The sequence below is a fragment of the Bacillus sp. 165 genome (assembly GCF_017742235.1).
Taxonomy (GTDB): domain Bacteria; phylum Bacillota; class Bacilli; order Bacillales; family Bacillaceae_G; genus JAGHKQ01.
The window spans coordinates 1-57,671 of the sequence record NZ_JAGHKQ010000017.1; the positions used below are offsets into that span (position 1 = coordinate 1).

Here is a 57,671-nt window from a genome sequence, read left to right on the forward strand (position 1 = left end):
GCAGCTGTACTGTTTCGTACGCAATACCGATTACTTTATTATCAATCAATGCTTTCGTTAACTCTGGCTCTGGAGCTAGGTGTAAATATGTGAATAGAATTAACCCTTCGCGGAAATAGCCATATTCACTTGGAAGCGGTTCTTTTACTTTCATCACCATATCCATAGACCATGCTTCTGCAGCTGCATCTACGATAGTTGCTCCTGCTTGTATATACTCTTCATTTGTAAAACCTGAACCGATTCCTGCCTGTGTTTCGATATATACTTCATGACCGAAACGAACCAAATGAACCACACCCGCCGGTGTCATTGCTACGCGGTTTTCGTTGTTTTTAATTTCTTTAGGTACACCGATACGCACTGTAATATTCCCCCTTGAATATATAAAAGTACCCTAATAGTAGATTCGTAAGCGTTTACAATTGAACCTTATAAACCCTATTATATTGTAGCACAAAGCGCGTTTTTTTGACAAAAAAATCCCTTCTTTTTTTCATAGGGATATATCTATTTTTATCGAAAACGATGGATAATATCCATTCCACCAGTAATTTCCATAATTGCACCTGTTATCATATCCGAGTTTTCATCACATAAAAAACAAATAGCCCTTGCGATATCCTCCCCAGTGCCAGAACGCCCTACAGGAGTACGTTTATCTTTGATGATTCGCGCAGCTTCTATTGAAGCTTCCTTCATCTCTCCCACTATATCACCCGGACATATCATATTCGATGTAATACCGTATTCCGCTTCTTCATATGCGATTGTTTTTGTAAGAGAAACAAGTCCGACCTTCGCTGCACTAAACGCTGAACGATAAATCCAACCAGGTGCGCTGTCTGCTCCTTGAAAACCATAATTGATAACACGACCAAATTGTTGTTTACGCATAATCGGAATAACAAGCTTCAATAAATAAAACACTGCATGTAAATTACCGTTAATAATTTGATGCCATTCATCTTCTTCGTAATCCACAAGCTTTTTTCTCTCAAATACATACGGACCAGCGTTATTAATCAAACAATCGATTCTTCCAAACCTCTCCATTGCTTGTTCCACGGTTCTTTGCAGATCATCTTTTTTAGTTACATCAGCCTGTATCACTTGCAATTGCTCCGGATATTTGTTTTCTAACTCACGAAGAGACTCTGCATTACTTCGATACGTTGCTGTAACAGAATGTCCTTTTTCAAGCAGCATCTCTGTCACTTTTCTCCCTAATCCTTTTGAACCTGCTGTAATAAGAGCATGCCTCAAGCAGAGATCACCTCTTTTCAATCGTTTACTTTATATGTAACAACTTTCGCACTAAATTACAAACCATCTATTCTTTCGCATGTATCAATAAATTGTTATATTTTTAAAAATTTAGTCACTTTTTTGTAAAATACGAGAAACAATTTCGGTTTATAATAGATACATGGGAATATATTCCTATTAAAGGAGGGAATTAAAATGAGTACCTATAACACAATTCTGATCGCAATAGACGGTTCAAAAGAAGCTGAACGAGCATTTAATAAAGCCATTCAGGTAGCAAAACGAAACAACGCTAAATTAGTTATCTCACATGTAGTCGATTTGCGTGCTTATACGGCAGTAGAATCGTATAGCCGTGCACTGGCAGAACGCGCCAACAGTTATGCTGAAGACCTCTTACAGGAATATAAGCAAAAAGCAATTGAAGGTGGAATTGCTTCTGTTGAAACGGACCTCCGCTTTGGCAATCCAAAACTTGTTATTTCAAAAGAAGCTGCACCTGAGCGTCATATTGATCTTATTATTTGCGGAGCAACCGGATTAAATGCCGTCGAACGACTTTTAATGGGCAGTGTGTCTGAGCATATTATACGCTATGCAAACTGTGATGTTCTCGTCGTGCGTGGGGAAGAGAAAGGCGGGGAGTTATAGCTTAAATAAAAGGGATGCCTCGGCATCCCTTTTATATTATCAGTTTTTTGGCTCAAGGCCGATTAGATGAAGGAAATATTCTAACCCCTTTTTTCCGACCCTTTCTTTCGATATATGTATTCAGGCCCTTTATTTAAGAATGTTCTTCTCTTCAAAACAAACATCCTTGATTCTATAGGCATCCGTTATATACCAATGATGCCAATCAGTTTGTACTACTATCGCCATGCAGACATTCAAACTAGTATTGTCTATATAACAATCCTTTTGCTTCTCATTGCGGTTCAGGTTTCATGTTAGGTCTCTTGTTTAAATTTTACAAAGTAAAATGGAATGTATAACAATAAAAAGGTAGCAAGTGTTATGACTTCTAAAGGAATAATATAGATTGGCCAAGGACCTAAATAATCCAGTATAGATGGGTTAACAGGCTTTCTCATGATATACATGTAATTCCCTTGTAGTAGCAAGTTTATAATGAATATGAATACCGTATAACTATTTAAATAAAGAAAGGCTTTAAAAACAGATTTTAATGAGGGACGAAACCCTTCAACGAATACAATAAACAAATTCGCTACAACAATCCCACCATGTGAAATAAAGAAATGAACGTATCTAAAATGAGGAAAAGTATAGGCGTGAAGATCTGGTGTAATCATTGCCTGCAGAGCACTTCCTACCCCCACAAAGTAAGTGAATTCAAATAGCTTATAGTTTCTTGTTATTAATAATAGACTAGATAACAGCAAAGAAAGACTGCTTAAATGCAACGGAAGAGAATCTTGTATAGACCAAACTCCAATATAATTCAGCCACCACATTAAGCTTATTTCGGAAAAAAGCAGAGTAACTGCCAACGAATATCTAAAGATTTTATTAAGCAAATCTTTTTTCAGTTGTTTTCTCATAATATACATTCCGAAACAAACAGCTATAATAACGAACAACGTAAGCAAGTGAGTAAGAGAGAATAAAATAAAAGGCTGACTTCCATCTTGAATAAATAAATCGCTCATGGCTCTCTCCTTTTAGATGATATAGGTTGTTCTTTATCCATTAGATATTTTTACCGGTCTAAAATACTATCATCAATTATTATAAAGTTTCTCTTGTTAGTCTATGTAGATGTAATTTTGTCACAGCATTGAGATAGACTTCACTCTTTATATGTTCTGTTATAAAGCAAACAAAAAGACTGCCAAAAGGCAGCCTTTCTCCTTATACTCCTGCCGTCTCTGCGACTAATGCTTGTGCTTGACGCAGCGCTGCTGTCACTTGCTCAAACCCGGTACCGCCGGCGCTATTTCGTCTTTTTACAGCTGTATATGGATCAAGCACGTGGTATAAGTCTTCTTCAAACACCGGACACACCTCTTTATATATGTCGAGAGGCAAGTCTAAAAGGTAGTTTCCTTGTTCAATACAAAGCAATACTAATCGTCCCACAATTTCATGTGCCTGACGAAACGGAATTCCTTTTGCAGCCAAGTAATCTGCTAGCTCTGTTGCATTAGAGAAATCTTGACGTACCGCTACTCTCATTTTGGCGCTGTTCACCTTCAACGTTTCAATCATCCCTGCCAAAATAGTTAAACATCCTTTCACTGTTTTTACCGCGTCAAACATTCCTTCTTTATCCTCTTGTAAATCCTTATTGTAAGCGAGAGGCAAGCCCTTCATAATGGTTAACAGACTCATTAAATGACCATACACACGACCTGTTTTCCCACGGATAAGTTCCGCCATATCTGGGTTTTTCTTTTGCGGCATAATACTGCTGCCTGTCGCATATTTATCACTCATTTCAATAAACTGAAATTCCTGGCTGCTCCAAATAATCAGCTCTTCACAGAAACGGGACATATGCATCATCAAAATAGAAGAAGCACTTAAAAACTCCAATATAAAGTCTCGGTCGCTTACTGCATCCAAGCTGTTTTGGTAAATATCCTCAAACCCGAGCAATGATGCAGTAAAATTTCTGTCAATTGGAAATGTTGTCCCCGCCAATGCCCCTGCACCAAGAGGAGAAAGATTAATACGTTTTAAAGAGTCTTCATAACGCTCCTTATCGCGCTGCAGCATCCAAAAATATGCGAGTAAATGATGCGCAAACGAAATGGGCTGAGCACGCTGCAAATGCGTATACCCCGGCATAATGGTTTCCACATGCTGCTCTGCTTGCCCTAGAAGCGCCCGCTGAGCATTTTGAATAAGCTCGGTAATGCTTTGCACTTCTTTCTTTAAGTATAGATGCATATCGGTTGCCACTTGGTCATTTCGGCTGCGAGCAGTATGCAGTTTTCCGCCAACCTCTCCGATTTCATCAATCAGCATTTTTTCAACATTCAAATGAATATCTTCCTGCGCAATCGAGAATGACAGCTCATTATTCTTCGCTTTTTCTAATAATGCTTGCAAACCTTTCGTAATTGCTTCTGTTTCATTTAGACTAATAATCCCGCACTTGCCAAGCATCGTAACGTGAGCTAGGCTGCCTTCAATATCCTCTAAAACTAATGCCTTATCGAAGGATATGGAAGCGCCGAACTCATCCACCCATGCTTCTGCGTTCTCAGTAAACCGTCCCCCCCAAAGCTTTTTCACGCTTCCACCTTCTTATTATTTACTTGGCTGTATACCTTTGTCGGCAAACCGAATAAGGAAATAAAACCTACTGCCGCATTGTGATCAAACTCATCTGCCGATGTATAGGTTGCCAGTTTTTCATCATATAAGGAGTATTCCGATTTTCTTCCTTCCACAATAGCATGACCCTTAAACAGCTTCACGCGTACGATACCTGTTACATTTTTTTGTGTTTCTTTCAAGAAGGCTTCCAATGCAGACTTAAGTGGTGAGAACCACAACCCGTTATAAATCAACTCCGTCAGTTTCTGTCCGATGAACGGCTTAAAATGAGCGACTTCTTTTACAAGCGTCAAATCTTCCAACTCTTTATGCGCTTTAAGCAGTGTCGTTGCCCCCGGACACTCATATACTTCACGAGACTTAATACCTACAAGACGATTTTCTACATGATCAATTCTCCCCACTCCATGTTTGCCTGCGAGAGAATTCAACTTTTGGATTATTTCTGCAAACGTATAGTGAACACCGTTTAACATTATCGGTACACCTGCTTCAAATGTAATTTCAAGGATATCCGGCTTGTTTGGTGTATCTTCCAAAGCCAATGTCATTTCATATGCTTCTTCAGGCGGAGCTGCCCAAGGATCTTCTAAAATACCGCACTCATTGCTTCTGCCCCATAAGTTTTGATCGATTGAAAATGGACTGTCTAAATTAATTGGAATCGGCACCCCATTTTCTTTTGCATAGTGAATCTCCTCTTCACGGGACCACTTCCATTCACGAACAGGCGCAATTACTTCTAAATCCGGATTTAATGCATTAATCGATACTTCAAAGCGGACTTGATCGTTTCCTTTTCCAGTACATCCATGCGCGACTGCGGAAGCTCCTTCCAATGCAGCAACTTCAACAAGCTTTTTCGCAATCAGCGGACGGGACAATGCGGATATCAGAGGATATTTCCCTTCGTATAATGCGTGTGCTTGTAATGCCGGCAATGCATATTCATTCGCAAATTCTTCTTTTACATCAAGTACATATGATTTCACAGCACCTACTGTTAATGCTTTTTTTTGTATAAAATCTAAATCCTTTCCCTCTCCTACATCCAAGCAGCATGCAATTACTTCATAACCTTTTTCTTGTAGCCACTTGATTGCAACTGATGTATCTAACCCGCCTGAATAAGCCAACACCACTTTTTTTCCGTTCATAATAACTCCCCCTGTATAGAATAAAAATTCATTATTATTTATTTAAATTCATAAGCAAACTTTACCACCTTTCAAAAAAAGAATCAACAAATAATTAAATATTTTTAAACGATTTTCATTTCATATACAATAGAGATAACGGAGGGGATAGAAGTGGAGCAATTTTTTACATACGATGAACGATTAGGGATTCTCATACCAGCTTGGAAACAGGAATGGGAGGATATTCCTGTAAATGTACAGAATGAAATTTTACTTAAATGGGAGCAAATACGGGGACGTATTCCAGATCGAATTAAAGAATTAGAACATGGCATCAATATGAAACAGCATGAATTATCAAATGAAATAAATTTTGAAAAGTCCTGCCTCCTTAATTCTCAAATCGCGGACCTAGCATCCATTATTAACGATTTATGGCTCTGGTATCGAACAAATCAAAACATTTCAACTGATAAAATGCACCAATAAAAAAGGCTTCTATCTGCTTGAGATAGAAGCCTAATTTTGTTTTTCGAGTAAATAACGCATTTGATAAAAGCGATGGGTAAATTCTGTAACTGTACGAGTCAGGCGATAATTCACACTGGCCCCCACCGCAACGCCAATAACAGGAATACCTTGAACAAGCTTTCTCCGCAGAGAAGCAAGCAAAAATGTTTTTAAAATCTGCTTCAGCAAAACTTGTATAGAAGAAGAACCTGTTACTTCTTCTCTTCCTTCATAGAAAAACGGCGCAAATTCCTGATGTTTTAGCTCTTCTAAAAGCTCGGGCCATGCATATTGCTGCAAACGATTAGGTAAAATGGACGCATGAAATACCTTTAGAGCAATCATCATTTCATACGGCTTGTTTACATCATAACCGTAAGTAGTAGCAATAAGCTGAACAGCCTTTAAATTAATCGCCAGAATAAGAGGAAGATCGGCACTTAATAATAACAATCCTCCAACTCCTGCTGCCCCTCCTTGTACAAGAGAGTACAAGCGATGCTTTGCAATTTGGTGCTCTGCAATATAACTCAGTTCATCGATCGATAAATTTGATAGATCTTCTATATGTTCAATTGCTTCATTAAATGTACGGGCGGTTGATAAAATATGGTTGCGGGCGTCTAGCTGTGATTGAGAACTTTGGATGAAGGCATGAAGGTGAAGCAGCCATTGATCTGCTTTAGCAAAAAAGTCTTTTCGCTTTTTATAAGGAAGGCGGGAAACAGAGATATCCATCCATTTATCAAACACCATTTGAAAATCTGTGGATTCCTGCTGGGACAACTGATATTCCCAATTTTTAATATCATTCCAAACCTTTTGTTCTCGTTCAGTCAGCTCCATCTTCCAGCCCCCTTTAATTAGTAAACTTTTCCTATAGTATATCACACTTTCCTTGCCATTATAAACTTTCCAAGCCTTCTCATGTTTCACTCATCAAACGATACTTGTAATAGGCAGGGATACGTATCCCTGCCTCAGATGAAGAAAAAAACATGAATGCCATAATACTGAAATTATATATTTTCTTCTACATAAAAGAGGTGGGGATCATCCCCACCTCTTCATTACATCGCTAACCGCATTACATCGCGTGCAATCATTACTTCTTCATTTGTCGGGATAACCATAACTTTCACCGGAGAGTGCGGATAATTGATAAACGCTTCTTTTCCACGCACTTGGTTTCGTTTTGGATCCCAATATACACCCATGAATTCCAGTCCTTCTAATACGCGCTCACGGATGACCGTACTGTTTTCACCGATGCCGGCAGTGAAAATAATTGCATCCACTCCCTGCATGCGTGCCGCATACGAACCGATATATTTATGGATACGAGATACGAATACCTCTAAAGAAACTTTCGCACGTTCATTTCCTTCTTCCTCTGCCTGCTCAATATCGCGCAAGTCACTAGAGAAGCCGGACAATCCCAACATACCACTCTTTTTGTTTAGTACATCAAGCACCTCTTCTACAGATTGACCTGTTTTTTCCATGATATATGGAATAAGCGCTGGATCAAGGTTACCGGAACGTGTTCCCATTGTCACACCAGCAAGAGGAGTGAATCCCATGGATGTATCAATCGATTTTCCACCTTCAATCGCCGCAATACTTGCACCATTTCCTAAGTGACAAGAAATTAAGCGTAATTGTTCGACTGGACGGTCAAGTAATTCCGCTGCACGCTGTGAAATATACTTATGAGACGTACCATGGAAGCCGTATTTACGAATGCCATACTTTTCATAGTATTCGTAAGGCAAACTGTATAAGAAAGATTTTTCAGGCATTGTTTGGTGGAATGCCGTATCAAACACCGCTACTGCCGGAACATTTGGAAGTACCTCTTGAAATGCCTTAATCCCAACGATATTAGCTGGATTATGAAGAGGAGCCAAATCATTTAAGCTTTCAATTTCATCCAACACTTCATCTGTAATTAGCGCAGAATCATGGAACTTTTCACCACCGTGTACAACGCGATGACCAATACCGTTAATTTCATCTAATGATTTGATGATGCCTGTATCTGTTAATTTTTGAAGCAACATCTTAACTGCAACCGCATGATCTGGAATATCCAGTACTTCTGTTTGCTTCTCATCATTTACACTAATTGTAAAAACACTATCCTTTAAGCCGATACGCTCGACAAGTCCTTTAGTTAAAACATTTTCGCTTGGCATTTCAAAAAGCTGAAATTTCAAGGAAGAACTGCCTGCATTAATTGCAATAACTTTTGACATTCAGTCTTTCGCCCCTTTTATATTAGACATTCGTTTATTAATGTTTTTTATCGAAATATGTGTTGTTTCCTTTACCTATTTAAACATTGTCTTAAGCATATTTCAAGATAAACGAGCGAAAAAATTAATGCAACACATGAAAAAAAATTGTATTACAGACCCTCTAGTCATCTTATATAAATTCTTATTCTAATCAGATTTATCACTCAATAACACACAAACTGTATCAAAGAAATAATAAATCTGTTACATGATAATTTATTCATGATTCAGTATAAATTATCCCTCTTTCTTTTCTGTAAACCATTCATTTATTTGTGAAATAACGTTCTCCATAGCTTGCATGTTAGTGAACTTTGGCAACTCAACAAGTAAAGCTTGCTTCGGCGCCTGAATATTTGTTCCCTTTTTTTGGAGAACAAATATACTTTTTGCATTTTTTTCTGTTTTAAACATCGAAACCGGCAATTGCAATACCCCTTGAATATAGGCATGCTCTTTTAAAAACGCATGCAACTTCGGTGCTTGATCACTTTCAAATAAAAAATTCGGAATTATAAAGAATAAAAATCCGCCTTCTTTCGTATATTTAAGGCTTTGTTCAATAAATAGATGATGTGCATAGGACAATCCTTCATCCGCCTTCAGTATAAACTCTGACACACGAAGGTCATTTGGATAATATCCAACAGGCAAATCACAAAGAACAGCATCAACTGGATCTAAATATAGGGGTGCCAAGCTGTCTTGGTTAAAGAATTCGATGGTATGCCTTTGCAGGTTGGCATTCACAAAAGCAAGGCGAAGTAATAACTCATCTACCTCACTGCCAAAGCCCCGCACATCTTTTCCCCCTATATTGTTTAAAACAGCCGTCAGCAAATTCCCTGTACCTACAGCAGGGTCAAAAACGACAAAGGACTCCTTTTCTTCCATAAATTTATTAAAAAGATAGCTGACAAATAAACTAACAGCATCTGGAGTCATTTCGTGGTTTGCCTGTATTCCATCCTTCATTCCTTTTAAAAGCGCTAACTGAAACGCTTTGCGAATGTCCTCGCTTTTATAGTTTTCTTCTTTATATTTGTTATATTCTTTCGTTAACCTCTCAATTGTGGAATGAGTTAGGCTTTCTTGTAAAATTTGGCCCTCGAACAAATTATCTCCCGTTTCCGCAAGCGCCTCTAAATATGTAATATCCATCTCTTTCCGTAAAACAAGTGCCGTTGTATCAAAAATATGGAATAGTGTTTCTACAGAAGAACTCAACTAAAACCCTCCCTGGTTATCTAAAAATTACATAGGTATCATCATACCATATTCTCCTCGGTTGTTCTAAGTATCGGTTCTAAAAACAAAAAAAAGACCTCTTGTAAGAGGTCTTCACGTAATTCGAATTTATTTTGCTGCTTTTGCAGCTTCAATCGCCGCTTCATAGTTCGGATGGCTTGTTCCTTCGCTTACGTATTCTACGTAAGTTACTTTATCATTGCTGTCGATTACAAATACCGCACGAGCCAACAAACGAAGTTCTTTCATTGTTACGCCATAAGCTTCACCAAAAGAAAGGTCACGATGATCAGAAAGCGTCACCACGTTTTCAAGTCCGTTAGAAGCACACCAACGCTTCTGTGCGAATGGCAAATCCATGCTCACCGTTAATACTTTGACATTGTCCAATTTAGATGCTTCTTCATTGAAACGGCGAGTTTGAGCATCACATACGCCTGTGTCGATAGATGGAACCACGCTGATTAATTTCACAGCACCTTTGTACGTATCTAAAGTTACTGGAGATAAGTCGTTCGCCAATAGTGTAAAGTTTGGCGCTTGCTCTCCTACTTTTACTTCATTACCTAATAATGTAATAGGATTGCCTTTAAATGTAACGTTTGCCATTACGAATCCTCCTCTAATAAAGAAAGTATGTACAGTGTCAATAATAGAAGGAATATATGAAGAATGCAAACAAAACATCTTCATTTTTCCAAAAATACAGATAAATATATACAACCAAAAAATAAGCCGCCTTTTCCACAGTCGGCTTATTTTTTTCTTCCTACATAATTGTAGTCGGCTGCATATTGGCATCCTCGTTATCTTTTTTCTTAAACATATCTTGAATCTTTTGTACTGCTTGAGGAGCCATTTCAATTACTTTATCAATAAGGTGAGTATTTTCATCTAGATGAAGCATTTTAACTTCTTTTGAATTCACAATTAAGAATGCAATTGGTGTAATAGAAACACCGCCTCCGCTTCCTCCGCCAAATGGAAGCTTCGAGTTTTTGTTATCTCCACCAAACTCACTTCCTCCCGCAGCAAACCCAAACCCTACCTTAGAAACTGTCAGAATTACGCCACCATCAGGTGTTTCAATCGGATCGCCAATAATTGTATTCACATCGATCATTTGTTGCAGGTTATTCATTGCAGTGTTCATTAATCCTTGAATAGGATGATCCGCCATTATACAGTACCCCCTGTTTATAAAGTGAAATTCCCTCAGCACGGATGGTTCTCCCTATTGAGGGTTCGCTTTTATGAGTAATTTTCAGCTTATCCTTCTTACTTTTTTACACCTTTATATTAAATACATTACACCTCGGTTTGATACATCTCATCTGCTCTTTCCGGAAGAAAAACAGACTGTTTTTTTCTCATATATCGGAATATTTTCCACCCCGCTAACACCCCTTGAAATACCCGAAACGAGATGCTGCATTCCAAATGAGTAGTCATGATATTCCCTTGAAAAACAGGTTGGATTTGCAGTTGAGGTTGTGCTTTCAGCTTCATATACCGTGTTACAATCCCTACTGCTGCTCCTTTCAAAGACCACGCAAAACCAATGAGCACACCTGTAGCCGCAGCGTCCTCTGTTCCAAGCTGCGAGTCCCATTGCCATTGTTTTATCTTTACCTTTCTAAGGAAAGCCTTAAGCATAGTATGGATGTCTCGGGCTATTTTTATCAAATCCGGTATACGATTTAACCAATCAGAAAAAGAAAGGTGTTCTTGTTCAGTCTCTTCTTCAATATCTTCTTGCTTAGTTTGATTTATTCTCTTCTCCGTGAGTGAAAATACATCTATCGTATAACGAACCATACCAAACCATGCTCGTATTTTAATAAGACACTGCTGCTGCTGCTGTGTATACACAAATACAACTTTAATGGAAAGTTTTGTTATAAAAATAATAAAAAAGATCAATATTAAGGCGGTAAGAATCATCACATACCAATACACGCAGACTCACCCTTTCACTACGTAACCATTATCGACTGTTTTTATACAAAATAAACCAATACAACTCCCAAAGGAAATGATTCATTTTTCTAAAAATTAAAAGGGATTCTACTTGTTAATATAGAAATATAATATTTGAACACACTACTACAAGACATCTTTGGAGGGATGACAGATGACAGAACGCAAAAATCTATACTTTTTTTATGAAGAAAAGAACGAAGCTCTATCGGAGCGAATGAAGCCTGTTTATAACATGTTAGAACAAAACGGATTCACTATATTGAACAGCCCTCAACACGCCAATGCAATTGTTAGTGTGGGAGGAGATGGAACATTTTTACAAGCAGTACGCAAAACGGGATTCCGTGATGATTGTCTCTATGCCGGGGTTTCCATAAGCGATCAAACAACCTTCTACTGTGACTTTCATTTAGACCGCATAGAAGAAGCATTAGAAGAAATCACAACAACAACATTCAGCGCAAAAAATGAGATGGAGGTAAGACGCTATCCAACCATCCACGTAACGGTAGATAACGGTACTTCTTTTTACTGCCTCAACGAATTTACTGTGCGTTCGAGCATCATTAAAACGTTTGTTATGGACGTGTTTGTGGATGATTTACACTTCGAAACCTTCCGTGGAGACGGATTGGTTGTATCTACTCCAACAGGAAGCACAGCTTACAATAAGTCTCTTCACGGAGCAGTAGTTGATCCGATGCTTCCTTGTTATCAAGTAAGCGAGCTGGCCTCTATCAATAACAACAACTATCGTACGCTCGGTTCCCCGTTTATCCTAAGCGGCAACCGCACATTAACATTGAAAATGGTTTCAGATGGAAATGATTATCCTGTAATGGGAATGGATAATGAAGCATTAAGCGTTAAACACGTGGAAAAAGTAGTTATTAAATTAAGTGATAAAAAAATCAAGACATTAAAATTAAAAAATAATTCCTTCTGGGAAAAAGTACAGCGTTCATTTTTATAATTAAGAGAAAAAGAGCACGGAACAATCCGTGCTCTTTTTCTGATACTCTTACCATTTTTTAAAAGGTCTACGCTAAAAGAGTGGTCAGTAAAGCATGACCAAACATAGCATTTAACCAAATTAGTTCTTTTCATATACCACAATGCCGTCAACCACTGTTTTCATAACCTGAAGAGCTAATAGCTCCTCTTCACCAATATCGAAAATATCTCGTTCAAGAATAGTAAAATCGGCCTCGTACCCAGGAGCAATCATTCCTCTGCTGTTCTGCCTGTGAATGGCAGACGCACTTCCTTTCGTATATAAACCAACCGCCTCAAACATTGTCAATCGTTCGTGTGGACCATATACTTTATCAGACGGTTGCAGCAAACTTTTTCTAGCAACGGCTCCATATATCCCTACAAATGGATTTACTGATTCAATCGGTGCATCTGAACCACCTGCACAGATAAAACCTTCTTTCATTAATGTTTTCCATGCATAGCTGAATTTCATCCGTTCTTCACCAAGCTTTTCTATTACAGACGGATAATCAGCTGTAACAAACACAGGCTGAATATCCAAAATAACAGGAAGCTCTTTCGCTCGTTGAATCAAATCTTCCCTCAGTACTTGGCAGTGAATTATTCGGTCATGCAGCCCAACTTTAGGTGGATATGTTTCAATTGCTTCGACTACATATTCAAATGCTAGATCTCCAATCGCATGAACAGCAACTGCCAAACCAAGATCACGCGCCTTTTTCACCAATGCCGCAAGCTCTTCTCGTTCAAATACGGCTACGCCATTCGTGCTTGGCATATCTGTATACGGCTCGCTTAACAAAGCCGTCCGTCCTCCGAGAGAACCATCCGCGAAAATTTTCATCGCTCCAAATTCAATATACTTTGTTCCAGTTTCTTTATATTCCTGCAGTTCTTCTATCACTCCATGGTGAACGAGGAGATGTGCTTTAAACGGTCTCTGCTGCTGTTTAATTACCTTCTCAAATGTTTTGTATGTACGATTAAATCCTCCGTAATAGTTTAAATCCTCTGTATGGCAGCCAACCAATCCATGCCTCCAGCAATCTTCAATCGAAACAGACAAGGCTTGTTCGAGATATTCTTCTGTATTTTCCGGAATGATATCATGTAATAAATCCTGCGCGCGTTCATATAATAAGCCATTTAACACACCGTCTGGCGTTCTGCCAAGCTTCCCTCCTTTCGGACTAAGACCTTCATGAACTTTTGCCATCTCCAATACGTAAGAGTTAACAAGCATAGCGTGGCGGCATACACGCTTCAATAGAATGGGGTGCTCCTGAGAAAGGATATCTAGTTCAAACCGCTGCACCTCTTTTGTATCTGTAAACTGATTTTCATTCCACCCCTCTCCAATAATCCATTCTCCTACAGGTGTAATCTCCACACGCTTTTTAACCGCTTCTAGCATATCCTTGTACGAGGTGCAAGCTGATAAATCCAAACGCATTAATCTCTCACCATGACCAATTACATGCATGTGACTATCCACTAATCCCGGCAGCATAGTGCCGCCCTGTAAATCTAATTCCTTTTCTATGCTTTGTTTATACTTCTTGTAAAGGGCTTCCTTTGTTCCAACTGCCACGATGATTCCATCCTCTGTGTAAATCGATTCAACCTGTTCTCCTTCTTCCTTCATCGTATATATCTTTCCTCCGTACCATAGCTCTCCCATACTATATTCTCCTTTTCTTCCAGTTTATCGTTCAAACAGAAAACAGACAGAGAAATCTCTGCCTGTTCATTTTATTACTATTTTGCTGCTAATTCCATTTCACGCTGACGCAATTCAACGCGGCGGATTTTACCCGAAGTTGTTTTTGGCAATTCTTTTACGAACTCTATTTTGCGAGGGTACTTATAGGGTGCTGTTAATTCCTTTACATGTTCTTGCAGAAGCGGAATTAACACACTTTCCTCCTCTGTGACTCCTTCACGCAATACAATGAAAGCTTTGACAACATGACCTCTGATTTCATCAGGGCTCGCAATAACCGCACATTCCTTTACATAGTGATGCTTCACAAGCGCATCTTCTACCTCAAACGGTCCAATTGTATAACCTGAGCTGATAATAATATCATCGCTTCTTCCTTCAAACCAAAAATAGCCGTCTTCATCCATTCTTGCTCTGTCACCCGTTACATAGTACTCCCCACGGAACTGCTTTGCTGTTCTTTCCTCATCTTTATAATATTGCTTAAAAAGAGCTGGTGTGCTGACATGCACAGCGATATCGCCTACTTCGCCGGCACGAACAGGTTCACCATCTTCATTAATGATAGCAACACGGTTGCCAGGAGTCGGCTTACCCATAGAACCTGGTTTCAGCTCCATTCCTTTTAGTGCCCCAACAAGTAATGTATTCTCCGTTTGTCCGTATCCATCGCGGACAGTTACATTGAAGTGCTTTTGGAAGGTTTCAATCACTTCACGATTTAACGGCTCTCCCGCAGATACAGCACTATGAAGAGTAGAAAGTCCATATTCCTCTAAATTATCTGCCTTTGCCATTAAGCGGTACTCTGTCGGTGTACAGCACAATACATTTACTGCATTTTCATCTAATAATTGCAAGTATTTCTTTGGTTCGAATTTGCCGTGGTAGACAAATCCTGCAGCACCCGATCCTAATGTTGCAAGAAATGGACTCCAAATCCATTTTTGCCATCCAGGACTTGCTGTTGCCCATACAACATCTCCTTCATTGATTGCCAGCCAGTTGGCTGCAGATGTACGTAAGTGAGCGTATGCCCAGCCATGTGTGTGCACCACTCCTTTTGGATTTCCTGTAGTGCCGGAAGTGTAGGATAAAAATACCATATCATCACGTTTAGTGTCTGCAAATTCGAGAATTTCACTTGCTTGTTCCATTTTGTCCATTAACGAAATCCAGTTCGCAATCGGTGCATCGCTAATAACAAATTTATGTAAAGAATTTAATAATTCTATTCCATCAAATTGCTCAATATAAGGAGCATAGCTGATGATCGCTTTCACTTCACCATGGCTGATGCGGTATTCAATATCTTTTTTACGGAGCATTTCAGAGCTTGGAATAACGACCAACCCTGCTTTAATTGCTCCAATATATGTCATATATGCTTCAATAAGACGAGGAACCATAATCAACACTTTATCGCCTTTTTGTAAGCCTTGAGTTAAAAAAGCATTTCCAATCTTGTTTGCTCCAATAATAAGCTCACGATATGTAATTTGTTGTTTATGTCCTTCCTCATCCTGCCATAAAATAGCGATTTTTTCAGGATCTGTCGCATAGCGCTCAATCTCTTGGACTAAATTGTACTGTTCAGGTGCTATCAATTCTTCTCTGTTCATATCTACATCCTCCTTTTTTTGACAAATATCCCTCCTTCTATCATAAATAATTTTCTGTATTTTTTGAATAATGTTTCATTAGACAAATTCACTTAATTTACGACTGTATATCAACAAAAATTGTCATTTTGTGTTATAAAACGACAAAAAAAACGAATTGACTCTGACGCTGTTTCTTCAAATTACTACTTAAAAATAAAATTCCACTAATAAGAATACTCGATGTTTATAGAGCACCAACTAACATAGATTCACCTAATTTCTATGTTAACAGGAATGCATATATATTTTGAGTGCAAGTCAAAACACTATTTCTATATACAATAACGAACGTACTGTAATGCAAGATAAAAATAAAAGAGCGGGGAATATACCCCGCCCTTGAAGCCATTCATTTTATATGCAATTACTTTTGGAATCCGCCTAGTTGAGACTCAGCCATTGCAACTAGACGCTTAGTGATTTCACCGCCAACTGAACCGTTAGCGCGAGCTGTAGCATCTGGTCCAAGTTGAACGCCGAACTCAGAAGCGATTTCATATTTCATAGAATCTAATGCAGATTGTGCACCAGGTACTGATAATTTATTGTAGTTTGCCATGTGTTTTCACCTCCTTGTGAGTATAGAGTGTGAAAAAACACATTGTTATATACAATAATATATTTGGTAATTTTTTCTATAAAAGATCTTTGAATTCGTCTTCAATTTCTTGCTCGTTCATTTGCAGCAAAACCTTCTCCGTATTGGCTACGGCTTCGTTGATAAGCTCAGAAAAGTCGTAATGTCCTTCAAATCGATTGGCCTTCTCGCGGTTAGGTTTTGTTGTTGGATTAGGCGGAGTGAAGATTGTACAGCAATCTTCATACGGACGAATAGAAATATCGTAAGTATCAATCTCACGGGCAATGCGCATAATTTCCAGTTTATCCATTGTTACAAGCGGACGAATAATTGGATAATTTGTCACTTCATTAATCGTATGCATACTGTCCAACGTTTGACTCGCCACTTGTCCTAAGCTTTCTCCTGTTGCCAACGCCAAGCCTCCCCGCTCATTTGCAATCTGTTCAGCAATGCGCAGCATCATTCTTCTCATTACCGTCATAGTATAGCTTGCAGGAATTTGCTTGTGAATCGCCTTCTGTACTTCAGTAAACGGTACGACATGAAGAGTAATCCGTTTGCAATACTTGGATAACTGATATCCTAAATCCACTACCTTTTGCTTTGCGCGATCACTTGTAAACGGTGGACTGTGGAAATGAATCGCTTCCAGTGTTACGCCTCGTTTCATCGTTAAATATCCTGCTACCGGACTATCAATCCCTCCAGATAACAGAAGCATCACTTTGCCCCCCACACCGACCGGAAGACCGCCTGCCCCTTCAATCTCCTCACATGTCACGTATGTAAAATCCTCTCGTACTTCCACTCGTACATTGACATCTGGATTATGCACATCTACCGTAATATTATCTGTGTTTATTAAAATATGGGCTCCAATCTCCCGATTCAATTCATGTGTTTGCATTGGAAATTGTTTATAAGAGCGATGCACTGACACTTTAAATGTTTTTACCTGTTTTTGCACCTGTAAAAACGCCGCTAACGCTCCTTTTTTCATATCTTCCAAATTTGTATTTGTCTTCAGCGCCAAACTGAATGTGTGGATTCCAAATACCTCTTGCAGGTATTTAGAGACCTCTTCATGATTCTCACCATTTAATTTGATATACATACGGTCTCTTGTTGCTTCGTACTCCAAATTTGTAAATTTCTTTAATTTACGCTTGATATTTTCCTTTAACGTGCTGACAAAACGGGAACGATTTTTCCCCTTCGTTGTCATTTCTCCGTATCGAATTAAAATATGCTCATAGTTCATCTTTCTTACCTCATAACTTCATATAATTTTGGAATTATTTCATTTATTGCGTTTTTAAAACGCATCACTTCTTCTTCTGTGTTTTCAAATGATAAGCTAATGCGAATCGCACTCTCGGCAGCTTTTTGGCCCACTCCCATTTCTAACAGCACTTTGCTTACTTCCTTTGCTTTAGAAGAACAAGCCGACTTTGTGGACACATATACGCTATGCTTTTCTAATTCATGAACGACAACTTCCGGTTTCAAACCTAGAAACGATACATTCACAATATGCGGCGCACTGCTTTTTATTGGTGTATTAACCTGAACATTTGGCAAATTTGTAAAAAAAGAAAGTAGTTCTTGTTTTAGACGCTCCAGCTTGTATAGGTGTTGTTCACGTTTTTCAAGCGTCAGACGCAGTGCTTTGGTCATCGCTGCAATACCTGGTAAATTCTCTGTACCGGAGCGGTAATAATTCTCCTGCTGTCCGCCTGATAAAATGGCATCTAGCTCTATTCCTTGACGGACATATAATATCCCTGTTCCTTTTACGCTGTGAAACTTATGACCTGACATCGTGCAAAGGTCTATATACGTTTGTTTAAAATCTAACGGAACCTTGCCTACTCCTTGCACGTGATCCACATGAAATATAATTTTCGGGTGTTGCTTCAGTACACTGCCAATTTCTTCAATCGGTTGAATAGCTCCTGTTTCATTATTAACATGAATAACAGACACAAGAATAGTATCGTCACGCAGCGCTTGTTTTAATTCCTCTATTGAAATAAGGCCTTGCTTATCAACCTGAAGATAGGTCACGTCAAATCCAAGCATTTCAAGCTGCTTAAATGCTTCTGAAACAGAAGCATGTTCTACCACTGTTGTAATAACATGTCGTCCTCTTGAACGATGTCTAATGGCTGTTCCTTTAATAGCCAAATTGTTCCCTTCCGTTCCTCCTGAGGTAAAAATGATTTCAGAGGGACTTACGCGCAACATGCTTGCAATAACAGATCTTGAACTTACAAGCAAGCGCTCCGCTTCACTTCCTAATCCGTGAATGGAAGAAGGGTTGCCGAAGTATTTTTGCGAGGCTGTAACAAAGGTTTGAAGCACATCTGGATATGGTTTTGTAGTGGCACTATTATCAAAATAAATCAATACAGCCGCTCCTTTCTGCAGTTTTCAGTCCATTTCCTAAAGGTATTTTGTATAAACGATACTGGCTATTTAATCTTATGCTCTATTCTTATTTCAATAGTGATCTGTAGCCAGAGAGGATAGAAAAAATATAAAGTATTAGAATGTAGTCACACATAAAGCCACACCAGCAAGAAACTTTTCTCTTACAGGCAGTTACCAAACTGTTCCTCATATACAGGCTTTCATAGCTTGAAGCGCTTAACTATAAAAACCGTTCTATTAGGTAAAATAGCATAAGGTTATGATATCCTGGACAAATCCAGACAACTAATCATATCATAATTTTATTTATTTCTCCTTACACGCCCCTAGTTTTCGTTACGTTCATTCAGGAAATACATATTGAACCCAAAACAAAAACGCTGGGAGTTCATACCCAGCGTTCTTCTATACTACGTCATAGCCAATTCTTTGATCTTCTGTATAACTCCTGGTTCTGCTTTTTCGAGTGTTGCTGCAATTTGCTCAAATGCACCTGTATAGTCATAGCCGCGGAATAACTCTTCCGCTTTCTCCAATTCCTTTGCCATCTGCATATTTTGACTGCGGTATCTATTACCATACTGGATAGCCTTTTCCACTAAATAGCCTAACTCAACAAGCTCTATTGTTTCTTTATACGTAAGGTCTATTAGTAGCGTTGCTTCCTCTAGTACTTTGTTAACAGTCGCCATATTTAGAGGCTTCATTTCTAATTGTACGTATACGGTATGAATAGCTGTCTGTGCTTCGTACAATTTTTGTATGCATTCTTCAGGCAATCCCGGTAAATTGGATTTTTGAAGACTACGTCTCATTTCCACCATTTGCTTGCGCATCTCACCAAGAGAATCGCGTGCTGTCAATTCCTCTTTGCGTAGCGTTTGGAGCATGCCTTTATAATTTTTATGAGACTCTGCTATTGCTGTAATTTGCTGGCGAATATCCTCTAGCTCTTCTCGAATAACAGAAAATGCTATATCCTGTTCTGCAATCCGAATTTGAATCATCTCAAACCGCTTAATCAAAACACTAATTTGCTTTTCAATAAACTTTTGAATTTCTACATCCTTATCGCTCAATTCGTAGCTTTGCTTCACAAATTGCGTTTCTTCCTTTGTTTGCAGCACTTCTTCACGTACTGTATCTATTACTTCATTCAAGTCTGCTACTTCTTTGCTTACCTGATGCTTAGAAGTAACTTCTGTTTCAAGTTGCCCGTATAGCATATCCATTTTTTCTTTTAATTCAGCCACCTGTTGCTTTGCTTTCGTTATTTCAAGCTCTTTTATGTGCAACAAACAGCTGCGAATTATCGCATCCATGACTGCAGCCTCTTTTGGAATCTCCAAATGATCAAGAACATAACCCTGCTTTTTCATTTCTTCATGCCCCGCCAGCAAATCTTCCAGCTGTACCGGAATGTTCGTCTGACATTCTACCTGAAGTTCCGGAATTTCAACAATCAGTAATTGTAAATACTTCATTCGTTCTTCAAGGTCATTCACAATTTTTTGCGCATCTAAGTAGTTTCCATTCCCCACTGCTTCTTCATATGCTTGAAATCTTTCATGGAATGCATCCATTGTTTCTTCCAGCTTTTCTTCAGCAAGGCTAAATGAATGCCGGTGTGCCAATACAGTTTTCTTTATATCTCTGTATGTAGTACGAATTTCTTCTATTTCCATACTATTTTTCTCATGAGTTTCTACAAGCTCTTGCAATTCCGATAAAATCTCTTGAATTTTCCCATCCGTTTCTTCCAATATACCAGTCGCAATCCCTATTTCTTCTTTCGCTCTTCCAAACTTGAATTGTGCAATATGCCCGTCTGCAGACTTCAATGCTATTTCTACTTTGGGAATCGTGACAGCCGCAACTTCATCCCAGCTTTCTCTCCAGGATTCAAACAGCTCCTCTGCTTGTCCTGTTACATTTAATGCCTTAACCTTTTTTAATTGATCTGCTACAGGGCGTCCTTTGATATCCTGCTTCCACTCTTGCAAGCTTTGGACTCTTTGAAATAAACGATTTCGAAAAACAAGTTGTGCTATGAGAAGTACTATAACAGTACTGACTAGTAAAATAATGGTCATCAACACAGAATCCATCCAAGGCCCTCCTCTTTTTTATGTATACGTCCGTCCCACTTTCTGGAAGGCATTTTTTTATATTTTCACTGCAGCTCTTCCCTAATTTGTATGCAGCGTACAGTCCTTGCATCAAACCGTTCTTGGGGATAAAAACTATAACTTCCCCTCAATAAAAAATGCAATTTTATGTAATAACATCTGTATTGTATTTTTATCCAGCTACTCTATACCAACTTCCAAAAGGAAGTGTTAGTTTAATTAACAGTAATGTATTAATGATACCACGTCTTGCACCGTTTTTGACCTAATTTTTTATATTTTTTTACAAATGCAGTAAAGGGTAAAATATATACTATACGCTCTCTCCTGTCTAAAAAAAACAAATCCTCCGGCTTATACCGAAGGTGTGCTTCATACCTTTATTTCCATACAGAAAGAACAGCGGGAAGCTTATCTTCAAACGATGTTGCTGCGGACACACAAACATGCTGTTCAATCCATTCTTCAAGTTCTTTTGTATATTTTGCTGTAAAATAAGAATCGGAAGGTAAAACATGCAGCACTTCGGCGATATATTGCGGATATAGATACGGAATGTTCAACATCCCTTTTAATTGCACCATAAAAATCGGGAAAGGAGTATTACGAAATTCTCCTGCTTTTATTCCCATTTGCATTATTGTTTTAAAAAAATATTTTTCACGCATTAAGTACGTTGTCATAATTTCCCTTATGAGAATGCTGTCAAGTGAAATCTCCCGATAAAAAAAACGAGTGAGTTGGCGGTGATTTGATTGATATGCAATAATATCACGAACAATAATGAGGAGCATTTCCTTTGACGACAGCGTGTCTGCTTTTTCAAACGTCCGCTCCAATATATGGGTGTATCCTTCTAAAAAGTCTGTGATGAGATACTCGAGCAGCCCTTGTTTACTAGAAAAGTAATAAGAAATATTAGCCGCATTCATCTTCGCTGTTTTAGCAATATCTCGTACCGACGTTCCGTCATACCCTTTTGTATTAAACAACGATATAGCTGCCTCTATAATCTTTTGTTTTGTTACAGATTTCGCACCCATCATTTGATTCACCCTCTCCTCAGCTAGTTCTTATAATTTAAATTCTTGACTTTTGTGACAGATTCCTTTAACTTTCTATCGACAAAGTCACTTGAAATGCATGGTTTTTTGCTATAAATTTACACATATCGAAAAGGAATGGTGATTTTCGTGTTTACAACACAATCCTACAATCAATCACGAGAAAAAAATTTCGAAACTGTCATTCGACAATTACAAGCATTAATTGCGGATGAACCAAATACAATTGCAAACTTAGCAAATGCTTCCTCTCTTCTTAATCAGTTTTTAGAGGATATAAACTGGGTCGGCTTTTATTTAACAGAAGGCAGCCAATTGGTGCTTGGGCCATTCCAAGGCTTACCAGCCTGCGTACGTATTCCGTTCGGAAGAGGTGTATGCGGTACAGCAGCAGAAACTGGAACTACCCAACTCGTTGCTGATGTACATCAGTTTCCTGGTCACATCGCGTGCGATGCGGCATCGAACTCTGAAATTGTTGTCCCAATGATAAAAGATGGCAAAGTAATTGGCGTACTTGATATTGATAGTCCGAACAAAAATCGCTTCGATCAAGTCGATCAAATGTATTTAGAAAAATTTGTAGAAGTATTAATCCAACAAATGTAAAAAAGCGGCTTTAGCCGCTTTTTACATGATAAAAAGTATGAACTTTTTCTGTAGTCCGTTCTCTTGTTATATAATTTGACACTTGATAAGGGTGTCACAGCCTCTGCATATAACTAGGAGATTCTTTCTCCTTATACCAAGGCTCTACGCAGATCCTCTGCAATATCCTCCCAAGCCTCCAACCCTACTGAGAGGCGAAGTAAATTATCTGTAATCCCCATTTGCTCCCGTATATGCTTTGGTACAACTGCGTGCGTCATCGTCGCCGGATGTTGAATGAGTGTTTCTGTATCTCCAAGACTGACAGCAATGTGAATCATTTGCAAACGGTTTGCGATTTCTTGTGCTTGTTCTTTTCCTCCCTTAATAGTAAAAGAAATTACCCCGCCGCCTTGTCGCATCTGTTTTTTCGCAATTGAAAAGCTCGGATTATCTTCATCAAATGGATAAAATACTCTCTCAACCTTGCTATGCCCTTTTAAAAACTGTACAATTTTTTCTGCATTTTCAGAGTGTCGGTCCATACGTACAGCCAGCGTTTTTAACCCGCGCAGTAATAACCATGCATCAAAGGGCGCCATCACGCCTCCTGTATCTTTTCTTACTGGGTTCATCCTCTCCCCTAATGCTTTATCCTTACAAACAACAATGCCTGCTATCACGTCACCATGCCCGCCTATATACTTCGTCGCACTGTGTACAACTACATCACAGCCAATAGCTAATGGTCTTTGCAAATAGGGAGAACAAAATGTATTATCTACTACTACATAAACTCCTTTTTGTTTTGCTGCCTTCACAACAAGCTCCAAATCAATCAACTTCATCGTTGGATTAATCGGAGTTTCCACAAAAACAACGGCGGTGTTGCTTTTTATGGCTTGTAAAAGCTCTTCTTCTGAATCCATATCACAGAGGGTATGAGTAATATGGAATTTTTCTTCCCACATTTCCAATAATCCGTAGGTGCACCCATAAATTCCTTTGGAACACACGATATGATCCCCCGCTTTAAGCAGCGTAAGCAAAGCAGTAGAAACCGCAGCCATTCCAGATCCGAAAGCTAGTGCGCTTTCTCCTTGCTCAAGTCTTGCCATCCGCTGTTCTAACAAGTGTACAGTGGGATTTCCAAGCCGAGAGTAAATATAATGATTTTCCTCTCCGCTAAAGCTTCTTGCTCCTTGTTCTGCAGTTGCAAATGTATAGGTGGATGTTTGAAATAACGGCGGTGTTAAACTGCCATGATAATTGTTAGTATCATACCCTTCATGAATCAACATCGTTTCCATCTGCTTTTCTTTCATCATTTGTAAGGCCTTTTCCATCAAACTTTTCCTCCTCCACAATTACATTGAAAGCGCTTTCTTTTTGTTCTTTATCAAACATTCCATTCTTTCACAAAAAGTCCTGCTACTTGTCGAAAAGCTTTTGGAATAAAAAGGAGTGGATAAAATATTGACTATAGTTTTTAAAAGACGTATAATAGCTTTTGTGTAAAATATGCAGCCTTTGAGAACACGCTTATGCTTGTATTTTGTTCCTCATTTGAGGTGCATCGAGTAACTCCTTGCTGCTGGAGCGATGGTGCATGAAAACAAAATACCCATAACCGAAGTTGCTCGCGTCTGTTTTTATTTTACAAAAATAAAAACACAAGGAGGAGTCATCATGGCTCGTTATACTGGTCCATCTTGGAAATTATCTCGCCGCCTTGGTATCTCTTTAAGCGGTACTGGCAAAGAATTAGAAAAGCGTCCTTACGCACCTGGACAACACGGTCCTAACCAACGTAAAAAATTATCTGAGTACGGTTTACAATTACAAGAGAAGCAAAAGCTTCGTCACACTTACGGTGTGAATGAGCGTCAATTCCGTCGTACATTTGATATAGCTGGCAAAATGGCTGGTAAACACGGTGAAAACTTCATGATTCTTTTAGAATCTCGTCTAGACAACCTAGTATACCGTATGGGATTAGCTCGCACTCGTCGCGGAGCTCGTCAATTAGTAAACCACGGTCATATCTTAGTAGATGGCAGCCGCGTAGATATCCCATCTTACCGCATGAAGCCTGGCCAAAAAATCAGCGTTCGTGAAAAATCCATGAACCTTGCTTCAGTTAAAGAAGCTTTAGAAGTGAACAACTTCGTTCCTGAATACCTAACTTTCGATGCTGACAAGTTAGAAGCTACATTCACTCGCTTACCAGAGCGCTCTGAATTAGCAGCAGAAATCAACGAAGCATTAATCGTAGAGTTCTACTCTCGTTAATAAAAAATGAGTCCGATGCCTTTGGCATCGGGCTCATTTTTTATTAAGAAGAATACTCTCCCACATCCTATATATCGGCTACCATTTAAGAAGTTACCTTGTATGAAGCGAAATTTAGTTACATGTTTTCATATTGATTTTTATTCACTTCCAGCGTCACATTCTCATCCCTTTGCTCCTTATTTTTCATAAGGATTAAATTTCTCGCGTATATAAAAATACCCGGAGCTTGCCCCAATATAAATACAGGGTCTTTCCGGTATATTGCATATATCGAAAGCATACTACTCCCCCATATACTGAAAATCCAAAATGAGCGGGTTACGATGCTTTCCTTAGCCTTTTCGCTAGCAATCCATTGTACAACAAATCTCCCAGTAAACATAATTTGACCAATCATACCAAAAGTGATCCACAACAGCTCCTTAGTCTCCATCCTCCACATGCGTTATTCACCCCTGACTTTATAACGAACCATTCTTTTTCTTAGCCAGCCAATTGTGATTGCATCCATTAAACCTACAAAGGCACGATTCAAAACGCCGTATTTGGATACCCCGAACTCTCTTTCTTTGTGATGGACAGCAACTTCAGTCACATTAAATCCATTCATTCTAGCGAGTGTAGGCAAAAATCTATGAAACCCTTCATAAAGAACAAAGCTTTGCGCCACTTCCCTTTTGAGCAGCTTCATTGGGCAGCCTGTATCCCGAATATCATCGCCAGTAATCCAATTTCGTACACCGTTTCCTACTTTTGAAGAAACTTTTCTTAATCCTGTATCCTGTCTTTTCACTCTCATTCCATTCACAAAATCGTACTCATTCATATAATGCATTAATTTAAGGATATCGTTAGGATCCGTTTGCAAATCACCATCAATCAATGCGATATACCGTCCTTTCGCTCTCCTTAAACCAGCATATATTGCCGCTGTTTGACCACAATTGTTTTCAAAATGAATAACCTTTAACCTCGAGTCTAATTCAGACATGCGATCCAGCTGCACATCTCCTCCATCCGTGCTGCCATCGTTGACAATTATGATTTCAAAGTCCTCAATACGCCCATCCAATGCCTCTGTTATTGCTGTATGAAGATTTCTTAAATTATCTTTCTCGTTGTACACAGGGACGACAACTGATAGTTCCAACATAACGTTCACCTCTAAACCAATTAATAAAGTTAATAATCCCTTCGTGAAATGCAGTTTTAGGTTCGAAGCCTATCAAATCTTGCGCCTTTCGATTATCAGCACATGTTTGATCCATATCACCAGGCTGCATAGGAAGTTCATTGATAATTGCCTTTTTCCCTAATTGTTCCTCCAGTGTCTCCACAAGACATTGCAAAGATACCGTATGATGTCCACCCAAATTAATAATTTCGTACACCTCTTCGTTCTGCTCCACATAACGAAGAGCTTTCTGTATACCATCAACGATATCGCCTACATACGTATAATCTCTTTTCGTGGAACCATCGCCATAAAATGGGATACCGATTCCTTCATCAATCATGCGTGTAAATTTATGAATAGCAAGGTCAGGACGTTGACGTTCGCCATAAACCGTAAAAAACCGTAGCATAACAGTATCGATATTAAACAAATGGTAATACGTATATCCCATTAGTTCGCAGTTTCTCTTTGTTGCTGCGTACAACGAGATTGGAGTCCCAACGGAATCTGATTCAGAAAAAGGTACTTTGCGGTTGTTTCCATAAACAGAAGACGAGGAAGCGCAAACCCACTTTTTTATCCCATACTTCTTCATTAATTCTAATAAATGGAGAGTGCCTCTTACATTGACATCTTCAAACAGCAAAGGCTGTTCGATTGATGCCCTAACGCCCGGCATCGCAGCCAAATGAATAACAGCGTCAATCTTTTCTTCTTGAAAAATCCGCTCCATCGACATTGAATCTCGAATGTCGATTACTTCAAGGCGATACAAGGGACCGTTAACAATGTCCGGCAGTTTTTTTAAATCCTCCTCTTTATTACAAAAATTAAATTCCTTATCCGCTCCAAAAAAATACATAATATTCTGAATCTTAATCCGATAATCATATAAATCAGAGAAATTATCGATATTAATAACTCTATGTCCATTTTTACAAAGAAATTCACAAAGATGCGACCCAATAAAACCAGCACCGCCAGTTATTAAATAAGTTGACATAGACCTCCTCCTCACTTGAGTCCAACAGGATAGTAGTTGAACAACTAGCAAATAAGTTCGTGAGTTTCAAACAGATTGCTCAAATCCAGCGTACCTCTCCACTCATTAATGATTAAACTCATTTCTAATTAACGGAAAGTGATGTTTGAACGCCCCCTATCGTGTGAATTTGCAATAATATCCGCTCCTATTTTTTAGTTCAAAGAGCGAACCTGTTAATGAATAATATTTTAAGAACGAGAAAAGTATTTGAAGCGTACTTGGTTATTTTCGCCGATTCCGAATTCGTATAAACGAATGGAATAGAGCGTTTGGAGTAGTGAGTACATAAAGTGGTAAGGACATCATGAGGTTTATTGCTATCTGTCCCAATTATAGTATAGTCTAGATGGAGAAAATCATAGATTGCCAAACTGTTTATTAAAAATTCGGCATTTAAGAATACATTTCCTGCAAATGAAACGTAACGCTACCTAACCACACATCCGATTAATTTGGCCAGCTTCATAACAAGAATTTCTTCATTCATCATCTGAAAACATTAATGTCATAATTCCCAGCACGTAATTGGTATTGAAACTTTTGTCTTCCTTTACTGATAGTCCTACTGCAATAATTATGATTTACAGTTGTGAAACATGTCTTTCAAATTATCCATGAAGCGAAGACGTCTTTGTTCGACACACTCGATCATAGGAGACTCTAAATCTGGTTCAACAAAAGGAGACGTCCATTCATGGTTCCTTTACAAAAAAGTGCCTTATCGAAATAAGAATTATGTATTTTTCTTAACTTGACGGCTATGGACTTTATATCAGCCATTTTTTGTATTATACTAATTTAACAAGATAAATTCGTTAAACGAAAAGGAGACTTCCTTACATGTCAGATATAGAAAAAAATGCACAAAATGCAAACTCACCAGAAAAAAAGAAAATAAGCTTAGAGGAAGTAATGAGACAAAAGCTGGCCAGTAAAAAGCAAGGAAATGCAACAGGAAAAACCACAGGTCACTCTAACGGTGCGGTCAAAGGAATGAAAAGTCAGCAGACCAAGAAAACAAATAACCAGCGCAGACGGACTGGCATATAGATGAACGGACAATATCGTACAAATATTTCTCCTGGCCTATCTGTTAGTATTGTGTTAAAAGCAGACCAAAAGACAGGAAAAACAACAAATGGAATTGTAAAGGATATTCTGACAAAATCTAGTTTTCATCCCCACGGCATTAAAGTGAGGCTGCAGGATGGGCAAGTCGGCCGAGTAAAAGAAGTCCTCAAATAAATAAACAGACAAGTATCGGATGATACTTGTCTGTTTATTTTACTCCTCCGCTCTCTTTACTTGCTCACCAAGTGTAAAGTTTGCTACTTTTGTAATTGTACTGTTTGCAAAGAAATAAAATTCTCCATCTGCACCGCGCAGTTTTGTCGTTCTCAGACCAACATCCTCAACCGTCCCTTGTATATCATTCACTTTCACTCTGTCTCCTACTGAAAATTGATCTTCAAAAATAATAAAGAACCCTGTTACAACGTCCTTTACTAAATTTTGTGCACCAAAGCCAATAGCCAGTCCAGCAACACTCACTCCAGCCAATAATGCGCGCATATCAATCCCAAATGCCTCCAAAGCTGTAACAATAGTAACAAAATAAGTCACATACATAACAATACTTTGACATAGCTTCACGAGTGTTGCATCTCTTCGTTCACTATTGCGCATCGGGGCTTTAGAGCGAAGATAGAACATCTTTTCAATAGCCATATTAGCAAAACGGATGATGACTCTTGCAATAATGAAAATAACAATTACTTTTAACACGATTCCGCTAAGTGATACCAGCTTATCGGGATTCAACACATACGCATTAAACCAGTCTTTTGCATTCATATTTTTATCCTCTTCCTTATCTAAATAAAAAAGCGTAAGAACACAACTTACGCTTTTTCTTATTTTTAGTACTTAATTAAATAATATTTCTTCTTCCCGCGGCGAATAATTGTAAATTGCCCCTCAATACGGTCTGCTTTCGTCAATGTACGACTCACATCTTGTGTTCGCTCACCATTTACGTAAATAGCACCGTTTGCAATATCCTCACGAGCTTGACGCTTAGACGGGGAAATTTTGCTATTCACTAATAAATCAATTAAACCAACTTCATCTTCTCCTTCATGCGTGAAGGAAGGAACATCTTTAAAGCCTTGCTTAATTTCTTCCGCCGTCAATTCAGCAACAGAGCCGCTGAACAATGCTTGTGAAATCTTAATTGCTTGGTGCAAAGCATCCTCACCATGAACCAACTTTGTCATTTCAGCAGCCAATGCTTTTTGTGCTTCGCGCTTTTCAGGAGCTTCCTTTACTCCTTGTTCTAATGCATTAATTTCTTCATGAGATAAAAATGTGAAGTATTTTAAATATTTCATTACATCACGGTCATCTGCATTAATCCAGAATTGGTAGAATTCGTATGGAGTGGTTTTCTCCGCATCCAGCCAAATTGCACCGCCTTCTGTTTTACCAAATTTTGTACCATCCGCTTTCGTTACAAGCGGCACAGTCAAACCAAATGCTTTTGCATCCTCTTCTGATTTACGAATTAATTCCATACCCGCTGTAATGTTGCCCCATTGATCGCTTCCGCCGACCTGCAGCTTGCATCCGTATGTTTGATATAAATTTAAGAAATCGTAAGACTGCAAAATCATGTAGCTAAATTCCGTAAAGGAAATTCCTGTTTCCAAACGAGATGCAACAGAATCCTTTGCCAGCATATAGTTTAACCCGAAGTTTTTTCCGATATCACGTAAAAATGTGATTAAATCTAAAGAGCCAATCCAATCATAGTTGTTCGCAATAATAGCTGGATTTGTTTCACTTTCGAAATCTAAGAAGCAAGAAAGCTGCTCCTTAATGCGTTGACTAAACATCGCAACTGTTTCTTTTTCATTTAATTGGCGTTCGGCTTTTTTACCACTCGGATCCCCGATTAAACCTGTTCCTCCGCCCACAAGGGCAATAGGCTGGTGACCTGCTTGCTGAAAGCGACGTAAAATTAAAATAGGCAGCATATGCCCAATATGCAAGCTGTCAGCTGTTGGATCAAAGCCACAGTATAATTTCACCATTTCTTTTTCTAATAACTCTTTTAAACCTTCCGCATCCGTTTGCTGATTAATCAAACCACGGAACTCTAAATCCTGTAAAATATCCATCTGTTTCACTCCTTTTTCCCAAATAAAAATCGCCCCTTGAAAAACAAGGGACGATGGATTATCGCGGTACCACCCTAATTGTGAAAACTCACCACTTCATTGCAATAACGGCTATTCACCGTCTTTCCCCTCTCTGCACGATTGAAGAAAGATGCTCCAGGCTGTATTTCATGACCATTTATGTACTGGTTTGCACCAACCACCAGCTCTCTGTAACAGGGAAATGTCCACTACTATGACCTTTCAATGCTCATTTATTCATATATTTATGTTTATACCATTTATTAAGGGCGGGTGTCAAATCTCCCTCCAAATTACAATTGTCTTTTTATAGAACTTTCTAGTAATTCAATATCTCCTTGAATTTCTTGAATTTCTTGGTTTTTTATATATAAAAGCAAACCTTCCACAATATATTCGCGCGGTTCTTCTTTTTCCTTCAATTCATTCTCCAATTCTTCTAAAGAGGAGCACACTTGCTTTATCTTTTTCTGGTCATAAGATATATCTGCTAATTTCTCTTTCATCTCTGTAATTGCCCTAAAAACCTTCTTTTCTTCATCCCCAAGATTCAAGTACGGACTTAGCATTTCTTTACGCAATACTGGCTGCTTCTCTATAGCAAGACTTTGCACGATACCATCTAAACGCCTCACAATAAACGAAGCGAGATAAGCAAAGTCCAGTTCTTCTTGATCTACGACAATATAGAGGAAGTATTCACCGATTATGCCGTTTAACATGGTTGCACAATCCAGTACAAACGGAGAAACAGCTTCACCATATACCTCCACCAATCGCTTGCAATACCAATTTAGACTTTCCGCTCTCATCTTAAAAATAAAATTACGAAGCTCTTCATGTATAAGGATGCTCTTTTCTCCCATGTTCATATGAATAAACTCTCGATGTGCGGAAAACTCTGTAAACTGAAGAGTAATTTGTTTAACTAATGCTTCTTTTGAGCTTACCGTTTCGTTTTGCTCTATATTTAACATTTTGCTAGAAATGGATTCATAATAATACTTAAAGATGGACAACATAAGGTCTTCCTTAGAAGTAAAATAATTATACACCGACCCTTTCGAAATTCCGCTTTTTTCAGCAATCTCTTGAATCGAAGTAGAATGGTACCCTTTTTGTCCAAATAGCTTCATTGCCGTTTCTATAATGATCTTCTTGCGTTCATTCATAACTCTCACCTTATATTTCATTTATTTATGTTTCTTAACTTTTAAAGCTATTCCTATCTCTACTTTTACACATACTACAGAAAACTGAATTACACAATGTGACTGAACGGTCATTTATTATAATGATAACCGATTTCACAAAACATATCCATCCGTTCTTTCTCAATATAAAACGGAAGTCCCAAATATTTACTATAAGTAAACTTATCATTACTATATTGCCTTTATGGACACGTTGCTTTATAGTACATAATAGAATGACCAATCAGTCATATCACATTCGAACTATTAGTCAAAGGAGTGAAAAAATTGAAAGGTGTTATTAACTTCGCGTTAAAAAATAAGCTGGCTGTTTGGTTGCTTACTATCATTGTTACAATTGCAGGCCTGTATGCCGGCACAAATATGAAGTTGGAAACTTTACCGGATATTACTATACCTTCCGTTACGATTACGACCATTTATCCGGGAGCAGCCCCGCAAGAAGTTGCGGATAAAGTTACAGAACCAATAGAGCAACGGGTAAAAAACTTACCGGGTGTTGATGTTGTCAGCTCTTATTCGTTTGCCAATGCTTCTTCCATTCAAATTGAATACAATTATAGCAAAGATATGGATAAAGCATTAACAGAAGCAAAAGAAGCGGTAGGAAAAATTAATTTGCCGGACGGAGTGCAAAGTCCTGCTGTTTCCCGTATCAGCTTTAACGCATTTCCTGTTATTACTTTCAGTGTAACGGATAAATCAAAATCACTGGCAGAACTAACAAAATTAGTAGACAAAGAAGTTGTCCCTCAATTGGAAGGTCTTGAAGGCGTTTCTTCTGTAGATATCGCAGGTCAGTATATGCAAGAAGTACAGCTCTCCTTCAAACAAGATGAATTAAACAAATATGGATTGAGCGCAGATACTGTCCAAAACATTATTAAAGGCTCTGCTGTTTCTATCCCAGCAGGATTATATACTTTTAACGATAAAGAAAAAACAGTAGTAGTAGACGGTAACATTACGACGATGGAAGACCTAAAAAATATAAGTATTCCGGTTACACCTTCTGCTGCTGGGACTCAAGGGGCTCAATCCACCCAAGGTATAGCAGCTCCTAAAGGCATTCCAACTGTAACATTGAAGGATGTCGCAGATGTAAAGGTAATCGGAAAAGCGGAATCCATTTCAAGAACGAACGGCGAAGAATCTATTGCCATTCAAGTTGTAAAGAGTGCCGATGCTAATACCGTAGATGTTGTAAACAAAGTGAAAGATAAAATTGATACGATACAGAAGGATTTTAAAGGACTGAAACTCATTCCGACCTTCGACCAAGGAAAACCGATTGAAGAATCTGTAAGTACAATGCTGAACAAAGCATTAGTCGGAGCAGTCTTTGCAGTCATTATCATTCTGTTGTTTTTACGAGATTTTAAATCAACAATTATTTCGATTATCTCTATTCCATTGTCACTACTAATTGCTATTTTGCTGTTGAAGCAAATGGATATTTCATTAAATATTATGACGTTGGGCGCTATGACCGTAGCAATTGGGCGTGTTGTAGATGACTCTATCGTAGTTATTGAAAACATTTACAGAAGGATGTCTCTGTCTACCGAAAAGCTCACAGGAAGAGAGTTAATTCGTGAAGCAACAAAACAGATGTTCATCCCAATTTTATCATCTACTATCGTAACCATTGCAGTATTTTTACCACTTGGACTAGTAACAGGTCCTGTTGGTGAGATGTTCTTACCTTTTGCATTAACTATAGTATTTGCCTTGTTAGCATCTCTAGTAGTTGCTATCACAGTTGTACCGATGCTGGCACACTCTTTATTCCGTAAAGGAATATCTCATAAAAATAATCATGCCGAAAAACCTGGCAAGCTTGCAGGCGGATATAAAAAAGTATTGAATTGGTCCCTGAACCATAAAATACTAACATTCAGCCTAGCAGTCCTTTTGTTAATAGGAAGCTTCTTTTTAGTTCCTTTGATTGGGGTAAGCTTTATTCCTTCTGATCAAGAGAAAATGATTGTGGCTACGTACAGCCCTGCACCTGGTGAAAAATCAGAAGAAGTACAAGATACAGCAACACAAGCGGAAAGTTATTTCCAAGATAAGAAAGATGTAGAAACTATCCAATATTCTATTGGCGGCAGCAACCCTATGAACCCTGCAGCCACAAACCAACTGTTATTCTTTGTAAGGTACAAAGATGACACAGAAAATTTTGCAGACGAACAAGAACGAGTATTAAAAGACTTAGACAAAATGTCTTCTCAAGGCGAGTGGGGCTATCAAGATGTAAGTGGAGCAGGAAGCAGTAATGCGACTACTCTATACGTATACGGAGACAGCATAGAAGAAATTCAGCCGATCGTTTCCGATGTCATGGATATTTTAAAGAAAGATGATGCGTTTACAAACATTGATTCCAGTATTTCTGAATCCTATGACCAATACACACTTGTAGCCGATCAAGAAAAATTGAGCAAACTCGGTCTGACTGCAGGCCAAGTAGGAATGGCCCTTATCAATACAGGTCAGCCACAGGCTATTACAACAATCAAAGAAGATGGTAAAGAATTAAATGTGTATATAGAAACAAAGAAAAACGAATATAGTACAATCGCTGATTTAGAAAACAAAACCATTCAATCTCCATTAGGCTTTGAGGTGCCTCTTAAAGATGTAGTCACAGTGAAGGAAGGCAAATCTCCAAATACAGTTACACGCCGAGATGGAAAACTGTACGCACAAGTATCTGCAGAAATTAAGACAGACGATGTCAGCAAAGCATCTGCAGATTTAAAAAAGAAAGTCGATAAATTGGATATCCCTTCTACTACGAGCATCTCATTTGGCGGCGTAGCAGAACAAATTAACGAATCGTTTACTCAACTTGGTTTAGCTATGCTTGCAGCTATTGCGATAGTATACTTTATCCTTGTAATCACATTCGGCGGCGGTCTTGCACCTTTTGCCATTCTTTTCTCACTGCCATTCACCATCATCGGCGGATTAGTTGCTTTATTCATTGCACAGGAAACGATCAGTATTTCTGCTCTCATTGGAGCATTGATGTTAATCGGTATCGTTGTTACGAATGCCATTGTACTAATCGATCGTGTAATCCACAACGAACAAGCAGGTTTATCTACAAGAGAAGCCCTGCTTGAAGCCGGAGCAATTCGTCTTCGTCCAATCTTAATGACAGCACTTGCTACTATAGGAGCGCTTATTCCATTAGCTTTAGGATTCGAAGGCGGCGGTTTGATCTCCAAAGGTCTTGGTGTAACAGTTATAGGTGGATTAACAAGTTCTACACTGTTAACACTGCTCGTTGTTCCTATTGTGTATGAAACACTCATGAAACTTCGCAGAAAAATGAAAAGAACTAAACAAACGAAAGTAGCCTAAAACATCAAAGCACTGTCTGCAATTATGCCGACAGTGCTTTGGTTTATCAAATATAAGGGATATAATTCTCATTTTAAAAACATCCTCGATCAATTTTAACGAGCTTCATTTCAATACACTCCTCCTCGGAACACACCACCTGCAAATTTATTTACTCTTTGATGGCGGCAGCATCGGATGTTCCTCGCCTGTCCAAAGGGTGCTGTCATCCCAAATAGCCCGGTCTTCATCACCTAGCTTCCAACTTCCTGTTCCTTTTAACCTATATTTTTTGACCAGTTCCATCTTGGCTTTTATAGAGTCTAGATTATCATACCAAAAATGATACGTGCCAGGTGATAAAACCCTTCCATTTAAAGTTTCTAGATTTGTAATCATTACAGTTGCTTTAGCAGACTTTGTTTCCTCATCAAAATCAACAATACCATTATATTTGGAAACTAGCCCAATAATAGCTTTATTAACAATTCCATTTCCTCCGCTTTCTTCCCCTTCCATCCAATACCTTCCGAAGAATGGTAACCCTAACACGATTTTATCACTAGGAACTCCCTGCTTGAGTGCATATTGGATGGACTTTTCCACCCAAGGGTAGCTTGCAATCGGGCCTTCCGGGCCTCCTTGATAACTCTCATCGTATGCCATAATCATTAAATAGTCACTATACTTATGAAGATTAGCATAGTCATTAGAACCATGCCAGCCTGTATTCCATTCGTTTGGATTTGCCACAACAGCTACCGATACTTCTTTATTTATTGGCACCTTATTTCTGAGTAATTTCACAAAATCGGTGTAAATCTCCCGCTCTTCCTCTGTCACATTTTCTATGTCTACATTGACCCCATCTAAATGGGTAGCTTGCATGAAATTTGCGATATCATCGGCTAGTTTATGACGGTTTTCCAATGCCCTTTTCCCTTTTTCTTGATCCCAATGATTGCTTACAAACGGTACAACCTTTATATTTTGCCTATGCATATCCTTTATAAAAGCAGGATCAACGTAAGGCGTAATCACTAAATTTCCATTGTCATCTAAATCAAAATAGCTAGGAGACACTACACGTAATACTCCTTTTGTATTCTCTACATATTGTCTATATAACGCCTTGTCTCCACCATATAAGTACGACATATTGAACCTGTGTACAGGCGGCTGTAAGTTTTCAGCACCCTGTACAGCATAGGTAGCTATAACCCTTCCATCCTGTAACAAAACAACATTGCGTACCTTTAATCGGCTATAATTTCCGCGAATGTACTGAAGCGCTTCTTGCAAAAGTACAGATGTAGCATATTGTTTTATATTATCTCGTGCAAGAAAAAAGAGAAAATCACACTCTTTCCATACGGGTCTGGTTTCTACCCTTTCAAACCAACTCATTTCCCCCACCTCCATTCACTAATGTATGCATTCATTTTCGTTTTCGATTCTATGTTATTTGTTGTCTAAATTCACAGGCAAGTGCAAATCCTCCTGTCTGTCTACCTCACAAGGGCTGTGCGGTACGACGCGAAATACTTCTAGAATCCCTCCTTGTGTTCTTCATCGGTAAAGGAATTTTTTCAATATCTCAAAGAACGTTCTTTTATACAAGAAGCAGACCATGAAATCTTTCTTCTAACCTCTGCACTTCCTTATTCTTTAAAAACAAAAAAGACAGCTCATTCGCTGTCTTCCTCTTGAACAGTACCCACAAATCCAGAACCTTGCCTTTCGTTTAACCAATCAATAAATTCGTTCAGAAATTCTTCACGGTCCATCTGAGTATGTATAACACCCTCTATTTTTAATTGCCTCGGCCTAGACGGCTTTAGACGATTCACTGCAATACGCTTCATAATTTTCTCATATTGATCCATAGTTTCCACTAAAGAGCGTGTATCTTTATCTTTATCTTCATACCTCATATATTCTACCTCCTTTTTTCTATTTTAACAGAATGAGGCAAATAGTAGATTATGAAAAATCCCCCTCTGAAATATTGGTATATATGGTTACACGCGCAAGAGAGCGCGGCAAAACTCTAGTCCCTTCACTTCTTTTCATAACAATCTTATGAAAGGTTACTCACAACTAGTTTTCCACCGACCATTAAAAGCAACTGCCCAGTCTTTTGGCATTTTCCTTAAAAAAGCTCGAATCCAAAGGGATCCGAGCTTTCTGTTAGTCTTCCATTGTGGAAAGATCGCCTGTCGGAAGGTTCAACTCCCAAGCCTTCAGGACACGGCGCATAATTTTGCCGCTTCGTGTTTTTGGAAGCTTATCACGAAACTCGATTTGACGAGGGGCTGCATGTGCTGCTAGACCTTTTTTTACAAATTGACGAATCTCTTCTTTTAAGTCCTCAGATTGCTCATAGCCTGCACGCAATGCGATGAACGCTTTAATAATTTCTCCACGGACAGGATCAGGAATACCGATTACACCTGCTTCAGCAACTGCCGGGTGCTCTACCAGCTTACTTTCTACTTCAAATGGTCCTACTCTCTCTCCAGATGTCATAATAACATCATCGATGCGGCCCTGGAACCAAAAATATCCGTCTTCATCCATATATGCAGAGTCACCAGATACATACCAATCACCAGACATAAAGTAAGATTCATATTTTTGCGGATTGTTCCAAATCATGTGCATCATTGATGGCCAACCTTTTTTCACTGCCAAATTACCCATCGTATATGGAGGGACCTCGTTTCCTTCATTGTCCACGATTGCGGCTTTTACTCCCGGAAGAGGCTTGCCCATAGAACCCGGACGGATTTCCATACATGGATAGTTACAAATAAGCTGTGCACCTGTTTCCGTCATCCACCACGTATCATGAATCCGAAGATGGAATACCTTCATCCCCCAGCGCACTACTTCAGGATTTAACGGTTCCCCTACGCTTAAAATATGACGTAAGGAAGATAAATCAAATTTATTGATTGCTGCTTCGCCCGCTCCCATCAGCATGCGAAACGCAGTTGGTGCACTGTACCATACCGTTACACCATAGTCTTGAATCGCTTCGTACCAGGCTTCTGGACTAAAGCGTCCCCCTAAAATAACGTTCGAGGATCCCGTTAACCACGGACCAAAAATACCGTAGGATGTTCCTGTTACCCAACCCGGATCAGCAGTACACCAATATACATCATCCTCTTTTAAATCCAGTACCCATTTAGCCGTTTGATAATGCTGAATCATTGCATTTTGCACATGCAGTACACCCTTCGGCTTACCAGTAGAGCCGGATGTATAATGCAAGATAAGACCGTCTTCACGTCCAAGCCATTGAATATCAAGATTTTTAGAAGCTTGTTCAAACAATGGATTATAGTGAACAACCTTTCCACCTTCTTCAACGTTCTCACCGACAAGAAAGACAGTTTTTAACGCCGGCAGATCATTTAAAGGAACGCGGCTCAAAAGCTCTGGTGTAGTAATCAATACTTTCGCTTCACTGTCCTCTAAGCGGTCACGTACCGCTCCTTCCATAAACGCCTCAAATAGAGGACCAACAATAGCGCCTAGCTTTAAAGCTCCCAATACAGCAAAATATAACTCTGGAGAACGCGGCATAAAAATAAATACTCGATCTCCCTTTTCAACATCTCCATATGTTTTTAATACATTCCCTGCTTTATTGGACAATTCCATCATTTCTTTAAATGTGTATTTTTCTTTTCGATTGCCATCCTGGTAATACAGAGCTACTTTATTTTTTAGATGAGAATTAGCATGCTTGTCTATTGCTTCATATGCCATATTCACTCGGCCTGTTTCGTACCAAGAAAAATTCCGTTCTGCTTCTTTCCAATCAAAATTTGTATATGCTTCTTCATAGTTTACTAGATTATTTTCACCTTTAATAATAGGAAGCGCTTCCACTTTCATTGTAAAAAATCTCCCTTCTCGTATGTATTCTAACCTCTATTATACTTTTATATTTCTAAATTTTCAGTATTTTTTATTATTTTTGCACAATTTTTACTGACAAAATTCGATTAACACCGCATGAAAGATAGGTTACTATTAAGAAAAGGAATAAAATTTTCAGCTTATTTGTAAAAGATTATTTAGGTACTTTCCAAATACATACATGATTTTAACCCTTTGAAAGATAAAGACTGCATATTACTTTGCCAAAGGTGGTGATATGAAATCTATGATTCATAAAAAAGTATATAATGCCCAGACAATAAAAACAGAGAAGGGAACTGTCATTATAGAGGGCCCTGTTTTAACTCATAAATTAGAAAGCTACAAATTTCACGAAGATTTAACGGCATTTCGTCCTGCTTTTCAGCAGCAGCAAGCATTGATTGATATCTCTAAACTTCCTGAAGCCCGCATTATTTTGGCACGCTTAGATGATTTGATTGTGGGATACGTAACGTATTTACATCCAGATCCGCTAGAGCGCTGGTCAGAAGGAAATATGAACAACCTTATTGAACTTGGGGCTATTGAGGTTATTCCAGATTTTCGCGGCTGTTCTGTCGGGAAAACAATGCTGAAAGTCTCAATGATGGATGAGTTTATGGAAAACTATATTATTATTACGACTGAATACTATTGGCATTGGGACTTAAAAGGAACAGGATTGAACGTTTGGGATTATCGAAAGGTAATGGAAAAAATGATGAACGCCGGCGGATTAGAATGGATGGCAACGGATGACCCAGAAATTTGTTCCCATCCTGCCAATTGTTTAATGGTCCGTATCGGCAAGCAAGTGGATCAAAGCTCTATCCAGCAGTTTGATCGCTTGCGTTTTCAAAATCGCTTTATGTACTAGGAGGGACCTCATGATTGTCGAAGAAATTATGAATCAGAATATAACTAGCTTACGCCCTTCAGATACGATTGAAACGGCGCTTCGCATATTAACCGAAAAAGGTATCCGCCATATCCCGATTATCAATGAAAAGCAGGCAGTGATTGGAATCATTTCCGACCGTGATGTGCGTGATGCGAGCCCCTCCATTTTAGATACTGTTGTTTCTAAAGATGCGCTTCAGCAGCCTATCGAACGTATTATGAAAACAAATGTGATTACCTGCCATCCACTAGATTTTGTAGAGGAAATAGCGGCCATGTTTTATGAAAACCGCATCGGTTGTCTTCCGGTAACACAGGAAAATAAGCTAATCGGCATTGTTACAGAATCTGTTGTGCTTCATTCGCTCGTTAAATTAACGGGTGCTCTTGAGCCAAGTTCACAAATGGAGATTAAAGTAAAGAACGAGCCCGGCATATTAGGACAGGTTGTAAGTATATTCAGCAAGCATAACATCAATATTGTAAGTGTACTTGTATATCCTCATAAAAATGAATTATATAAGGTGCTTGTATTCCGCATTCAAACGATGAACCCCCTGCATCTTATTGATGAATTGCGTGAAGGAGGCTATGAAGTTTTGTGGCCGAATGTAACGGGGATTTCTCATGCATAGCAGCGTGTTTATTTACTCCGATGACTTTCAAAACTATCGCTTCAACTCTGAGCACCCTTTTAATCAGCTCAGAGTAAAGCTCGTCTATGATTTACTGCAAAAAGGGGGATTTATTTCACCTTCACAAGTTATACCTCCACGAATGGCAACAGATGAAGAAATTGCACTCATCCATGATAAAAATTATATAGACGCCGTAAAAAAAGGCGGAGACGGAAGGCTCGCTAAACAAGTAGGACTTCAGTACGGATTAGGAACAGAGGATACACCGTTGTTTAAGGGTATGCATGAGGCAAGCGCCCTTCTCGTCGGAGGAACACTGACTGCCGTTGATTATGTGCTCGAAGGCAAGGCTGAGCACGCTCTAAACTTAGGCGGCGGACTGCATCACGGGTTCCGTGGCAAGGCTTCTGGCTTTTGTATTTATAATGACAGTTCTATCGCAATCAAATACATCCAGCAAAAATACGGACTTCGCGTCATGTATATTGATACAGATGCCCATCACGGAGATGGAGTTCAATGGGCATTTTATGATGATCCTACTGTTTGTACAGTATCACTCCATGAAACAGGGCGTTACTTATTTCCAGGAACAGGGGCTGTTAATGAACGCGGACAAGGTGCCGGATATGGATATTCCTTTAACGTGCCATTAGATGCATTTACGGAAGACGAATCATTTTTACATGCCTACCGCACAATGTTGCGAGAGGTCGCAGAGTATTTTAAGCCTGATGTTATCGTTACACAAAACGGGGCTGATGCTCATTATTATGACCCGCTTACCCACCTAAGCTCATCCATTCATATTTACCGCGAAATCCCCAAACTGGCGCATGAAATTGCCCATGAATATTGCAACGGCAGATGGATTGCAGTAGGGGGCGGCGGATATGACATTTGGAGAGTTGTTCCTCGCGCTTGGTCATTGCTTTGGCTTGAAATGAATAATGTACATAATGTGGACGGAATGCTTCCGCTAGAATGGATTGAAGAATGGAAAGATAAAGCAGCACTTCCCATTGCAATGAAATGGGAAGACCCGCCGGAGATGTACAAGCCTATTCCTCGCAAAAAAGAAATTGAGGAGAAAAACAAGCTGACTGTACTAAAGTCTTTAGAAATAATTCGCAATAATATGAAAAATGCTTTGTATTGAAAAAGCTCGTGAATATCACGAGCTTTTTTCTATCCTCTTGTAGATTTACGGAATTGGATACGGTGCGGAAGAATGACTGCGTGGTCTTCTACTGTTTCTTTGTTCATGTATTTCGTTAACAAACGCATTGCAACTGCTCCAATATCATACATCGGCTGCACGACCGTAGACAACTGCGGACGTACCATGAGTGCCAAACGAGTATTATCAAAACCGATGACTTCTATGTCATTTGGGATATGAACGCCTTTATCCTGTGCACCATGAATGACTCCTAATGCCATTTCATCAGATGAAACAAAAATGGCTGTCGGTTTTTCTTCTAGTTCCCATAGCTTATCAAATGCTTCTATACCAGAGTCATACGTGTAATCGCCCTCAATAATCAGCTCTTCATCATAGTTCATGCTTGCATCCTCTAATGCCGCTTTATACCCTTCCATTTTTTTGACTTCAGCAGCTGCATACTCAAAAGGTCCAGAAACGAATGCAATACGAGTATGTTCTTTATCAATCAAATGCTTCGTTGCATCATACGCTCCTTGAGTATAGTTAATGTTAACAGATGGAATGGCACTTTGTTCATCGAAAGAAGCAGCTAAAACAATCGGCACAGGAGATTTTTCAAACTCATTCACATGCTCATCTGTAATATGTTCACTCATAAATACAATCCCGTCTACCTGCTTGCCGAGCATCGTGTTTAATAAATGCATCTCTTTATCTTTATTTTGATCAGAGTTGCTCAAGATAATATTGTATTTGTACATCGTAGCAATATCTTCAATTCCACGCGCAAGCTCCGCATAAAAGATATTGGATATATCAGGAATAATTACGCCGACTGTTGTTGTCTTCTTACTCGCTAAGCCTCGTGCCACTGCATTTGGACGATAGCCAAGACGCTCAATCGCCTCCAGAACCTTTTTTCTAGTCGTCGGTTTGACGTTCGGGTTTCCGTTCACTACCCGTGATACCGTAGCCATAGACACATTGGCTTCACGTGCTACATCATATATTGTAACGTTCATTCACATACGCTCCTTTATCATTACTTTATGTATGAATTAGATCATGTTTTCACAAATTCAGAAACATGGATACCTTTATGTGCTTCATTTAAAATGTCCAAATTTACATAGAGAGTCTTATAGCAAGGTGCGAAGCCCTGTATTTTATGTACGTTATGACCATATTCGTTTTTCTTATCATACGATACAAGTACTATGCAGACAATATTTTTCCACAAATATACAAAAAAAATTCTTATTTTTCCGTAGCAAACATATATTTACTAAACTGCCTATCGAAAATGTAATTATGTCTAATTCAAACAGCCCTTTTCTCCCATTCCATTGATAAGAAAAACAAGGACCAACACGCCGTGCGAATTGGTCCTTGGAGCTGCTTACTTTTTCATATTAAAAGCTCTTAGCTCGTTCATAAATTCATGGAACTGTGGAATATCCATTTGCTGAGCAGAATCTGATAGCGCTACTGCAGGATCTGGATGTACCTCTGCCATAACGGCATCAGCTCCAATCGCCAATGCTGCTTTTGCCGTTGGAAGCAATAAATCCTTGCGTCCTGTAGAATGCGTCACATCTACGACCACTGGCAAGTGTGTTTCTTTTTTCAAAATCGGCACCGCTGAAATATCAAGAGTATTGCGCGTAGCTCGTTCATACGTACGAATACCGCGCTCACATAAAATGATTTGTCCGTTCCCTTGCGCAATGATATACTCGGCTGCATATATAAATTCTTCAATAGTTGCAGACAAGCCACGCTTCAATAACACCGGCTTGTTTACTGCACCGGCTGCTTTCAACAATTCAAAATTCTGCATGTTGCGAGCACCAATTTGGATAACATCAACATAGTCAAGAGACATTTCAATATCATTTGGATTCAAAATCTCACTTACAATTCCCATATCCAACTCATCAGCTACTTGACGCAAAATTTTCAATCCCTCTATTCCAAGCCCTTGGAAATCATATGGAGAAGTTCTCGGCTTGAAGGCTCCCCCGCGCATAAGCTTCAACCCGTGCTCTTTCATAGCTTCTGCCACAAGCTTTACTTGCTCATAGCTTTCAACCGCACATGGTCCCATAATAAAATGAGCCTGTCCGTCTCCAATTTTTTCTCCTTTAATATCCACAATGGTATCTTCCGGCTTTTTCTTACGAGAAACAAGCAGTGTCTTATGATCATCATCTTCTTGCAGCTCTAATCCCGCTTGAAAAATCTTCTTGAAAATATGCTGAAGCGTAGACGTTTCAAATGGTCCATCATTGTGTTCCGCAATTAAATCCAGCATATGGCGTTCACGGACAGGATCAAAGCGCTTTACTCCTTGCACTTCTTTCAGCTTCCCAATTTCCTGTACAACATTGCCGCGCTCATTTAATAACTTCAAGATTCTCAAATTCAGTTCATCTACTTGGCTACGAAGCGATTCTAGGTCCTTTGACAAAAGAAAGACCTCCCCTTTTTTATATAAATTTGCTTTTATTTTTTCATTCTGACTCTCTATTATATAGGATGAAAATAGCACTGTCACTTTATGCGTTTTCCTATATGGAAACGAATTCATATATAACAAAAAAGTATTTCCTTATAATACCATACGCACTAAATTCGTCAATATAGTTTTGCAAAATTTAAAAAGAGCTGACGAATCAGCTCTTATCCAACATGCTCTTGCAATACCTGTTTTTTAATATTCCAATGAGAAGTATGCCACGCAACTTCTCCATTTTGAATATATAACACTTGCGGTGATTCATGCTTAATTCCAAAATGCTCTGCTACAAAATTTGATACTGCTCTCCCTTCCTGCACATATACATACAGAACAGGAACAGTGCATCCGTTATCCACATAGTCATTAAACTCTTCCCACGCTCCTTGACTGATGGGACAGGTTAAACTGTGCTTAAATAAAAGCAAATTTTGATTTTCTTGTAATGCTTGTAGTAACTGCTCTTGTGTTTCGAGCTTCATTTTGCTCAATCTTATTCACCTCGTACTCTTACAGGCTTATGCTCCTCCTGCGGTTTCTTTTTACGAAAACGGCTGTATACCTCCAGCACCGCATTACTCCATTGTACAACCTGTGCCACTTTGTCTGCATTATGCTCTACTTCATCAGTTATAGAACTCGTAATCGTGCGAACCTTTGTGTTTAACTCATTAATCGTTGTCCCAATTCCTTCCACGGATTTCACAACAGTATTCAATGATTGTGATTTTTGCTGAATATCCTCCGCTAACACATTGGTTTTATGTAAAAGCTGCTCCGTTTCATTCGTAATGCCATTTAACTGTTTTTCCAGTCCGGCCATTGTAGAGGCCACGTTTTCCAAAGTCTTACGCAAAGACACCAGCGTTTTGCATAAATACACTACCAATACAGAAAATGCTAAAGCAATGATGAACACACCTAAGTACAATAAAATTTTCATCCCATTCACTCCTTTAGTTTTATATTATTTCTAGTTTCTATTCCTAATATAATAATGAAAATTCTATCAACTGTCAGTTTCATTCTTTCTCGCTGCTCGTTAATTAAAGTAATTAGACTGAAATAAACAGCTTTGTTCATTCAAGATAAAGTTGTTATTATTATACAATTTTCTACCTTTTTATTCTAATGTTTTGATACGAAATAACAAAACTATAATTATATCTCTAATTTTCGTATTTTTTTGACAAAAACAGACACAAGCAGTAAACAAATCACAAGAAGTAGGTTACAATAGTGAAGTATTATACTACGATTGGAGGCATCAAAATGAAGGATCCACGCATTGAAACATTAGCGAGAAACTTGATTAACTACTCTGTAAAATTACAACCAGGTGAGAAAGTTTTAATCGAAAACTTCGGACTGCAAAAAGAATTAGTAACAGCTCTTGTAAAAGAAGCATATAAAGCAGGCGGCCACCCGTTTGTATCATTGAAAAACCAAGAAGTTGACCGTGCTCTCTTAATGGGTGCTTCAGAAGAGCATTTTGCAAAAATCGCAGAATACGAAGCAAACGTGATGAAGGATATGGCTGCTTACATCGGACTACGTTCTGGTGATAATATTAATGAATTGGCAGATATTCCAAGTGATAAAATGAAAATTTTCGGCCAAACAGTAGGAAAAAAGGTACATAGAGAGATTCGTGTACCAAAAACAAAATGGGTTGTGCTTCGCTATCCGAACGCTTCTATGGCGCAGCTTGCAAAAATGAGCACAGAAGCATTTGAAGACTTCTACTTTGACGTATGCAACCTAGATTATGACAAAATGAGCCAAGCGATGGAGAATCTTGTTGAATTGATGAACAGAACAGATAAAGTGCACATCAAAGGTGCTGGAACAGACTTAACATTCTCTATTAAAGATATTCCTGCTATTAAGTGTGCCGGTGAAATGAATATTCCTGATGGTGAGGTATTTACTGCACCGGTAAAAGATTCTATTAACGGTACAATTACATACAATACGCCATCTCCTTATAACGGCTACACATTTGAAAATGTACAGCTGAAATTCGAAAATGGTAAAATTGTAGAAGCAACTGCCAATGATACAGAGCGCATTAATAAAATCTTTGATACAGACGAAGGTGCTCGCTATGTAGGAGAGTTCGCTATCGGTGTAAACCCTTACATCTTGCATCCTATGGGTGATATTTTATTTGATGAAAAGATTGATGGCAGCTTCCATTTCACTCCTGGTCAAGCGTATGATGAAGCCTATAATGGCAATAACTCCAACATTCACTGGGATTTAGTTTGCATTCAGCGTCCAGAGTATGGCGGCGGAGAAATTTATTTTGACGATGTGTTAATTCGTAAAGACGGCCGCTTCGTTCTTGCTGAACTTGAGTGCTTGAATCCTGAAAACTTAAAATAGAGAAATACTTGCTTGAATGTCTTATAAAAAAAGATGCGGTTATCCGCATCTTTTTCCTTACTATTTCCAAAAGTTAAGCAATGCCTCCCGCTTTAGAAACATCACTTTATTTCATCTTTACTTCCTTTTCATATGCCTGTTCAAACTTCTGAATATCGCCGGCACCCATAAAAATTAGCACACCGTTTTCATGTCTTTTTAACACTTCTGTTGTCATCACAGTAATTAGCTCTGCATGTTCAATACGCATTTGCAAATCTACAATGGAAAGCTCCCCTTGATTTTCACGGGCAGATCCGAAAATGTCGCACAAATATACTTTGTCTGCTTTTTGCAGACTTGCGGCAAACTCATCTAAAAACTTCTTCGTACGTGAGAAAGTGTGTGGTTGGAAGACAGCTACAATTTCACGATCTGGATATTTTTGACGTGCCGCCTCAATAGTGGCTGTAATTTCCGTTGGATGATGCGCATAATCATCAATGATAACTTGGTCCATGAGCTTCTTTTCACTGAAGCGTCGTTTCACTCCACCAAACGTCAGCAGCTGCTCTTTGACTGTGTCTACATCAATATTTTCATAATGACATAAAGCAATGACCGCTAGTGCATTCAGTACGCTGTGGTTACCGTATCCCGGGATGGTAAACGTACCGTAATACGTGTTTCGCACTACCACATCAAATGTTGTTCCGTCAGTATTTTTCTTGATATTAGACGCTTGAAAATCGTTATCCTCTTCAAAACCGTAGAAGATAACAGGTACTTTTGCTTGTATTTTTTGAAGCTGTTCATCATCTCCACACGCAATGATGCCTTTTTTCACTTGCAACGCCATCTCTTGAAACGCACTGAATACATCCTCAATATTTGCAAAGTAATCCGGATGATCGAAATCAATATTGGTCATGATTGCATAGTCAGGATGATAGGACAAAAAGTGTCTGCGATATTCACAAGCTTCAAATACAAAGTATTGGCTGTCTTCTACGCCTTTTCCTGTGCCGTCCCCAATTAAATACGACGTAGGACTTGCTCCCTGCATAACATGAGCAAGCAATCCTGTTGTAGATGTCTTTCCGTGAGCACCTGTAACAGCTACACTTGTGTACTTGCTCATAAGCTCACCTAAAAAATGGTGATACCGGTAAATTGGCAGCCCTTTCTTTCGTGCTGCTTCTATTTCTTCATGCGCATCAGAGAAAGCATTCCCAGCAATGATAACTTGCCCTTCTTCAATATTGTTTTTATCAAAAGGCAAGATGCGAATGCTACGCTTTTCAAGCTCAGCTTGCGTGAAAAAGTATTTATCCACATCTGATCCTTGAACGGTATATTTCATATCATGCAGGATTTGTGCTAACGCACTCATACCTGTACCCTTAATCCCTACAAAATGGTAAACTGTCATTTTAAAGAACCTCCAGCATCTCTAACTATTACAACGGCCTATCTGTAAGACAGTATATGTTGGTTTTTATGTTTTGGTAATCCTCTGTTTATTTCCTTACAATTGTTCCCTCTATATACAAGTCAAAAACATAACGAATTCATTATATCAAACTTCATGTCGTTGCACCATTTCTATTCTATTACAGAAAAAAGCTGGGGAACATTGCCCGCCAGCTTTTCTTTCAGCCTTCTCTTTTTGTAAGCTCAACACGTTCCAAGCGAGGATTTGGACGATATTTCCTTCCCGCTTTTGCTTGCGGTTCGTCATTCAGTTCCACGTTGTCTCCCGTAAATCCTATATGCATTTTCAACAAACTGCTTCCTACCCCGTATATGTCAACTGGTACACGCTGCAATTCAAATTCACGAATTCGTTTTTCATCAAATCCGCCGCTCACTACAATCTTTACATGATGAAATCCCTCTTCATCTAATGCTTTACGTAAAGCAAAGATGAGTGACGGGTTTACACCGCGCGGATCAAATGTTCCTAACACTTGTGGATTGCGAATAAAATACTGATCAATCATAGTCCGGGATGTATCTACCCTAACCCCTTTCAATTCAGAACCAAATTCACGCGCTACCCTTAATGCATCAGTAATGACATCATTATTATAGTCGATTAATACTGTCAAATCATCCTCTGGGAATTTTTGATGATACGCTCGCGCTGCTTCCACTACATCTCCATTGAACATTTGAATCAATGCGTGCGGCATTGTTCCCATGCCCTGTTTGCCCCACCATTCATTCATTGCATGTGTGGCTTGTGCTGTAGATCCTCCCATATAAGCTGCATATCCATCGCCCGCTTGCTGAGTATAGTGATCGTCACGATCTCCCATGAAAATAACAGGCTTTTGAATACCGGAGCTTTTGGCAGCTTGCATAACGTTATATACATTCGTTGCTACTGATGTACGTCGCCCTAATATACCGTCAATCACTCCTTCTAAAAATCCAAAGTATTCATACGGCCCTTTTATCGTCAACACCGTTTCAAACGGACTAATTTTATCTCCGTCTTTCAATGAATGGACTTCTAACTCGTCCGGATTCTCCGCAAATGTTTGAAGCATTGCGATAATTTCGTCTGTTCCGCATAACACTGCATGTTCTTTTTGGAAAAATTGCATTGTCACTTTCGTTTTCGGTTTATATTCTTTAATAATATCGCGTGTTTTCAAGAAGTAAACAGCAGAAAACCATCCTTCTCCGACACGCTGATCAAATTTGAACGTTTTGTTGGTTAAGCGTTTCAATTTTCCTTGCAGCTTTAATTCGATTTCTTTCATTATAGTTACTCCCCAATTATGTTTCGATTTCTGTTAGTATGAGGTCAAATTTTGTTAAACATTCATCTCTTGTAGAGCAGCCAAATCTTCCTCTGTAATTAATACATCTCTCGGCTTTGTTCCTCGCTGTTCAGAGATGATCCCCTGTAGCTCCATTTCTTCTATCAGACGTGCAGCTCTGTTATACCCAATACGAAACCGCCTTTGTACAGAGGAAGTGGACGCACCTCCTTGATCTAATACAAATTGGCAAGCTTCAAAAAACAGCTCGTCCTCTGTTTCATGCTGTTCAACCTTTGCCAATAAATCTTCTTGCTGAAATAAATAATTCGGTTTCATTTGTTCTTTTACGTGAGCTACTGCGCGTTCAATTTCTTCATCTGATACGTATACCCCTTGTACACGAATCGGCTTGGATGTACCGTTCTCTAAAAATAGCATATCCCCGCGTCCTAATAGCTTTTCAGCTCCGCTAATATCAATGATTGTACGAGAATCTACTTGAGATGATACTGTGAAAGCAATGCGCGTTGGAATATTCGCTTTAATTAATCCGGTAATAACATCAACTGAAGGACGTTGCGTTGCAACTAACAAATGAATGCCGCATGCGCGTGCTTTTTGAGCAATGCGGCAGATTGCTTCCTCTACATCAGCAGGTGCAACCATCATTAAATCTGCAAGCTCGTCGATGACAATCACAATATACGGCAAAGCTTCTCCCCCAGCAGTATTTTGCTTAACTAGATCATTGTAACGACTCAAGTCACGTACTCCTGCATGAGCAAACATCTCATACCGTTTCTCCATTTCTTCAACCGCCCACTTTAAAGCTCCCGTTGCTGCCTTCACGTCTGTAATAACAGGTGAGACTAAATGTGGAATATGATTATAAGGTGCCAGTTCCACCATTTTCGGATCAATAAGCAACAGTTTCACTTCATGCGGCAGAGCCTTATAAAGAATACTTGTTAAAATAGCATTGATACAGACACTCTTCCCCGACCCTGTCGCTCCCGCAATAAGACCGTGAGGCATCTTTCGAATATCAGTCACAATAGGTGCACCTGAAATATCAAGGCCAAGTGCTACTGTAAGCGGAGACGGGTCTTTTATAAACACAGGACTCCGCAAAATTTCTCTCATAAATACAGGTTTGCTTTGCTTATTTGGCACTTCCACTCCAACCGCATTTTTGCCTGGAATGGGGGCTTCGATACGAATATCCCTTGCTGATAAATTCAGTTTAATATCATCAGATAAATTTGTGATTTTATTAACTTTTACTCCCGGATCCGGCTGCACTTCAAAACGAGTGACCGCCGGGCCTTGTGTAACATGCACCACTTTGGCCCCTATATTAAAATTGAAAAAAGTTGTATTAAGCAGCTCCGTTTGCATATCCAACCACTCTGTATCACTTCCACTCGTATGATTTGGCACGTTCAAAAGAGTTAAGGAAGGAAACGCATATCGTGACTGTTCAGGCTCTATTTGTTTTTTTTGAGCGTATTTTAGTTTATCTTGCTTTAACATGACCACATTGTATGGAACAAAGCGTTTTTTCTCCCGTGTGTTTTCCTTGTCAGCAACCGGTACAACCTCATCCCGTTTTTCTTCCGCAACAGATGCTAGACTATCCGCCTCTTGCCTATTTTCACCTAATTCTTCATACAGATCCGGCTGCTCTAGTGCATTCTCTTCTACAGGATGCAGTGATACTTCCGCTTCCTCTTCTGCTTCTATTCTCTCTGGCTCTTCATACAGATCCGGCTGCTCTGCTGCATTCTCTTCTGCAGACTGCAGTGATACTTCTGCTTCCTCTTCTGCTTCTGTTCTCTCTCGCTCTTCATACAGATCCGGCTGCTCTAGTGCATTCTCTTCTACAGGATGCAGTGATACTTCTGCTTCCTCTTCTGCTTCTGTTCTCTCTCGCTCTTCATACAGCTTCGGTTGCTCTGCTGCATTCTCTTCTACAGGATGCAGTGATACTTCTGCTTCCTCTTCTGCTTCTGTTCTCTCTGGCTCTTCATACAGATCCGGCTGCTCTAGTGTGTTCTCTTCTGCAGGATGCAGTGATACTTCTACTTCCTCTTCTATTCTCTCTGGCTCTTCGTGCTCCTGCATAGCAATACTCACTAGTTCTTCTACCACTGCAACCGGCTCTATTCTTTCTTTTTCTTGAACTACTTCCTCGAATTCAGCTTCCTGCATTTGCTCTTCTGTATTCATTTCTGTTTTTAGCTGTTCCTGGATAACTACCGGCTCTATTTTTATATCTTCTCGACCCTTTATACAAGCCAACTCCTGCTCATTGGACCACTTTACATTTTCTTCCGCAATCACTTCTGCAATAATTTCCGTGACAGCTTGCAGCTGCTCTTCTCCTGTCCCTTCATAAGACCAAGCGGCTGCTTCTATGTACTCTTCCACAGCATTCTCTTCGAGAATCTGCTTTTCCATTTCATCTGGCTCTTGCGAAAGAAACCCTTGCTTTTCAAGCCAAGCATCTACAACAGAAGTTCCTCGTTTACTTAATTCCAAATCCTCTTGCAGTACCTTACGATATACCACTTCCTCTTCGCTTGGTCGTTTATATCCAAATATAGGAGAAATGGTTTCAGTTAGCCGGAACGGTCGTCTGTTAGATTCACTCAGTTTTGTTCGATGAAGCTCCTTCACAGGAGCTTTCACCTGCTTCTGCTCCGTTTGTACCGGCTGCACTTTTTGAACAACTCTAGCTTCCCGAACAGGCTGCACATTTAGAATAGAGCTCAAGTTTTGAACAGGCTTCATCGATTTTACCTGTTTTTCCTTTTCTATGCGTTGTGGAGTACGCTGTTTATCATCTGGAATTAATGGAAACCGAAATTTACCACTCGGATATTGATAAGAAACTCTGGTTTCCATTTCTCCCTTTTGAGGTGGCTTATTCTCATGTAAAGGAACAGCGTTGCTTGACTGTTCTTCCTCTTTATTCAAAAACTTTTTCATCCAATCTAGCATAGACTCCCCCTCTTTCCTAAAGTTCATATGCTTTAACACTCTGCAAATAGAGTTTTCACTTTATTTTAACAGCAATCGACTGACTTTGCAGACGAAAATCCTCTAAAAATGAGAATTCGAAGTAAAATTGCTCGGGAAATGTTTTGTTTTTTCTTCACTCAATAAAAAAACCGCTAGTATCTCTAGCGGCTGTATCCAACCTTTACCATAGCTATTCTTTAATGCGTTTTTTCCCCAAAATAAAGATGGGCTCCAATTCATTACTTTCATATACAAAGGATAACGATGTAATCGGTACGCGGCCTTCCATAAAAAATTTCATTGTAATTTGTGCTAGCACATCGTATCCAGTTTCATTTCTAATGTCACCTATAATTAATACATCTTGGTGCGGAACCGCTACAACCATTTCTCCCACAGCTTTTTCCTTAAAACTGTGCAACAACGATTCATCTAGAATACGGCTCGCGTCATATCCGTCATTCGCACGAACAAAATAAAAAACATTGCCTGCTACTTCATCTTGCTTAACCTCTGTAGATAGAGAACGAATATTAAACAAAGCCATTTCTTTCACTTGCTGCTCATCATATCCTAATGTTTGCAGCAATTCTTCGTCGATTAAGCGATACGTCGTACCAGAATCTACTGCATAATAAATACGCGTTTCTGCTGTATGCTCTGCCGTAATCAAGCATTTCCCGTCAGAGCTTTCTGTCGGAAATGATGTGGAACGTATAACAGGAAAAATTTTTGTTTTTTCTGCGGTTGTTTCACTATGCATCGCAACTAATGCTTCTTCTACATAATACGCTACTTCCTCAATGGCTTTTTCTTTTTTTGTATGCCATTTCGCCATTACTCCAGGAAGTGAAATAGTAATCCCTTTTTTTGTTTCTTTATGTTCAAAGCGAAGCGTATCTTTTTCACGATCATGTCGGACTGCCCACTCTGGTCTTTCTAATCGTGTTATGAGTGCTTCCTTTAACAGCTTGCTGTTCATTTTCATGCTGCTTCCTCCTTTCAATCCAATACGAGAGCATATAGATGGAGGTTGTGCTCACCTAGCTATTCTATTTCAAGTTCTCGATAAACTCTTCGATTTCCTCCTGCGTTTTCCGGTCCTTGTTCACATAACGGCCGATTTCGCTTCCTTTATTATAAGCGATAAAACTTGGAATACCAAATACATCAAGCTCAATGCATAAATCGATAAATTTATCGCGATCTATATAATAAAACGAACAGTCTTTATACTTCTCTATTACTTCCGGCATAAACGGGTCAATAAAACGGCAATCCGGACACCAATCTGCTGAGAATAAAAAAATAACGTTCTCTTCTTGCTTGATTTCATGAAATTGTTCAACACTCTCAATTTTTTTCATAAATATGCCTCCCAAGTAGTCTTTCTTTCATAGTACAAAAGGTTCACACAGAAATCCACTAATACACTCTTACATTTATAATTGAGATATTCACCTCATTTGATATTTGTATTGCCCGACAAGAAGCTTAGCAACATGCGTAAACATTTCTTCCCGGTTAATATAGCCGCTTGTAAAAATACCGACAGCTCCTTCATTGCTTCGAATATCGTTACGCTTTGTATAAGCGTCCATCACCTGGCTCAGCTCAGCACCTTCTTTTAAAGGCGTCAAAAACTCATCCGGAAGCTTAATCCGTGCACCACCCGCAACGACAGTTACTCCGTTATAAACAGCAAGTGCTCCCCAGTTGCAAAGAAACAACCCGTATGCAGTTTCTACTACGCCTCCTTCCAGACCAACTCCAATATCAGCTCCTGTTTCATTCAAAGCTGCATTAGCACGATTGAGTGCTCCTTCCATCGTTTCCTCATCAGAAAAAGGCTGCGCCGACACACCGGAAGGGACAGAGATAGGAATAATGGTGACCGATTTCTCTATAAACGCTTGGGCTACAGCCCCTACCTTTGTTTTATTTAACGAGCCAACTGCAATATTCATTTTTGAATGCTCCTTACATTGTATAAATTTTTCATTCAGAAAAATAATATCAAACCCAATTGTTAATTGCGTCATTTTCGTATTAATTGCTCCGAATTGATTCTTAATTGCTCCAGTTGCAAATTAATTGCTCCGAACCTTCAATCTTTTCATTCGTATGTAAAAAAAGAAAGACCGCAAGCGGTCCTTCCTTTTATATTATCCATTATTTTTAATTGTTTCTACCGTTGTACGGTCCGTTGCTTTTACCAGTTTAACTAACAGCTCTTTTGCAGCTGCGTAGTCATCTACATGCATGATGGATGCATGTGTATGGATATAACGAGAGCAAATACCAATGACAGCAGATGGTACACCTGAGTTGCTTGTATGTACACGTCCCGCATCTGTTCCGCCTTGAGAAACAAAGTATTGATATGGAATCTTATTTGTTTCTGCTGTATCTAATACAAATTCCACCATACCTTTATGCGTTACCATAGAGCGGTCCAAAATACGCAGCAATGCACCTTTCCCTAATTGACCAAATTCTGTCTTTGAACCGGAAGCATCATTTGCTGGACTTGCATCCAGTGCATAGAAAATATCTGGATCAATCATATTTGCAGCTGTTTGCGCTCCGCGAAGACCTACTTCTTCTTGTACTGTTGCACCAGAATATAAAAGATTCGGAAGCTTTTCACCCTTTAATTCTTGCAGCAGTTCAATCGCTAAGCCGACACCGTAACGATTATCCCATGCCTTAGCTAACAGCTTTTTCTCATTTGCCATAGGAGTGAACGGACAAATCGGTACAATTTGCTGCCCTGGCTTAATACCAATTTCAATAGCGTTGTCATAATCATCTGCGCCAATATCGATAAGCATATTTTTAATGTCCATCGGTCTAGAACGCATCTCGTCGCTTAACAGATGCGGAGGAATAGATGCTACAACGCCGACAATTGGCCCTTTTTCTGTAATAATTTGCACTCGCTGAGCTAATAACACTTGGCTCCACCATCCGCCAAGTGGCTGAAAACGAAGCATTCCATTTTTCGTGATTTGCGTTACCATAAAGCCAACCTCGTCCATATGACCGGCAACCATTACACGCGGACCATTTTCATCGCCCTTTTTCACACCGAAAATGCTTCCTAAACGATCTTGAATAATTTCATCTGAATATTTTGCAAGCTCACTCTTCACAAAACGGCGTACCTCATGCTCAAAGCCCGGCGCACCCGGAAGCTCTGTTAACGTTTTGAACAGTTCCATTGTACTTTGGTTCATTTATATAGACTCCTTTTTCATAAAATGGAATGCATTTATGTATACTAGCATTATAATCTATTGTATCGAAATTTTTAAAATCTTTCTAGTTTCTTCTTTTTTCAATTGGGATTAGCAACTTTTTTATAATTCGATTATACTTGTGTTAGATTCAAATACAAATGAGGTGAAATGAATGAACTGGAAAAGCTTATTTGCAGGCTTAGGCTTAGGCTTAGCTGCTGGATACATAATTGGAAATAAATTACCGAAACAACATATATCAGCTGAAAAAGCGTTAAATATTGCCAAACGAACATTTTCAAAAAAAGGTGAAATTACAGGCTCTTGGATTCATATGGTGCCGGAAGTATTTGAACAATACGACTTAACTTATGATGTATACCGTGGTGGCATCACCGCCATTATTGACGGTGTGCAAAACCGCTTGGAATTCTTAGTGGATTCTAGCACTGGAGCAATTTTAGAAGTAAAACAGGCTTAAGCCTGTTCATTAAAAAACCCCTTTTTAGGGGTTTTTATTTCCTCTCCAACTTTTCTGTTACCTTACCCTCTTTATCCCACTTCACAGCACGATAGTACGCATCGTGATAAAAGCTGAACCAGGCATTCTGTTCAATACCGTAGCTTATCCATTCTTGTTTCTGATAAATGGATGTCATCGGATAATCATCATATGCCATCACCCAAAGTGCATTTTGATGAGCATGGGTAGGGAGTAAATCACCAAGATGCAACATTGCGTCACTTCCATCTTGTATTATGATAATGGCATGTCCATCGCTGTGCCCGCCAGTATGTACCATCTTTACTTGATTAGTAATCTCCGCTTGCTCTTTAAATGGCTTTACTTGATGAGCAATCGGCTCCCAATTTTCCTTCCAATACGTATTTCGAGAGCGAATATTAGGATTCTTCATTTCCTCCCATTCCACTTCAGAAGTGTAAATAATGGCATTTTTAAAAGTAGATACCAGCTTGTCTTCTTCCCACTTGGTCAATCCTGATGCATGGTCAAAATGCAAGTGGCTCATGAGTATATAACCAATATCATCGGTGGTCAACCCTAACTGAGCGAGTGATTGCTCAATAGAAGACTCTTCTGTCACACCTTGATTGCGCTTCATTTTCTCATTCATTTTATTATTGCCAATTCCAGAATCAATCAACATGTTACCAGCTTTTGTTTGCAATAAAATCGGGTCGGTTCGCAAATGAATTTGATTCGCTTCATTATGCTCATACTTTCGGGACCATAGCGCCTTTGGAACCACTCCAAACATAGCTCCGCCGTCTAAGTGCGTATTTCCGCCTCGCAGCCAAGTTGCTTTTATCTCTCCAATATGCAACGTTTCCATCCTTCTCCACTCCTCTTATTTGCTTATACTACTATATTGTAGCATAGAGAAGATGCTGTTTTTACAATAATGGAAATTGTATGTAAATTATTATAACGCACACAATTGTTTCTGGAAGAAACTGTTTACAAGAAATGGAGACGCTTCACTTACAAATTAGTCCCTAAAGATTGTCCACATTATTTGTAGAATAAACTGGTATGCTATACATTGAAAACAAATCATACTGTATCGGGGTGTTGTTATGCAGGAAGGTCTTACAACAAAGTTAGGTCAAAATAATTTTTGGTTTCCAGGGCGTTGGCTGGGAGGGTTTACTATGCTTTTAGGTCCCATCCTTTTACTTGCCGGAGTCGTTCTTCGATTTCCATTCCACTTCTTCTTTCCCCAACAGCTTGCGGCCTTCAAAGAATATCCAACCCTTATGACTGCATCATACAGCATGTTTATCGCAGGTAATGTTCTCATGTGGCCCGCCGTTATGACGTTGATAAGACTGATTAGTATCAATAAACCAAACTGGGCA

Annotated in this window: 53 protein-coding genes, 1 pseudogene and 1 other annotated feature (1 of these 55 running past the window's edge); of the genes and pseudogenes, 14 read left to right on the plus strand and 40 right to left on the minus strand. The window is 39.1% G+C overall.

Annotated elements, in window-relative coordinates:
* Together J7Q84_RS16090 and J7Q84_RS16095 are read right to left on the minus strand one after the other, a co-directional pair.
* A pseudogene (locus tag J7Q84_RS16090) lies at positions 1 to 364 on the minus strand (alanine dehydrogenase); the annotation flags it as partial.
* Positions 365 to 516: 152 nt separating this feature from the next.
* Complete coding sequence (locus J7Q84_RS16095; protein ID WP_209095978.1) at positions 517 to 1,266, minus strand: SDR family oxidoreductase; 750 nt, start codon at positions 1,264 to 1,266, stop codon at positions 517 to 519.
* Positions 1,267 to 1,464: 198 nt separating this feature from the next.
* Between J7Q84_RS16095 and J7Q84_RS16100 the strand changes: the two genes are divergently transcribed.
* Positions 1,465 to 1,920, plus strand: a complete 456-nt coding sequence (locus tag J7Q84_RS16100; protein ID WP_209095980.1) for a universal stress protein — start codon at positions 1,465 to 1,467, stop codon at positions 1,918 to 1,920.
* 296 nt (positions 1,921 to 2,216) lie between these two features.
* Here the strand turns inward: J7Q84_RS16100 and J7Q84_RS16105 are convergent, their stop codons facing one another.
* The 3 genes from J7Q84_RS16105 to J7Q84_RS16115 all read right to left on the minus strand — a co-directional run bounded on the left by J7Q84_RS16105 (position 2,217) and on the right by J7Q84_RS16115 (position 5,732).
* Positions 2,217 to 2,939, minus strand: coding sequence for a YwaF family protein (locus J7Q84_RS16105; protein ID WP_209095982.1), 723 nt, complete (start codon positions 2,937 to 2,939; stop codon positions 2,217 to 2,219).
* A 202-nt stretch (positions 2,940 to 3,141) separates the two neighbouring features.
* Positions 3,142 to 4,530, minus strand: a complete 1,389-nt coding sequence (gene argH, locus J7Q84_RS16110; protein WP_209095984.1) for an argininosuccinate lyase — start codon at positions 4,528 to 4,530, stop codon at positions 3,142 to 3,144.
* Entirely contained in the window at positions 4,527 to 5,732 is a 1,206-nt protein-coding gene (locus tag J7Q84_RS16115; protein ID WP_247739325.1) for an argininosuccinate synthase, read from the minus strand. Before J7Q84_RS16115 ends, argH begins: the two co-directional genes overlap by 4 nt.
* Positions 5,733 to 5,885: 153 nt before the next feature.
* Between J7Q84_RS16115 and J7Q84_RS16120 the strand changes: the two genes are divergently transcribed.
* Positions 5,886 to 6,203, plus strand: coding sequence for a radical SAM protein (locus J7Q84_RS16120; protein ID WP_209095986.1), 318 nt, complete (start codon positions 5,886 to 5,888; stop codon positions 6,201 to 6,203).
* Between the two features lie 30 nt (positions 6,204 to 6,233).
* Here the strand turns inward: J7Q84_RS16120 and J7Q84_RS16125 are convergent, their stop codons facing one another.
* The 6 genes from J7Q84_RS16125 to J7Q84_RS18705 form a co-directional block, all read right to left on the minus strand.
* A complete protein-coding gene (locus J7Q84_RS16125; RefSeq protein ID WP_209095988.1) occupies positions 6,234 to 7,070 on the minus strand; it encodes an EcsC family protein in 837 nt (278 codons plus the stop codon).
* Between the two features lie 224 nt (positions 7,071 to 7,294).
* Positions 7,295 to 8,482 (minus strand): acetate kinase, encoded by a 1,188-nt coding sequence (locus J7Q84_RS16130; protein ID WP_209095990.1) that lies wholly within the window; start codon positions 8,480 to 8,482, stop codon positions 7,295 to 7,297.
* Between the two features lie 279 nt (positions 8,483 to 8,761).
* The gene (locus J7Q84_RS16135) at positions 8,762 to 9,751 is read right to left on the minus strand and encodes a class I SAM-dependent methyltransferase (protein ID WP_209095992.1); all 990 of its coding nucleotides are present in this window, start codon (positions 9,749 to 9,751) and stop codon (positions 8,762 to 8,764) included.
* 129 nt (positions 9,752 to 9,880) lie between these two features.
* Positions 9,881 to 10,381, minus strand: coding sequence for a thiol peroxidase (gene tpx, locus J7Q84_RS16140; RefSeq protein WP_209095994.1), 501 nt, complete (start codon positions 10,379 to 10,381; stop codon positions 9,881 to 9,883).
* Positions 10,382 to 10,541: 160 nt separating this feature from the next.
* A complete protein-coding gene (ytfJ, locus tag J7Q84_RS16145) occupies positions 10,542 to 10,952 on the minus strand; it encodes a GerW family sporulation protein (RefSeq protein ID WP_209095996.1) in 411 nt (136 codons plus the stop codon).
* 128 nt (positions 10,953 to 11,080) lie between these two features.
* Positions 11,081 to 11,731, minus strand: a complete 651-nt coding sequence (locus J7Q84_RS18705) for a DUF2953 domain-containing protein (RefSeq protein ID WP_209095998.1) — start codon at positions 11,729 to 11,731, stop codon at positions 11,081 to 11,083.
* A 175-nt stretch (positions 11,732 to 11,906) separates the two neighbouring features.
* Here J7Q84_RS18705 and J7Q84_RS16155 point away from each other — a divergent pair, with 175 nt between their 5' ends.
* Positions 11,907 to 12,728, plus strand: a complete 822-nt coding sequence (locus tag J7Q84_RS16155) for an NAD kinase (RefSeq protein ID WP_209096000.1) — start codon at positions 11,907 to 11,909, stop codon at positions 12,726 to 12,728.
* 120 nt (positions 12,729 to 12,848) lie between these two features.
* Here the strand turns inward: J7Q84_RS16155 and J7Q84_RS16160 are convergent, their stop codons facing one another.
* From J7Q84_RS16160 to refZ, 7 genes are all read right to left on the minus strand, one after another.
* Entirely contained in the window at positions 12,849 to 14,435 is a 1,587-nt protein-coding gene (locus J7Q84_RS16160; RefSeq protein ID WP_209096002.1) for an amidohydrolase, read from the minus strand.
* Between the two features lie 77 nt (positions 14,436 to 14,512).
* Positions 14,513 to 16,099: an acyl-CoA synthetase MbcS gene (gene mbcS / locus J7Q84_RS16165; RefSeq protein WP_209096003.1), complete on the minus strand. Its 1,587-nt coding sequence runs from the start codon at positions 16,097 to 16,099 to the stop codon at positions 14,513 to 14,515.
* A 406-nt stretch (positions 16,100 to 16,505) separates the two neighbouring features.
* Positions 16,506 to 16,700, minus strand: a complete 195-nt coding sequence (locus tag J7Q84_RS16170; protein WP_209096005.1) for an alpha/beta-type small acid-soluble spore protein — start codon at positions 16,698 to 16,700, stop codon at positions 16,506 to 16,508.
* A gap of 76 nt (positions 16,701 to 16,776) precedes the next feature.
* On the minus strand, positions 16,777 to 17,985 hold the full coding sequence (gene thiI / locus J7Q84_RS16175; RefSeq protein WP_209096007.1) for a tRNA uracil 4-sulfurtransferase ThiI: 1,209 nt from the start codon (positions 17,983 to 17,985) through the stop codon (positions 16,777 to 16,779).
* 5 nt (positions 17,986 to 17,990) lie between these two features.
* Positions 17,991 to 19,133, minus strand: coding sequence for a cysteine desulfurase family protein (locus J7Q84_RS16180; RefSeq protein ID WP_209096009.1), 1,143 nt, complete (start codon positions 19,131 to 19,133; stop codon positions 17,991 to 17,993).
* A 434-nt stretch (positions 19,134 to 19,567) separates the two neighbouring features.
* Positions 19,568 to 21,265 carry a septation ring formation regulator EzrA gene (ezrA, locus tag J7Q84_RS16185; RefSeq protein ID WP_209096011.1) on the minus strand — a complete coding sequence of 566 codons (1,698 nt, stop codon included), beginning with the start codon at positions 21,263 to 21,265 and terminating at the stop codon, positions 19,568 to 19,570.
* A gap of 401 nt (positions 21,266 to 21,666) precedes the next feature.
* On the minus strand, positions 21,667 to 22,329 hold the full coding sequence (refZ, locus tag J7Q84_RS16190) for a forespore capture DNA-binding protein RefZ (protein ID WP_481747562.1): 663 nt from the start codon (positions 22,327 to 22,329) through the stop codon (positions 21,667 to 21,669).
* 150 nt (positions 22,330 to 22,479) lie between these two features.
* Here refZ and J7Q84_RS16195 point away from each other — a divergent pair, with 150 nt between their 5' ends.
* Positions 22,480 to 22,959 carry a GAF domain-containing protein gene (locus tag J7Q84_RS16195; protein ID WP_209096015.1) on the plus strand — a complete coding sequence of 160 codons (480 nt, stop codon included), beginning with the start codon at positions 22,480 to 22,482 and terminating at the stop codon, positions 22,957 to 22,959.
* A gap of 131 nt (positions 22,960 to 23,090) precedes the next feature.
* Here J7Q84_RS16195 and megL read toward each other — a convergent pair whose 3' ends face one another.
* Complete coding sequence (gene megL / locus J7Q84_RS16200; RefSeq protein WP_209096069.1) at positions 23,091 to 24,263, minus strand: methionine gamma-lyase; 1,173 nt, start codon at positions 24,261 to 24,263, stop codon at positions 23,091 to 23,093.
* 364 nt (positions 24,264 to 24,627) lie between these two features.
* On the opposite strand from megL, the gene rpsD reads away from it, so the two are divergent.
* Positions 24,628 to 25,230 (plus strand): 30S ribosomal protein S4, encoded by a 603-nt coding sequence (gene rpsD, locus J7Q84_RS16205; protein WP_209096017.1) that lies wholly within the window; start codon positions 24,628 to 24,630, stop codon positions 25,228 to 25,230.
* Between the two features lie 118 nt (positions 25,231 to 25,348).
* Here rpsD and J7Q84_RS16210 read toward each other — a convergent pair whose 3' ends face one another.
* The 3 genes from J7Q84_RS16210 to J7Q84_RS16220 are packed head-to-tail and all read right to left on the minus strand — an operon-like array spanning position 25,349 to position 27,413.
* Positions 25,349 to 25,675 carry a lipid-A-disaccharide synthase N-terminal domain-containing protein gene (locus J7Q84_RS16210; RefSeq protein ID WP_209096019.1) on the minus strand — a complete coding sequence of 109 codons (327 nt, stop codon included), beginning with the start codon at positions 25,673 to 25,675 and terminating at the stop codon, positions 25,349 to 25,351.
* A gap of 3 nt (positions 25,676 to 25,678) precedes the next feature.
* Positions 25,679 to 26,386, minus strand: coding sequence for a glycosyltransferase family 2 protein (locus tag J7Q84_RS16215; RefSeq protein WP_209096022.1), 708 nt, complete (start codon positions 26,384 to 26,386; stop codon positions 25,679 to 25,681).
* Entirely contained in the window at positions 26,340 to 27,413 is a 1,074-nt protein-coding gene (locus tag J7Q84_RS16220) for a GDP-mannose 4,6-dehydratase (RefSeq protein WP_209096023.1), read from the minus strand. Before J7Q84_RS16220 ends, J7Q84_RS16215 begins: the two co-directional genes overlap by 47 nt.
* Before the next feature lie 882 nt (positions 27,414 to 28,295).
* Here J7Q84_RS16220 and J7Q84_RS16225 point away from each other — a divergent pair.
* Together J7Q84_RS16225 and J7Q84_RS16230 are read left to right on the plus strand one after the other, a co-directional pair.
* Positions 28,296 to 28,505, plus strand: coding sequence for a hypothetical protein (locus tag J7Q84_RS16225; RefSeq protein ID WP_209096025.1), 210 nt, complete (start codon positions 28,296 to 28,298; stop codon positions 28,503 to 28,505).
* Positions 28,506 to 28,700 (plus strand): YwbE family protein, encoded by a 195-nt coding sequence (locus J7Q84_RS16230; RefSeq protein WP_209096027.1) that lies wholly within the window; start codon positions 28,506 to 28,508, stop codon positions 28,698 to 28,700. It abuts the gene before it with no gap.
* Between the two features lie 39 nt (positions 28,701 to 28,739).
* Here the strand turns inward: J7Q84_RS16230 and J7Q84_RS16235 are convergent, their stop codons facing one another.
* From J7Q84_RS16235 to J7Q84_RS16245, 3 genes are all read right to left on the minus strand, one after another.
* Entirely contained in the window at positions 28,740 to 29,309 is a 570-nt protein-coding gene (locus J7Q84_RS16235; protein WP_209096029.1) for a mechanosensitive ion channel family protein, read from the minus strand.
* A 65-nt stretch (positions 29,310 to 29,374) separates the two neighbouring features.
* Positions 29,375 to 30,634: a tyrosine--tRNA ligase gene (tyrS, locus tag J7Q84_RS16240; RefSeq protein WP_209096031.1), complete on the minus strand. Its 1,260-nt coding sequence runs from the start codon at positions 30,632 to 30,634 to the stop codon at positions 29,375 to 29,377.
* 43 nt (positions 30,635 to 30,677) lie between these two features.
* Positions 30,678 to 30,890, minus strand: a binding site (T-box leader).
* A gap of 58 nt (positions 30,891 to 30,948) precedes the next feature.
* A complete protein-coding gene (locus J7Q84_RS16245; RefSeq protein WP_209096033.1) occupies positions 30,949 to 31,827 on the minus strand; it encodes a TetR/AcrR family transcriptional regulator in 879 nt (292 codons plus the stop codon).
* 309 nt (positions 31,828 to 32,136) lie between these two features.
* On the opposite strand from J7Q84_RS16245, the gene J7Q84_RS16250 reads away from it, so the two are divergent.
* Positions 32,137 to 35,244 carry an efflux RND transporter permease subunit gene (locus J7Q84_RS16250; RefSeq protein WP_209096035.1) on the plus strand — a complete coding sequence of 1,036 codons (3,108 nt, stop codon included), beginning with the start codon at positions 32,137 to 32,139 and terminating at the stop codon, positions 35,242 to 35,244.
* A gap of 147 nt (positions 35,245 to 35,391) precedes the next feature.
* Here the strand turns inward: J7Q84_RS16250 and J7Q84_RS16255 are convergent, their stop codons facing one another.
* The 3 genes from J7Q84_RS16255 to acsA all read right to left on the minus strand — a co-directional run bounded on the left by J7Q84_RS16255 (position 35,392) and on the right by acsA (position 39,132).
* A complete protein-coding gene (locus J7Q84_RS16255) occupies positions 35,392 to 36,630 on the minus strand; it encodes a glycosyl hydrolase family 18 protein (protein ID WP_247739327.1) in 1,239 nt (412 codons plus the stop codon).
* A gap of 281 nt (positions 36,631 to 36,911) precedes the next feature.
* The gene (locus J7Q84_RS16260) at positions 36,912 to 37,157 is read right to left on the minus strand and encodes a hypothetical protein (RefSeq protein WP_209096037.1); all 246 of its coding nucleotides are present in this window, start codon (positions 37,155 to 37,157) and stop codon (positions 36,912 to 36,914) included.
* A 256-nt stretch (positions 37,158 to 37,413) separates the two neighbouring features.
* Positions 37,414 to 39,132 carry an acetate--CoA ligase gene (gene acsA, locus J7Q84_RS16265; RefSeq protein ID WP_209096039.1) on the minus strand — a complete coding sequence of 573 codons (1,719 nt, stop codon included), beginning with the start codon at positions 39,130 to 39,132 and terminating at the stop codon, positions 37,414 to 37,416.
* A 271-nt stretch (positions 39,133 to 39,403) separates the two neighbouring features.
* Between acsA and J7Q84_RS16270 the strand changes: the two genes are divergently transcribed.
* From J7Q84_RS16270 to J7Q84_RS16280, 3 genes are read left to right on the plus strand one after another with little or no spacing between them, the layout of a single operon-like run.
* A complete protein-coding gene (locus J7Q84_RS16270; RefSeq protein WP_209096073.1) occupies positions 39,404 to 40,036 on the plus strand; it encodes a GNAT family N-acetyltransferase in 633 nt (210 codons plus the stop codon).
* A gap of 10 nt (positions 40,037 to 40,046) precedes the next feature.
* Positions 40,047 to 40,694: an acetoin utilization AcuB family protein gene (locus J7Q84_RS16275; protein ID WP_209096040.1), complete on the plus strand. Its 648-nt coding sequence runs from the start codon at positions 40,047 to 40,049 to the stop codon at positions 40,692 to 40,694.
* Positions 40,687 to 41,856 (plus strand): acetoin utilization protein AcuC, encoded by a 1,170-nt coding sequence (locus J7Q84_RS16280; RefSeq protein ID WP_209096042.1) that lies wholly within the window; start codon positions 40,687 to 40,689, stop codon positions 41,854 to 41,856. The genes J7Q84_RS16275 and J7Q84_RS16280 overlap by 8 nt, the downstream gene beginning before the upstream one ends.
* 29 nt (positions 41,857 to 41,885) lie before the next feature.
* On the opposite strand, the gene ccpA is transcribed toward J7Q84_RS16280, so the two are convergent.
* The 4 genes from ccpA to J7Q84_RS16300 all read right to left on the minus strand — a co-directional run bounded on the left by ccpA (position 41,886) and on the right by J7Q84_RS16300 (position 45,326).
* Entirely contained in the window at positions 41,886 to 42,887 is a 1,002-nt protein-coding gene (gene ccpA / locus J7Q84_RS16285) for a catabolite control protein A (protein ID WP_209096044.1), read from the minus strand.
* A gap of 377 nt (positions 42,888 to 43,264) precedes the next feature.
* Positions 43,265 to 44,335: a bifunctional 3-deoxy-7-phosphoheptulonate synthase/chorismate mutase gene (locus J7Q84_RS16290; RefSeq protein WP_247739328.1), complete on the minus strand. Its 1,071-nt coding sequence runs from the start codon at positions 44,333 to 44,335 to the stop codon at positions 43,265 to 43,267.
* A 212-nt stretch (positions 44,336 to 44,547) separates the two neighbouring features.
* Positions 44,548 to 44,874 carry a bacillithiol system redox-active protein YtxJ gene (gene ytxJ / locus J7Q84_RS16295; RefSeq protein ID WP_209096046.1) on the minus strand — a complete coding sequence of 109 codons (327 nt, stop codon included), beginning with the start codon at positions 44,872 to 44,874 and terminating at the stop codon, positions 44,548 to 44,550.
* 2 nt (positions 44,875 to 44,876) lie between these two features.
* Positions 44,877 to 45,326: a DUF948 domain-containing protein gene (locus J7Q84_RS16300; protein WP_209096048.1), complete on the minus strand. Its 450-nt coding sequence runs from the start codon at positions 45,324 to 45,326 to the stop codon at positions 44,877 to 44,879.
* Positions 45,327 to 45,655: 329 nt separating this feature from the next.
* Between J7Q84_RS16300 and J7Q84_RS16305 the strand changes: the two genes are divergently transcribed.
* Positions 45,656 to 46,771, plus strand: coding sequence for an aminopeptidase (locus J7Q84_RS16305; RefSeq protein ID WP_209096050.1), 1,116 nt, complete (start codon positions 45,656 to 45,658; stop codon positions 46,769 to 46,771).
* A gap of 106 nt (positions 46,772 to 46,877) precedes the next feature.
* Here J7Q84_RS16305 and murC read toward each other — a convergent pair whose 3' ends face one another.
* From murC to J7Q84_RS16340, 7 genes are all read right to left on the minus strand, one after another.
* Entirely contained in the window at positions 46,878 to 48,182 is a 1,305-nt protein-coding gene (gene murC, locus J7Q84_RS16310) for a UDP-N-acetylmuramate--L-alanine ligase (RefSeq protein WP_209096052.1), read from the minus strand.
* 223 nt (positions 48,183 to 48,405) lie between these two features.
* Positions 48,406 to 49,521, minus strand: coding sequence for a nicotinate phosphoribosyltransferase (locus tag J7Q84_RS16315; RefSeq protein ID WP_209096054.1), 1,116 nt, complete (start codon positions 49,519 to 49,521; stop codon positions 48,406 to 48,408).
* A gap of 54 nt (positions 49,522 to 49,575) precedes the next feature.
* On the minus strand, positions 49,576 to 52,527 hold the full coding sequence (locus J7Q84_RS16320) for a DNA translocase FtsK (protein ID WP_209096056.1): 2,952 nt from the start codon (positions 52,525 to 52,527) through the stop codon (positions 49,576 to 49,578).
* 211 nt (positions 52,528 to 52,738) lie between these two features.
* The gene (locus J7Q84_RS16325) at positions 52,739 to 53,536 is read right to left on the minus strand and encodes a DUF1444 domain-containing protein (RefSeq protein ID WP_209096058.1); all 798 of its coding nucleotides are present in this window, start codon (positions 53,534 to 53,536) and stop codon (positions 52,739 to 52,741) included.
* 64 nt (positions 53,537 to 53,600) lie between these two features.
* Positions 53,601 to 53,915, minus strand: a complete 315-nt coding sequence (locus tag J7Q84_RS16330) for a thioredoxin family protein (protein WP_209096059.1) — start codon at positions 53,913 to 53,915, stop codon at positions 53,601 to 53,603.
* A gap of 90 nt (positions 53,916 to 54,005) precedes the next feature.
* Complete coding sequence (locus tag J7Q84_RS16335) at positions 54,006 to 54,515, minus strand: DUF84 family protein (protein ID WP_209096060.1); 510 nt, start codon at positions 54,513 to 54,515, stop codon at positions 54,006 to 54,008.
* Positions 54,516 to 54,713: 198 nt separating this feature from the next.
* The gene (locus J7Q84_RS16340; RefSeq protein ID WP_209096061.1) at positions 54,714 to 55,787 is read right to left on the minus strand and encodes a M42 family metallopeptidase; all 1,074 of its coding nucleotides are present in this window, start codon (positions 55,785 to 55,787) and stop codon (positions 54,714 to 54,716) included.
* Between the two features lie 175 nt (positions 55,788 to 55,962).
* On the opposite strand from J7Q84_RS16340, the gene J7Q84_RS16345 reads away from it, so the two are divergent.
* Positions 55,963 to 56,271: a PepSY domain-containing protein gene (locus tag J7Q84_RS16345; RefSeq protein ID WP_209096062.1), complete on the plus strand. Its 309-nt coding sequence runs from the start codon at positions 55,963 to 55,965 to the stop codon at positions 56,269 to 56,271.
* 34 nt (positions 56,272 to 56,305) lie between these two features.
* Here J7Q84_RS16345 and J7Q84_RS16350 read toward each other — a convergent pair whose 3' ends face one another.
* Positions 56,306 to 57,145, minus strand: coding sequence for a YtnP family quorum-quenching lactonase (locus J7Q84_RS16350; RefSeq protein ID WP_209096063.1), 840 nt, complete (start codon positions 57,143 to 57,145; stop codon positions 56,306 to 56,308).
* A gap of 481 nt (positions 57,146 to 57,626) precedes the next feature.
* Here J7Q84_RS16350 and J7Q84_RS16355 point away from each other — a divergent pair, with 481 nt between their 5' ends.
* On the plus strand, positions 57,627 to 57,671 hold the beginning of the coding sequence (locus J7Q84_RS16355) for a hypothetical protein (protein ID WP_247739329.1). 456 nt of this gene lie beyond the right edge of the window; 45 of the gene's 501 nt are visible here — the first part of the coding sequence; the start codon lies at positions 57,627 to 57,629; the stop codon falls past the right edge of the window.

Coding starts and splice junctions, on each gene's coding strand:
- J7Q84_RS16100 (WP_209095980.1), top strand. CDS start 1,465: ATGAGTACCTATAACACAATTCTGATCGCAATAGACGGTTCAAAAGAA.
- J7Q84_RS16105 (WP_209095982.1), bottom strand. CDS start 2,939: ATGAGCGATTTATTTATTCAAGATGGAAGTCAGCCTTTTATTTTATTC.
- J7Q84_RS16115 (WP_247739325.1), bottom strand. CDS start 5,732: ATGAACGGAAAAAAAGTGGTGTTGGCTTATTCAGGCGGGTTAGATACA.
- J7Q84_RS16125 (WP_209095988.1), bottom strand. CDS start 7,070: ATGGAGCTGACTGAACGAGAACAAAAGGTTTGGAATGATATTAAAAAT.
- J7Q84_RS16130 (WP_209095990.1), bottom strand. CDS start 8,482: ATGTCAAAAGTTATTGCAATTAATGCAGGCAGTTCTTCCTTGAAATTT.
- tpx (WP_209095994.1), bottom strand. CDS start 10,381: ATGGCAAACGTTACATTTAAAGGCAATCCTATTACATTATTAGGTAAT.
- ytfJ (WP_209095996.1), bottom strand. CDS start 10,952: ATGGCGGATCATCCTATTCAAGGATTAATGAACACTGCAATGAATAAC.
- J7Q84_RS16155 (WP_209096000.1), top strand. CDS start 11,907: ATGACAGAACGCAAAAATCTATACTTTTTTTATGAAGAAAAGAACGAA.
- J7Q84_RS16160 (WP_209096002.1), bottom strand. CDS start 14,435: ATGGGAGAGCTATGGTACGGAGGAAAGATATATACGATGAAGGAAGAA.
- mbcS (WP_209096003.1), bottom strand. CDS start 16,099: ATGAACAGAGAAGAATTGATAGCACCTGAACAGTACAATTTAGTCCAA.
- J7Q84_RS16170 (WP_209096005.1), bottom strand. CDS start 16,700: ATGGCAAACTACAATAAATTATCAGTACCTGGTGCACAATCTGCATTA.
- thiI (WP_209096007.1), bottom strand. CDS start 17,985: ATGAACTATGAGCATATTTTAATTCGATACGGAGAAATGACAACGAAG.
- ezrA (WP_209096011.1), bottom strand. CDS start 21,265: ATGGATTCTGTGTTGATGACCATTATTTTACTAGTCAGTACTGTTATA.
- refZ (WP_481747562.1), bottom strand. CDS start 22,329: ATGGGTGCGAAATCTGTAACAAAACAAAAGATTATAGAGGCAGCTATA.
- megL (WP_209096069.1), bottom strand. CDS start 24,263: ATGAAAGAAAAGCAGATGGAAACGATGTTGATTCATGAAGGGTATGAT.
- rpsD (WP_209096017.1), top strand. CDS start 24,628: ATGGCTCGTTATACTGGTCCATCTTGGAAATTATCTCGCCGCCTTGGT.
- J7Q84_RS16210 (WP_209096019.1), bottom strand. CDS start 25,675: ATGTGGAGGATGGAGACTAAGGAGCTGTTGTGGATCACTTTTGGTATG.
- J7Q84_RS16215 (WP_209096022.1), bottom strand. CDS start 26,386: ATGTTGGAACTATCAGTTGTCGTCCCTGTGTACAACGAGAAAGATAAT.
- J7Q84_RS16220 (WP_209096023.1), bottom strand. CDS start 27,413: ATGTCAACTTATTTAATAACTGGCGGTGCTGGTTTTATTGGGTCGCAT.
- J7Q84_RS16225 (WP_209096025.1), top strand. CDS start 28,296: ATGTCAGATATAGAAAAAAATGCACAAAATGCAAACTCACCAGAAAAA.
- J7Q84_RS16230 (WP_209096027.1), top strand. CDS start 28,506: ATGAACGGACAATATCGTACAAATATTTCTCCTGGCCTATCTGTTAGT.
- J7Q84_RS16235 (WP_209096029.1), bottom strand. CDS start 29,309: ATGAATGCAAAAGACTGGTTTAATGCGTATGTGTTGAATCCCGATAAG.
- tyrS (WP_209096031.1), bottom strand. CDS start 30,634: ATGGATATTTTACAGGATTTAGAGTTCCGTGGTTTGATTAATCAGCAA.
- J7Q84_RS16245 (WP_209096033.1), bottom strand. CDS start 31,827: ATGAATGAACGCAAGAAGATCATTATAGAAACGGCAATGAAGCTATTT.
- J7Q84_RS16255 (WP_247739327.1), bottom strand. CDS start 36,630: ATGAGTTGGTTTGAAAGGGTAGAAACCAGACCCGTATGGAAAGAGTGT.
- J7Q84_RS16260 (WP_209096037.1), bottom strand. CDS start 37,157: ATGAGGTATGAAGATAAAGATAAAGATACACGCTCTTTAGTGGAAACT.
- acsA (WP_209096039.1), bottom strand. CDS start 39,132: ATGAAAGTGGAAGCGCTTCCTATTATTAAAGGTGAAAATAATCTAGTA.
- J7Q84_RS16270 (WP_209096073.1), top strand. CDS start 39,404: ATGATTCATAAAAAAGTATATAATGCCCAGACAATAAAAACAGAGAAG.
- J7Q84_RS16275 (WP_209096040.1), top strand. CDS start 40,047: ATGATTGTCGAAGAAATTATGAATCAGAATATAACTAGCTTACGCCCT.
- J7Q84_RS16280 (WP_209096042.1), top strand. CDS start 40,687: ATGCATAGCAGCGTGTTTATTTACTCCGATGACTTTCAAAACTATCGC.
- ccpA (WP_209096044.1), bottom strand. CDS start 42,887: ATGAACGTTACAATATATGATGTAGCACGTGAAGCCAATGTGTCTATG.
- J7Q84_RS16300 (WP_209096048.1), bottom strand. CDS start 45,326: ATGAAAATTTTATTGTACTTAGGTGTGTTCATCATTGCTTTAGCATTT.
- J7Q84_RS16305 (WP_209096050.1), top strand. CDS start 45,656: ATGAAGGATCCACGCATTGAAACATTAGCGAGAAACTTGATTAACTAC.
- murC (WP_209096052.1), bottom strand. CDS start 48,182: ATGACAGTTTACCATTTTGTAGGGATTAAGGGTACAGGTATGAGTGCG.
- J7Q84_RS16315 (WP_209096054.1), bottom strand. CDS start 49,521: ATGAAAGAAATCGAATTAAAGCTGCAAGGAAAATTGAAACGCTTAACC.
- J7Q84_RS16320 (WP_209096056.1), bottom strand. CDS start 52,527: ATGCTAGATTGGATGAAAAAGTTTTTGAATAAAGAGGAAGAACAGTCA.
- J7Q84_RS16325 (WP_209096058.1), bottom strand. CDS start 53,536: ATGAAAATGAACAGCAAGCTGTTAAAGGAAGCACTCATAACACGATTA.
- J7Q84_RS16330 (WP_209096059.1), bottom strand. CDS start 53,915: ATGAAAAAAATTGAGAGTGTTGAACAATTTCATGAAATCAAGCAAGAA.
- J7Q84_RS16335 (WP_209096060.1), bottom strand. CDS start 54,515: ATGAATATTGCAGTTGGCTCGTTAAATAAAACAAAGGTAGGGGCTGTA.
- J7Q84_RS16340 (WP_209096061.1), bottom strand. CDS start 55,787: ATGAACCAAAGTACAATGGAACTGTTCAAAACGTTAACAGAGCTTCCG.
- J7Q84_RS16345 (WP_209096062.1), top strand. CDS start 55,963: ATGAACTGGAAAAGCTTATTTGCAGGCTTAGGCTTAGGCTTAGCTGCT.
- J7Q84_RS16350 (WP_209096063.1), bottom strand. CDS start 57,145: ATGGAAACGTTGCATATTGGAGAGATAAAAGCAACTTGGCTGCGAGGC.